Genomic DNA, 56,413 nt, shown 5'->3' with positions numbered 1-56,413 from the left:
CCCGCCGCTATCTGCCTGAGGGCAGCATGGACCAGCTCTACCCTGGCGAGCAGGCTCGCGACCAACTACCACCCACCGCATGACCGTTGGCAAACGACCACTACACCACTTCACGGGACATGACCCCGAAACTGGGGTCCAGCAGACGCGGCGCCTCGGCGCCGCCGCGTTTCTCCCAGGCCTGGAAGACGAATCCCAGAAAGTCGCCGTTGCCCGAGAAGTGAGTGCCGAGCGTGGGGCTGATGCGCGGGACCGCACTCCGGTTCCGCAGCAGCAGATAGGGGGTGCCGAGCGCTCCGGCGGCGAGAATCAGTCGGCGCGCCCTGACGACGCACCGTTCGGCGTGGTCCGGTCCGTCCTCATCCCCGTCCAACGGGCGCTTGAGGTACGAGATCGCGAATTCATCGGCGGTGCGCTCGAAGGAGCGCACCTCGCAGCCTGTGCGGAGCACGGCACCGTGCCGCTTGGCGGCGCTGAGGTAGGTGAGGTCCAGGGTATTCTTGCTACCGAAGTTACACCCGAGATCGCACTCGCCGACGAGTCGGCAGGTGTAACGCGGTACACCGTGCAGGTTCTGCTCACCGCCGAGAATGGGAACCCCGGGCACCGGCTGCTGACCCGGGTTGCCGAAGGTCACGGCCAGTGGGGGTAACTCCCAGTCCAAACCCAGGAGATGGGCCGCCTCCCGCATGGCGGCGGTCTTCGGCGTACTGCGATAGGGCTCCCCGTGGGAGGGGTAGGCCTGCACTCCCATCACGGTCTCGACCTGCTTGTAGTGCGGAACGAGCTGGTCGTAGGTGATCGGCCAGTACTCGCCGTCCGCGCCCGCGGAGTCGTCCTGAGGGAACCAGTTCTCGGGCTTGCGCAGCAGGACGTTGGCGTAGATCAGCGAACCCCCGCCGAGTCCGCTGCAGACGACGGCATCGAGGTCCGAGAAGCTCCACACATCGAACATGCCGTACAGCCCGTGATCCGGGGCCCAGAAGTTCGCGGCGGTGGCGTGCGGACCGCGCGGGAAGCTGCCCGGCGGGAACGCCTTTCCGCGTTCGAGCAGGCACACACTCTTTCCGGCCTCCGCCAGCCGGAACGCCATGACCGAGCCGCCGAAGCCGGACCCGACCACCACCGCATCGAAGAAGTCCATGTCGGCCGCCTCCACGAGGCACGGGCAACTGCACAGGACAGACGAACGACCGTGTACTCCCATCGTGGCGCAGCCGGTCGCCCCGCGCATGCCGTGGCAGCGTCGCCCACGGCCGGCCTACCGGCCGGCCCGACCAGTAACCGAATGGGCCAGGCAGGCGTCAGCCGATCTTCCGGACCACCTCGGGGGAGTCGCCGGTTTCGTTGCTCACGTCGTCGCGAGCGCCCTGGAAGCCGACGAACGTCGGGACGACGAGCACATCCCGCGCGAGGCCGGTCTCGCGCTGTTCGACGCCTTCGCCTCGACGGAGAAGACGTTGCACGCCAACGCGGGCAAGCACCAGGAACTGCCCAGGTTCGAGGCCGACAGCGCAGTCCGGTTCTTCGCCCGCCACCTCGGCCGGGCCGCCGCAACTCCGGCCTGACATAACCGGCCTCGGCGCCCGGCCACCGGCCCGGCGCCGAGGCCGACTTCGCCTCGCTGTTCGAGGTCGCCGCACGTGCGGCGGGCCTGCGCCGACAGGCGGGAGGCACAGGCGCAGGCGGGCGGCAGGGGGATCCGGAATTCGTTATCACCCCGTAACCCATCGGCCCGGAGCACGGGCGTTACCGTTGTCGACGCTTGGTCAACTCCACACCCTCACACGGGAGTAGCCATGTCCGACGCCCGTCGAGGCACCACTCGACGCACCGCTCGACGCACCCTCGTCGCCTCCACCGCCCTGCTGACCGTGCTCGGCAGCGGAGTTCCGGCCGTCGCCGCCACCGCCCCCGCCCTCGTCCAGGCTCCGCTCGTCCACCACGGCGGTGGTGTACTGCGCAGCACCAGCGGCAACTGGGCCGGCTACGCCGCCACCGGCGGCATGTTCACCAGCGTCAGCGCCAGCTGGGTCCAGCCGTCCGTCTCCTGTGCCGGCACCAACACCTGGTCGAGTTTCTGGGTCGGCCTCGACGGGGACGGCAGCAACACGGTCGAGCAGATCGGCACCGAGGCCGACTGCTCCGGCGGCTCGCCGGTGTACTCCTCCTGGTACGAGATGTACCCGCAGTACCCGTCCAACTTCGGCAACACCGTGCGGCCCGGTGACCATTTCACCGCGAGCGTCACCACCAACGGCTCCGGGTCGTTCACGCTCACCCTGTCCGACACCACGCAGGGCTGGAGCCGCACCGTCAACAAGTCGCTGCGGAGCGCCGCCCTGGCCTCCGCCGAGGTGATCGCCGAGGCCCCGTCCAGTTCCTCCGGCGTCCTCCCGCTCTCCGACTTCGGCTCCGTCTCCTTCACCAGCGCCACGGTCAACGGACGGAGCCTCGGCTCGTCGAACGCGTCGAGCATCACCATGGCCTCGGGCGGCGTCACCAAGGCCACCACCTCAGGGCTCAGCGGCGGCACCGCCTTCTCGGTGACCTGGAAGCACAGCTGACGACCGTTCCTGAACAGTGATCAGGAGTGATCGTGAAGATCGACTCTGTCACTGCGCGCATCCCGAACGGTTTTGGGTGCGCTGGTCGCCCGCGTTCTCTGGTTCCCTGTCCGGGCGTGCGGCTCTTGGCTGCGGTCCGTGACGGGGCGGCGGGTTTCCTCACGCCCCCGGTCACCTGGTCCGGCCTGGGCGGTCCGATGCCCGTGCACATCGCTCTGGTGTGCGCGGGGCGGTGTCGTCCGTCGCCGGATCGGGTGTCCGAGGGCGCGTCGTCCGATGGCCACCGCTGCCGCCTGGTGGCGGGTGGTGGCGCGGGTCTTCGTGGTGAGGGGCTTCTTCCAGTGCCGGTCTCCCCACAGACTGGTGTAAGCGGGATCGACGGCGATCACCGACAGGCCGTGCTCCGCGCACATCGCCAGCAGGCGGGAGCGGAGGCGGCCGGTGGGGATGCCGGAGATCAGCTGCCGCAAACGCTTCTTCCGGCCGTGCTTCTCGCGGGACTTGGAGTCGGTGAAGTCGAGGTCTTCGACCGCGATCGCGCGCACGCCGGTGCCGGTGGCCCAGTGCAGGAGTTGGGTGAGAGCGTGGCGCAGCTGCGCGTCCCGGTGGTTCGCGTTGCCGGTCAGGTCGTAGTCGAAACGGCGGGGTTCGCCGACCGGGTTGCCGTGCACGTCGAGGTGCCAGGCCGCCAGGTGGTCGGCGTTCGTGTCGACGCCGACGACGCCACCGGTCCGCAGGCTGTCCAGGAGAACGACGGGCAGGTCTTTGCGGGTCCACGACGCGTCGAGGTACCAGCGGTCGCGTTCCACGTCCAGGTGGATGCGGTAGGCGACGGCCCGGTTCGCTTCGATGCGGTCGGCCCATTCGTCCCCACGATGGGGGAAGCTCACGCGGGCGGCCGGCGTGTACCGGCCGTGCGGGGAGTTCGCCAGCCCGGCGAGTGGCGCGGGGAGCTTGATGCTGATCTCGCCGGCGGGGGTGACGCGGATCGTCTCGTTGCCGAACCGTTTGCCGGACTCCCCGTCAGCGGACAGGAACCAGCGCGCGGCCTCCCAGCGGTCCCGCCACTGCGCCTCGGTCATTCCCGCAGCGGTGAGGTTGTGCCGGGTGTTGGCCAACTTCCTTCCGCCCCGCAGCACGCGCACCCGTCCGGCTTCCCGGTCGGCCCGCACCTGAGCGGCCCGGTCCTCCAGTACCGCCAGTCGACGCGACTTGGCGAACCACTCGTGCGCCGAGCGGTAGCCGCCCGGGGCCTTCCTGGTGCCCTTCTCGCCGATCGGCAGGGACAGCCGGTGCCGGATGGTCCTGGTCCCGGATTCCAGGCCCTGAATGTGGGCGAACTGCGCCCGGCGGGACAGCCCCCACTGCGCATGCGTCGCCCCCGTGACCGACCCCGCCCAGCGGGACGACGACTCGGCCGTCAGCTCCCGCTTCCGCGCCGCCCACGTGTCCGTGGAGTGATCCAGACCGTCGGCGCAGCGCGCCTTGAGATCGCGGGAGGCCAGCGAGCCCATGTGCTCGCCGACCAGCCGCAGAACCTTCTCGTCCTCCGGCGTGAGGCCCTTCAGCCGGTCCCGTATACACACACCGCTGGCAGGATCGGCCACGAACGACCGGGCGATCTGCCGCAACGTCTTCTTCTCGGACACGACAAACCACCTCCCCGACGACCGATCCGGATCAAGACACCAGCACCCTACACACACCATCAGAACGCCACAAAATCAAGCAAATAGCCGCATATTCAGCACATCCGACAACACCACTAAACAGACCTTATGAACACTCAGTGACACTCAACCGCCAGCAGTTCGCCACCCCTGGCGCCGGCGTCGATCACCGAGGAGGTGATCGACACCGGCGCCCGGACCCCGAGCCTTACGGCAGGGTCACCCCCACGGTCGCGGCCCAGATGCTGTCATTCGAGGCCGTGGGCGCGACCGCGCTGCCCCAGGCCAGCACCAGCCGGGTCGGCGACAGTGCGGAGAACCCGAACGTGTCGCCGGGCCACACCGTGCTCGTCCCGAAGTTCTGCGAGACCTGGACGGGAGCCGACAGCCACCCTTGCGTCGTCGAGAACGTCCGGAGGTACTGCGCGTAGCCGCGCGGGTCGCTGCTCGACAGCCAGCCCACGTACGCGATCCCCGGGGGCCCGGCGACGACCTGCATGATGTGCGGCACGTTCAGCGTGTCCGTGGGCACCTGGACCGGCCTCGACCAGGTCGCGCCGTGGTCCCGCGAGTAGGAGAGCCACCCGGTGTCGGTGTTGGGGCCCTGGGTGTCCCAGGTCGCGTACAGCGTCCCGTCCGGACCGAGCGCCTCGCTGCCGTCGATCCACCACTCGCTGTTGTTCATCGTCCCGGCGTCGGCGCCGATCCGCACCGGCTGCGACCAGGTCGCGCCGCCGTCGGTGGAGCGGGTCGCGTAGGTGTACGCGACGGTCAGGTTGTCGGTGGGGACGTTGGTGACGACGTAGCCCTGGTAGATCACGTCGAGCGAGCCGTCCGGCTCGACCACGATCGGCGCGCTGTCCGCCCCGCTGTTCGGGTAGCCGGGGCTGATGTGCGACATCGGGCTCCAGGTCCGGCCGCCGTCGGTGGACTTCTGCAGCACCGCGTTGACGTCTCCGGTGGCGAACGCGCAGCTGCCGGTCGGCGAGCAGACGAACGTCACCGCCGCCGCGCTCGGCCCGTAGTCCCACGTCAGGTACAGCGTGCCGTCCGGGCCGACGGTGATGAAGTCGCGGTCGCCCCAGTTGTTCGCATCCGGCGGGACGATCGAGCCGGCGGTCTTGAACGTGGCGCCGTGGTCGGTGCTGACGTCGACGACGGGGTAGCTCTGGCCGGAGCGGGAGACCATGAAGGCCACGTAGACCGTGCCGTTCGGCGCCACGGTGATCGCCGGGTCCCAGGACCGGCCGCCGTTCTGTCCGACGCTGCCCGGCAGGGTGACCGGCGCGCCGAACGTGGCGCCGCCGTCCAGGGAGCCGGAGAATCCGATGCCCTTGCAGCCGATCCACGCGTCGTAGACGGCGTTCACCGCCGGGTCGACGGCCTGGATGGTCTCGGCGTTCTGGCCTGCGCACGAGGCCGAGATGTTCGTCGGCGTGCTGATGGTGTAGGAGGCGGCCGGCGCGCCGGTCGGCGGGGCGGCTTCTACGGAATGGTTCGTCAGATTGGAGGAGTTGGCGGCGCTTTGGGTGGCGCCGGCCGGTGCGGCCTGCGCCGGGCCCCCCGTGAGGGCGAGCACGGTGAACCCGGCACAGAGGCCGGCTATCAGGGATCTGAGCGTGGCGCGAGGTGCGTGCACGAGCTGATCTCCTTAGGGCGGACGGGACTTGGGGAAGTAGCAGGCCTGCGAGAGCAAAGCTCCGTCCTGCCCCCGGACGGATTCCCACAACCGTCACTTCCGAAGCGTGCGACAACGCCGTGAACCGTACGGCAGGTTCAGCGGCGCCCGTTCGCGACGATGCGCAGCCCGTCGACGGCGAGGCGGGCGACGGTGCCGATCGCGGCGTCGGCGGCGGGGAGGGTGATGCTGGTGGCGGCGGCGCGACCGCGACGCGACCGCCGGATCGATCCGCTTTCCCCACGCACGACCATCGAGTACGACCATCGAGGAGATCACTGATGACGCCTGCGCTCCGGCACTCCCGTACCGCGCTGCCGGCCGCGGTCCTGCTCGCGGCCGCCCTGCTGACCGGATGCGCCACGAGCGGCACCAGCGCGCCGCCGACGGCAGCAGGCACGGTCGCGCCCACGTCAAATACCGACGCATTCAAGGAACTTGAGCAGCACTTCGGCGCCCGCCTCGGCCTGTACGCGCTGGACACCGGCAGCGGCCGGGAGGTCACCTACCGCGCGGACGAGCGGTTCGCGTTCGCCTCCACGATCAAGTCGCTCGCCGCCGGGACCCTCCTGCACCACGCCTCCGACGAGGAACTGGACAAGGTGGTCACCTACCACGCGGAGGACCTGCTGAAGTGGGCGCCGATCACCTCGCAGCACGTGGCCACCGGCATGCGGGTGCGCGATCTGGCCGCGGCCGCCATCGAGTACAGCGACAACACCGCGGCCAACCTCGTCACGGCCGAGCTCGGCGGCCCGGCGGCCGTCCAACAGGCCCTGCGCGACCTCGGCGATCCGACCACCAACGTCAACCGCACCGAGCCGACCCTCAACGAGGCCACCCCGGGCGACCCCCGCGACACCAGCACGCCCCGCGTCCTCGCCGCCGACCTGCGCCGCTTCGTGCTCGGTGACGTCCTGGCGGACGCCCGGCGCCGGCTGCTGACCGACTGGCTGGTCGGCAACACCACCGGCGGCCCGTACATCCGCGCCGGCGTCCCCGCCGGCTGGAAGGTCGGCGACAAGACCGGCAACGCGGGCTACGGCACCCGCAACGACGTCGCCGTCGCCTGGCCGTCCGGTGGCCGCAGTCCGGTGGTCATCGTCGTACTGTCCGACCGCGGCAAGCCGGACGCCACCTCCGACGACGCCCTGATCGCCCAGGCGACGCGGGCCGCTGTCGGCGCCCTCGGCTGATCCGCACCAGGCCCGCCCACCGGGGTGGGTGTACCCCTGAGCGGGGGCACAGGGGCACTACAGCTTGATCACCTCCCGGACGGTGTGGAGGTGGACGAGGACGTCGTAGGCCCGGCCGATGGCGATCTCGGGGATCCTGTCGTTCGAGGTCTGCCGCGGGGCAGGCGGGTGATCGTCCGTCAAGCTCCGTTGTCAGTGCCTCCCCATAGTGTGGAGACATCACTCGGGGAGCGTCGGAAAAGGAGCAGAAATATGTCCACAAACAAGATCCAGCACAAGGTGAATCACGTCGCGCTGGTAGTGGACTGTTCAGGTTCCATGCGCCAGCACCAGAGTCAACTCATCCGCGTCGTGGACGAGTTCGTGGCGGGCTTGAAGGCCGAGTCGGACAGCCTCGGTCATGAGACCCGGATCAGCCTCTACTCCTTCGACCACAAGGTGGAGAACCTGGTCTGGGACATGGACGTGAAGCATCTGCCGTCCATGCGGGGTCTGTACAAGGTCAACAATGGCGCTACGGCCCTCATCGAGGCCTCTCTGAAGTCCCTGGACGACCTGGGCCATATCTGGGAGGCGTACGGCGAGCACAGTTTCCTCCAGATCGTGGTGACGGACGGCGAGGAGAACGCCTCCGGCGGTGACATACGGCACGATGGCGACATGGCCATTCTCGGCCCCTGGCTCGACAGGATCGCGGCGAAGATGGGTGCGCTTCCGGGCCACTGGACTTCCGCGATCCTCGTTCCGAACTCCCTGGCGAAGCGAACCGCCCAGAACTACGGCTTCCCCGCCGGAAACATCGCCATCTGGGATGCGGATTCCCAGGAGGGTGTCGAGGAGGCGATCGGTACCGTGCGCGCTGCCGCCACCAGCTTCCTCCGTGGCCGCGAGAAAGGCGTGCGCGGCACGAAGAACCTGTTCGCGGTCGGCCAGGACATCTCGGTCGACGACGTGCGGGCGAACCTCGAACCGATCCCGGCCGACAAGTACCGACTCCTGAAGGTCGACACGGAGGTCGAGATTCGATCCTTCGTCGATTCGCATCCGGGCGTGACGTACGAACGCGGGTCGTGTTACTACCAGCTGGGCACCCGGGTTCAGGTTCAGCCCGACAAGGAAGTCATCGTGGTCGAGAAGGACACCGACCGCGCATACACGGGCGACGCGGCACGCAGTCTCCTGTTCGGCACGGGTGTCCAGGGGACCGTCTCCGTGAAGGCGGGGCGTAATCCCAAGTTGGAGGTATACGTGCAGAGTCGTTCGGTGAACAGGAAGCTCAAGCCGAATACGCGTCTGCTCATCATGCTCTGAAATGCACGAGAAGGGCGTAGAGCAGGTGGTCCAGGACCAGTTGCGAAGCGTCGTCCAGTCGTGGACCTCACCCGATGTCGGTTCCGCGAGCACGGTCGTGCACGGCCCGGCCGCCGTCCTGGCGGAGATCAAGGCAATCGCCGCGATCACCACGAGCGGCACCAACCGAACCGGCTGCCCATTGTGGCCATGCCGCAGGGTCTGCCGCGCCCTGTTCCAACTCTTCTGTGCGGTAGTCGAGTTCGGCGTGCTGCGAGCGGAGCTGACGGGTCAGCGCCCGACGTTACCCGAGCGTCCCCGTGGTGGGCAGCAAGCGGCCGACTTCCCCCGACGCCGGCGGGCCCGCTCAGCCGGCCCAGCGCAGGACCGCGCCGAGGCCGCCGGGCGGCCCGGGGACGGTGTCCGGGACAAGCAGGGCCTCCGCTCCGGCGGCCGCGGCGGCGCGCAGCAGGGCGTCGGCGGCGGGGGCCTGTTCCGGGTGGCCGACGCCCATGCTGCGGATGTCGGCCCGGTGGACGCCGATGTGCTCGGGCCGCGGGCCCGTCCAGACCGGGCGCTCCGGGTCGTGGCCGCCGCTCGGCTGGACGAGCAGCGCGGCGAGCTGGTGCTGCCGTGCCGCGCTGACGACGGCGGGCACGCCCCGGGCGGCGGCGCCGGGCGCGGTCTCGGTGCCGGCGCCGTCGGTGGCGTGTTCGCCGGGCCGTCCCAGGCCGGCGCGGAAGGCGTTCAGCACGGTGTCCAGGTGCCGCGTCCGGTGGTCGTCCCAGGCCTCGCCGATCCGCCGGTCGAACACGTCGCGGGCGATGCCGTCGGCCCGGCCGCCGCCGTCGACCTCGACGGTGACCGGCCGGAGCTGCTGCGGCAGTCGCTCGTGGACCGCCCGGCGCTCGCGGACGCCGCCGGTGAGGACAAGCAGGCGGGCGCCGCTGTCGGGCCAGATCCGGGCGAGGTGGTCGGCGATGATCCCGGCGGTGCGCTCCCAGGTGTCCTCGACCCGGTGCCGGTAGTGCCATTCGTGGCGGTCGGTGGGCGGGGCGTGGTGGCCACGCCCCTGCCACTGCGGTCCTTCGACGGTGCCGATGGGCGCGGTGCCGTCGAGGTCGCGCCGCTCCAGTTCGGCGCCCGTCCGGTCGATGGCGGCGACCAGGCACCGGGGCGCCGCGTCGTCCAGCATGCCGAGCAGCGGGGCGGTGTGCGGCAGCGGCGCCCACGTGGCGGCGACGTCCGGCGGCGAGACGGCGAGCGGGACGTCGAGTGCGACCTCACCGTCCGTGGCGAACAGCGCGCGCCCGGGCGGGGAGCCGGCGGCCGGTTCGCGGGCCAGCTGGTCACGGACGGCCGCGCAGGTGCGCTCGTCGGTGCCGAGATCGGCGAGCCGGTGTACGGCGGCGCGGTCGATCAGCGCCCGACGCTGGGCGGCGTCCTCCGTGGCGCGGGAGGTGTCGAGGTAGACGGTGGCCCAGGGGCCGGGCCGGTCGAGCAGCGGGGTGAGAAACGCGAGGTCCATGGCGGCCTCCCGAGATCGGTGGCTCACTCGCGCACCTACCCGCCTGGGGCCGGGGAACACCCGGCGGCCGAGGCTCCGCCGTCGGCTCCCCGGCCCCCGCGGCTCGCACCGGCCCGTCCTGCCCGGCCCCAGCGGACGCCGGCCCCGGCCCTGCAGGAGCCGGTTCAGCAGGACCTGGCCAGCAGCTCCCGGTTGCGCAGGCCGTGCGTCACGCCTCCGCGACGGCTTCCAGCGGGCTCAGGGCGGCTGCCCGGCGGGCCGGGACGGCGGCGGCGACCGCACCGATCGCGAGGGACACCAGGCACACAAGGAGCAGCGTCCCCCAGGGCAGTGCCAGGGAGTACTGCTCCATCGCGCCGTTGGCCAGTGCGCCGACCGCCCAGGCGCTGACGAGTCCGCCCGCCAGGCCCAGCAGGGTGCCGAACGCGGCGACGATCACGGCTTCCAGCCGGATCATCCGGCGGATGCCGGCGCGGTCCATCCCGATGGCGCGCAGCGCGCCGATCTCGCGGGTGCGTTCGGCGACCGACATGGCCAGGGTGTTCACGATGCCGAGCGAGGCGATCACGACGCCGATGGCGAGCATCCCGTACATCAGGGTCAGCAGGTTGCCCATGGTGCCGGCGGCCTCGTGGACGAGTTGCCGTCGGTCCTGCACCTTCAGCAGCGGGTTGTTGCCGACGGCGGTCCGCAGCCGGTCCTCGGTGCTCGTGGAGCTCGCGCCGCCATCGGTGCGGACGAGTATCCGCTGGACGGAACCGGGCTTGAAGCTGTTCCGCTGTACGTCGTTGCGGGCGCCGAGCGCATCGTGGGCGGTCGGGTTGTCCTTGTAGACGCCCACGACGGTGTACGCGGTGTACGTGGTGACGTCCTGGTTCCGGCCGATGCGGGCGTTGACCTGGCTTCCCGTCCTCAGGCCGTTCTCCCGGGCGGTGGTGCTGGAGACGGCGATCCGGCCCGGCCCGAGATCCTTCACGGAGCCGCTGACGAAGTCGAGCCTCATGACGTCGTTCACGGTGTCGGGGTCGACGCCGGAGACGGTCCGGACGCCGCCGCCGATGAACAGGGTGGAGTCCGTGACGGCGCTCGCGGTCCGCACCCCGGGCGTGCCGGCCACCCGCTGTACGGCGGCCTGGTCGACGCCGGTCGTGGTGTTGCCGGTGCTGATCACGTAGTCGGCGCCGAGGCCGGCCGCGGCCTGGCGGTCGAGGGCCTGCCCGGTGGAGTTGCCGATGACGGCGAGCCCGGTGACCAGTGCGGTGCTGATCAGCAGGGTGGCGGCGGTGGCCGCGGTGCGCCTCGGGTCGCGCAGCGCGTTCTGCTGTGCGAGGTGTCCGGCGATCCCGAGGCGGCCGGGCCGTCGTCCGGCCAGCCGTCCCGCCAGCCGGATCACCGGGACGGCGAGCAGCGGCGCCAGCACGATCAGGGCGACGACGAGGACGCCGCAGCCGAGCATCGCGCTGCGCAGGTTCTCCTCCGAGGCGTCCTTCGCCCCCGTGAGCGAGATCAGCATGCCGGTGCCGAGGGCGAGGAGGGCCAGGCCGACGACGGCACGGATGCGGGATCGGCCGGTGGGCGGCTGCTGTGCCGTACGCAGCGCCTCGATCGGCGCGATCCCGGCCGCCTTGCGGGAGGGCAGCCAGGCGGCGAGGACGGTGACTCCCACGCCCACCGCGAGCGACGCCATGACGGGGCGCGGGCCGATCACCAGGGGGCCGTGGGGCAGCGCGTTCCCGTCGGTGCTCAGGGCGTCGGGCAGCACCGAGGCGATGCCGAGGCCGAGGAGGAAACCGGCTGCCGATGCGGCGAGGCCGACCAGGGAGGCCTCGGCGAGGACGGAGCGGACCACCTGACGGCGTGAGGCGCCGATCGCCCGCAGCAGCGCGATCTCGCGGGTGCGCCGGGTGACGAGCATGGTGAAGGTGTTGACGATGAGGAACGAGCCGATGAACAGCGCGACTCCGGCGAAGACCATCGGCATCTTCGCGTAGCCACGGGTCAGGGTGCCGACGTAGACGGCCTGCTGGGCGGCCTGGGCAGCGCCGGTGGTCGCCTCGGCCCGGTCGGCGGGGAGCACGGCGGTGACTCGGCGGGCGAGCTCGAACTGGTCGGTGCCGGGCGCGGCGGACACATCGATTCCGGTGTACTGGCCCGGGGATGCGAACAGCTTCTGGGCGGTCGCCCTGTCGAACAGGACGAGGGTGCCGCCGGCCGTCACCCGGGTGTCCTTGGTGGTGACGATGCCGGTCAGCCGCTTGGTCATGGCCGGACCGTCGGTGGCCAGTGTGATCGTGTCGCCGATGCCGACGTGACCGGCGGCGGCGGTGCCGCTGTCCACGGCGATCTCGTCGCTGGTGGTCGGGGCGTGGCCCTCGATCAGGGGATAGCGGCTGTCGTTGCCGTCCTTGCTGTCCTTGCCGTCCTTGCCCGGTACGTAGGCGCCGGCCAGGTTCGCCCCCGACCTGACGCGCAGCGGAGTGCCGTCTGCCGCGTTCAGGACGGCCGAACCGTCGACGGAGGGCCGCACGGCGGCGACGCCCGGCACGGTCGCGAGCGTCCGCGCGAGCGCGTCGTCGAGCACGCCGTCCTGCTGGTCGGTCTGCTGGTCGTTCTGTCGGCTCGCGGCGGCCCTCGGCGGGGACTCCTTCGCGGTCACGGTGACCGCGATGCCGGCGAAGTTCTTCGACGCGGCGGCGCGGTAGGCCTCGGCGGTCGAGTCCGCGAAGACAAGGGTCCCGGAGACGAACGCGACACCCAGGCAGACCGCGAGGACGGTCATGGCCAGACGGGCCTTGTGCGCCAGGACGTTGCGCAGGGCTGTGCTCAGCATGGGCAGCTTTCGGGAACGTGGGAGGAACGGGGATGTGCGGACGTACAGCACAGGCGCGGGTCAGCTGGTGCGTGAGCGGGCGTCGAAGGTCTTCATGACGTCGAGGACCCGGTCCGGGGTGGGGTGTGCCATCTCGTCGACCAGGCGGCCGTCGGAGAGGAAGACGACGCGGTCGGCGTATCCGGCGGCGACGGGGTCGTGGGTGACCATGACCACGGTCTGGCCCAGCTCGCGTACCGAGTCCCGCAGGAAGCCGAGGACCTCGGTCCCGGCGCGGGAGTCGAGGTTGCCGGTGGGCTCGTCGGCGAAGATGATCGCGGGGCGGGAGGCCAGCGCGCGGGCGACCGCGACGCGCTGCTGCTGCCCGCCGGACAGCTGTGCGGGCCGGTGGGCGAGGCGCTGGGAGAGGCCGACCATGGAGACCACGCGGTCCAGCCACTGCCGGTCGGGGCGGCGTCCGGCGATGGTCAGCGGCAGCGTGATGTTCTCCAGCGCGGTCAGCGTCGGCAGCAGGTTGAACGCCTGGAAGATGAAGCCGATCCGGTCGCGGCGCAGCTGGGTGAGCTGCCGGTCACTCAGCGTGCTCAGTTCGGTGGTGCCGATGCGGACGGAGCCGGAGCTGGGTGTGTCGAGCCCGGCGGCGCAGTGCATGAGGGTGGACTTGCCGCAGCCGGAGGGGCCCATGATCGCGGTGAATTCGCCTTCGCGGAAGCCGATGCTGACCCGGTCCAGGGCTGTGACCTCGGTTTCGCCGCTGCCGTAGGTCTTCGTCAGGTCGGTGGTGGCGGCCGCGATCCCGGGCGTCGTCTGCAACGCGTGCGGGAAGCTGGGGGCGGTGATCACGGGGACTCCTCTTCGGGTGCGGAAGCGTGCACTTCGAAGGGTGTCCGGGGGACGTATCGGGGCCTGGGCAGCCGTGTATCGGCGTGCGCGCTGGTTCGTAGCAGTTGTGTAGGGGTGTGCAGGGGTGTGCGCCGGGCGGTCAGGCCGGCAGGCGCAGGGTGGCGACGGCGCCGCCGTCCGGGGCGTTGTCCAGGCGCAGCTCGGCGCCGAGGAGCCGGGTCTGTCCCAGGGCGATGGTCAGGCCCAGGCCGTGGCCCGAGCCGCGCTCCGTGGCGCCGGTGTGGAAGCGGCGCGGGCCGTGGAGCAGCAGGTCCGCCGGGAAGCCGGGGCCGTGGTCGCGCACGACGACCGTACGGCCTTCGACGGTGACCTCCACCGGGGCCGCTCCGTGCCGGTGGGCGTTGACGACGAGGTTGCTGACGATCCGCTCCAGGCGGCGAGGGTCGGTCTCCACGGTCGTGGCATCCCCTGCGCCCGGCGCCTCGCCAACGGTGACCTCGGTGTCGATGACCTCGCCGACGCTGACCTCGGTGTCGAAGCCGGTGCGCGCCACGGCCTCGGAGACGACGGCGCCGAGCGGCACCCGGGCGCGAACGGGCTGTTCGACACCGGCGTCCAGGCGGGAGATCTCCAGGAGGTCCTCGACCAGGCCGCGCAGATCGCGCACCCGGGCACGGAGCAGATCCTCCGTCTCACCGGGCGGCAGCAGGTCGGCAGCGGCCAGCAGACCGCCGACGGGGGTGCGCAGCTCGTGGGCGACATCCGCGGTGAACCGGCGCTCGGTCCGCAGCCGTTGGCCGAGACTGTCGGCCATGAGGTCGACCGTGGCGGCGATGTCGGCCACCTCGTCGCGGCCCTTGGTGGGCCCGGTTCGCGCGTCGAGGTCCCCGGCGGAGATCCGGCTCGCGGTCTCGGAGACCCTCCGCAGCCTGCGGGCGAGCAGCCCGGCGCCGTAGACCGCCAGGGGCGCGGCCGCCGCGAGCGCGACCAGCGAGGCCAACGTCATGGTCACGTCGAGCCGGTGCAGCCCGTAGAGCTCGTTGCTCATGTTGACCTGGACGGCGAGGACCGGGCTGCCGGGGCCGCCGGTCCGCTGGGCGGCCCAGACGCTCGGCCCCAGGTTTCCCTCGACGCGCCCGTCGTAGGCCGTGTGCCGGTCGCCGTCGGCCGGGTGTCGCAGTGCGGCGGGCAGCGCGGCCGGATCGAGCTCGGCACCATCCGCCAGCGTTCCGGTACGCCGGTAGACGTCCATCGCCGAGTACACGGCGTTGAAGGCCTGCGCGTCGGCCCGGCCGCGGATGTCCCGCGCGGTCCACACGTGCACCAGCACACCCACCGCCGCCACGACCAGGCACGCGGTGACCGCAGCCAGCGCGGCGATCTTCCAACGCAGGGAGGCGCGGGCCGGCCGCAGCCGGTGGAGCGGACGCACCGCTCTCAGCGCCTGAGCTTGTAGCCGAAGCCGCGGACCGTCTCGATCCGGTCCCGGCCCAGCTTCCTGCGCAGCCGCTGCACACACAGGTCCACGACCCGGCTGTCGCCGTCCCAGCCGTACTCCCAGACGTCGCGCAGCAGGGTGTGCCGCTCCAGCACGACGCCCGGGTGGGCGGCGAACTCCAGCAGCAGCTTCAGTTCGGTCGGGGTCAGCGCCACCGGGCTTCCGGCGACGAACACCTCCATGCCGGCGGTGTCGATGCTCAGGTCCCCGAACACCAGCATGTCCCCCTCGGACGACGGCCCCTCGCCCGCTCCGCGCCCGGGTCCCGGGGCGGGCGGATAGGTCGCCCGCCGCAGCAGCGAGCGGATGCGTGCCACGAGCACGTAGGTGTCCACGGGCTTGACCACGTAATCGTCCGCTCCGGCCTCCAGACCGGCGACGACATCGAGCCCGTCACCGCGCGCGGACATCATCAGAACGGGCACCAGGCTGGTCTCCCGGACTCTGCGGCACAGGCCGATCCCGTCCAGACCGGGCAGCATCACATCCAGAATCAGCAGGTCGAAGTCCTCGTCCCGGAAGAGCTCGAGCCCCGCAAGACCGTCGGCCGCCGCCTTCATCGCATAGCCGTAACGCTCCAGCGCGACGGTGAAGGACCGGCGCATCAGCTCGTCGTCCTCCACCAGCAGCACGCGAACCGGGCGCGAAGAGGCCCCGGCCGGGGCAGGCGAGGACACGGGCGGATGACTCCTGTTCGGACGGTCTTGGGCGAGAGATCGATCCCGGCCGAAAACACAGCCGACGACCCGAAAGGAACGATACGGCAGACACCGGACGCAGCGACCGCGTCGCCCCAAGGGACGGGCAGCGCCCTCCCCGCGGTCTCTCCCGTCCGCAAACCCACAGGTCAGATGGAGTGACACCCCGGACCGACACGTGACGAAGCCACGGCACTCCCGCTCCCTGCGGGCCCCTTCACCACGGGCCGGCGCGCCGATTCGACGGACAACCAAGCGCCTTCTGATACCCACCGGATACAAAACCCGCCCAGACAGCATCTGGCCGCCGTTGCGCTCGATCCCCCTGACGGATGCGCTACGCCGGAGCGGTTTCCAGGGCCCGGCTTCCGGGTGCGCCGGGCTCACCCGGATGGTCGAATGGTGGGGTCAGTCAGTTCTCGTGTGCGGCCCGGCTGTCCGAGGTCTCGTCGCACCGTTCCTCCCGCCGGGCCCGCCGCTCTGGCGGGGCCGGCCGAATCCGGGTCGTCATGGCCGATCAGCTGGTCCAGGACCTCGACAACGCGCTGGCCGCGGCCGGCGTCCACCTCGGCCTGGTGAACCTGGTGGACCAGGTCGCCGGCGGCTCGGCGTCGGCCCTGGGCGTGCTGGATGCGAACCGGGCGCTCATCCGGCAGAAGGCATTCGAGCTGCTGCTCCAGGCCGTACCGAACGTGCCCGGTCTGCGCGAGGCCTTGCAGTCCGTCGACGGCACCGATCCCTCGCCGGCCGGGGCGACCCGCACGGCAGCGCTCGGTCCGGCCCTGGTCGGCGTGACCGTCCCCACCGCCGTCGTCAAGGTCCCCGGGCGCGCGGACCCGTACGTGATCGCGCCGGTGCCCTCCCTGACCGGGAGCCTGGGCCTGGACGCGCCGGAGCTGTCCGGCGGCGGGGCCCTGGCGGTGTCCCCGGAGCGCCTGGCGGGTGCGTTCGGGGTGGGTGTGGGGCCGCTGAAGGTCCTCGGGACGGCTCTCCTGCGGGTGCCGCCGGGCCGGGCGGCCTCGCTGCTGGTGCTGTTGTCGGCCCGGTTCGCCCCGGCCGTCCAGCTGGGGTTCGGCTTCGGCCTGAGCGAGGTCGGCGGCATCGTCGGCGCCAACCGCCGAGTGGCCACCGACCGGTTACGTCAGCGGCTGGCCGACGGCGGCGCGGCGGCTGCGCTGTTCCCCGCGGACCCGGTACGCGACGCCGGAACGCTCTGGGAGGCGCTGGAGGAGTTCTTCCCGGTCAGCCCGGGCACCCAGGTGCTCGGGCCGACGTTCGCGCTCAGCTGGCTCGACCTCGGCGACGCCGGCTCGCTGGTCCAGGCCGACGCGGCCCTGCTGCTCCAGCTCCCGGACGCGAAGTTCGTCCTGGCCGGCCGGGCCACGATCGACCTGCCCCCGGTGCTGGCCGTCAAGCTGGACGTGCTCGGCGAACTGGACGTCTCCCGGCAGCTGGTCGCGGTCGACGCGGTGCTCGTCGACTCCCGTGCGCTGAGCGTCTTCCGGGTCACCGGCTCGGGCGCGATCCGGGTCTGCTGGGGCAGCCCGCCGTACGTCGTGGTGGCGGTGGGCGGGTTCTATCCGGGCTTCGACCCGGCACCGGCCGTCGTGCCGCCGCAGCAACGGCTGGGCCTGGCCCTGGATCTGCCGTCGCTTCCGTTCCTGTCGCTGCGGGCCGACGGCTATCTCGCGATCACCGCGAACAGCTTCCAGGTGGGCGGGAGCATCGAGGTCGGCGTCGACCTCGCGGTGATCGCCGCGCACGGCTCGATCGCGCTGGACGCGATCGTCACCTTCGACCCGTTCCATCTGCACGTCGACTTCCAGGCCGGCTGGCAGGTGCGGGTCGCGATCTTCTCCGGCGGTATCTCCGCCTCCGGCACCGTGGACGGGCCCGGGCCGTGGACGATCCACGTCTCGGTGTCCAAGGAACTGCTCCTCGACGACATCAGCTGGTCGGACACCTTCCGGATCGGCCCGGCCGGCCCGGCGCCCGCTCCCCCGATCCAGGACGTGGCCGCCCTGCTCGCGGCGGAGTTCCGGCGGGCGTCGAACCTGCACGCCGACGGCGCCCAGGACCGCAGCGCCGCCCTCGCCCCAGCGGCCGGCCGGCTGCCCGACGGCACGGTGGTGGTCTCCCCGCTCGGCCGGCTGCGGTGGACCCAGGGCCTCGTGCCGCTGGGCCTGCCGATCGCCCGGGTCGGCGGCCGGCGCCTGGACGGGCAGCGCAGTGTGGACGTCGCCGCGCAGTCCACCGGGGTCACCCAGGGCGGCCGGGCCGACGACTGGTTCGCCCCCGGCACCTACCTCGACCTCACCCGCGCCGAGGCCTGCCAACTGCCGCCCTTCCAGCGGCTGCGGGCCGGATTCGACCTCGAACTCCATGACGACCCGGGTGCCGCGCAGGCCTGCACGATCAAATTCCAGGCGTACTGGCGCCGCCCGGCGGACCCAAAACTGATCCTGGCTCTGGGCCTCTCCGAAGTGCTGTCCCATCGCACCGGCTTCGACCGGCTGGTCGCCGCGCCCGCCGCGGCCCCGACGGTCACCAACCGCTCCCCGCTCGTCTCGGTCGGCCAGGAGGCGTGGAGCACCGTCGCCGGCGGCACCCGCGCACCGGCCGACAGCGCCGCGCACGCCTTCCTCGCCGCCCGCGAGGGCGGGATCGCGCTGGCCGCGGAGGACCGACCGGTGGATGCGAAAGGCCTGTGACATGACCACTCCGGGCAGCTACACGTTCCACGCCTGGCAGCGCCGCGGCGGCGCGACCCTCGCCGCCACCGGCGTCGACGGCCGGGCCAGGGGGAAGGTCGCGCTCACCGCCACCGCCTCGACCGGCGAACAGGCCAACGACACCGTCGACTTCGCGCTGTACGGCCCGGCGGACGTCCAGGGTCTGCTGCCCGGCGCGGTGACCGCCTGTTACCCGCGGCCGGGCGAGCCGCAGGCCGAGATCACCTTCTGCCCGTACGTCGAGTTCGCCGAACCCGACCTGCCGTGGCGCTACAGCCCCGACGGGGCCGGGGCGGACGGGCAGATGCGGCCCTGGCCGGCCCTGCTGGCGGTGACCGCGGACGAGTTCGTCCCGCTCGGCGACGGCACCGTCGAACTCGGTGTCGCCCTCCAACAGTCCCACCCGCTGGGCAAGTCGGCCTGGAGCGCCCACGTCCAGCTGTATCCGGGGTCGGACCGGCAGGTCGGCCGGGTGCTCTGCCTGCGCCGCCTCGAACAGCACCCGACCGGCTCGGCAGAGCACCCGACCGGCTCGGTCCTGGCCTGCCTGAGCCCGGACACCACGTACCACGCCCTGCTGGTACCGGCGTTCGCCGCCGACGGCACGGCGCGCTGGGACGGCACCAAGAGCGTGCGGGTCCCCGTTCTGTACCACTGGGTGTTCCGGACGGTCGCCGGCGAGACGGACTTCCGTGCCCTGGCCGAGCAGCTGCACGCCGCCCCCGGCCACCAGCAGTTCGGCCGCGTCCCCGTCCGGATCGGCCCCGAGCTCACCGGTGGCACCGCCGTCACCGTCCAGGTCCGCGGCGCGCTCACCGGCATCGCCGACCCCGACGGTCCCCGCCCCGACCAGGCAGCGGCGCGGCTGGCCGCCCTGCTGCGGTTCGACCCCGACCACACCTGCGGCGGCAGCACCGACCCGAACTGCCGGGGCAAAGACGCCGCCGGCCGGCCCTACCTGCGCCCACCCGTCTACGGCGGGGCCTGGCGGGCCCGGCCGCTGGACGGCGCACCGGCCGGCGGCTGGGTGCGGGAGATCGACGAGGACCCGCGCCACCGCGCGGTGGCCGGGCTCGGCCTGAGCGCCGCCACCGCCCTCCAGGACGAGATCACCTCCGCCGCCGCGGAGCGGGCCGGCGCCACCGCCGCCGCCAACCAGCGCATCTCCGCCCTGGTGGCCGGCCTCGCCGCCGCCCGTTCGCTCTGGCAGGTCCGCGGCCCGGCGAGCCCGTCCGACCAGCTCCGCACGTTCGGCCTGGCACTCGGCCGGATCGCCGCCACCGGGGACGACCCGGCACGTGAGGAGCCGCTGCTGGACCTGGTCGCCGGCGGCCACCGGACCCTGCCCCGCGCACTGTTCACCAGCGCCGCCCGGCGCGTCCTGCGGCCGGGCGCCGCCCGGTACCGCCACACCGCGCCCGGCGCGCTCGACGACGCCGGCCTCTTCGCCGCCGCCAACACCGAACGCCCGGCCGTCCACCGCCCCGCCGAAGCCCACGGCGACCCGCGCCTCACCAGGGGCGTGGCCCACGCCGACCTGCTGGCCAGGGCGCTGAGGAACGTCGGCGGCAGGCCGGTCCGAAACAGCGACGAGCTGATGGCCGCGCTCGGCGGCAACGACCGCAGCCCGGCGGTGACCGCCGCGAGCAAACGCTTCGGCACACCCCATCGCCGTCCGCCGCGCCCCGTCGACCTGGTCAAGCTCGCCGCCGTACTCACCCGGGCCTTCGACCCCACCACCGACCCGGTCGCCGTACCCCGCGTCCTGGCGACGATCGACCCGCCCGACCCGCAGCCGCTGGCCCCGCGCGAACCCTGCCTGCCGCTGGACGTCGCGGTCTGGAGCTGGCTGCGCGACACCGGCCGCGAGTGGCTGCTGCCCGGCGCCCACACCCTCGCCGACGGCGACGTGGTCGGGCTGGCCGCCAACCCGGTCTTCGTCGACGCCTTCCTGACCGGCGCCAACACCCAGGCCCTCGGCGAACTGCGCTGGCACAATCTGCGCCTGCCGACCGGCTGCACCCCGCTGCGCCGGTTCTGGGACCGCTACGCCCCCTCCGCCACCGACCCGAACGCGCTGCGCCAGGACACCGACATCATCGGCATCGACTCCTGGACCGGCCCGCCCGACAGCACCGACCCGGCCACCGATCCCCGCCGCCTCCCGCTCGGCGACGACAGCCACGGCCCCGGCGGCACCGCACGCCGCCGCCTGGTCGTCGCCTTCCGCACCGACCTGTTCCGCCGCTACCCCGGCACCCTGGTCTACCTGGCCCCGCAACAGAACGACTGGCAGCAGGCGGACATCTCCCAGGGCGCGCGGAAGGAACCGGCGTTCGCCGCGCGGATCACGCCGAGCCTGCTCCTGTTCGCCTTCGACATCGACCCGCCGTCCCTCGCCACCACGTACTTCGTGGTCGTCGAACAGGCCCCGCCCGGCTTCCGCTTCCGCTCCTCGGCCATGCCCCACCCCAACGACGGAACCGTCGCCGGGCCGTCCCAGTCGGTCGCCGCCGCCAGCCTGGACCCGCCCGTCCGGGTCCTGCTCAACGGCCGCGACCTGGCAGGCGGTGCGTGATGCAGGCCCCGAGCGCGATCCTGCTGCCCGCCCGGCTGGAGACCCGCTTCTACGGCCCCGGTGAGCAGATCCCCAACCGTCCGAACGACCCGACGACCGGCCGGCGGCTCCAGGTGCTGGTCATCCCCGACGTGTGCTGGTACGACCGGCACGACCCCGCCCCCACCCCGGACGAGCTGGACCTGCTCCGGCTCGCCGTCCGGGCCGCGGGCGGCCCGCTGCTGGGCACCCCCGACGCACCGGCCTCCCCCGCCGCGGCAGCCGCCTTCGATCGGCTCGCCGGCCAGCTCGGCCCCGGCCGGGCCGCCTGGCTGGCCCGGACCTTCCCGCCCGTCCAAGGCCCGAACGGCCCGGAGCCCCCCGCCCACATCACCACCGCCCCCGGGCCCCGCCGCACCCGGCTGTTCGGCCTGCCGGAGCACATCACGCTGTACGCCGACGACGGGACGGCCGGCCCGGTCCGGCTCGCCACCAGCACCGTCGGCGCCCTCGACCTGAACCCGCAGGCCGACGGTACCTGGATCACCTGGGACACCCTCGCCGCCGCCGGACTGACCTTCACCGTCGACCTCACCGCCCAGGGCATCGCCCCCGAGGCGATCCGCTGCCTGTACGTCACCGGGCTCGGCACCACCCAGGCCGCCGAACTCTTCGAACGGCACCTCACCGCCGGGCAGTTGGGCCTGGCCGGCACCGGCACCCCGGTCCACACCGTGGCCGGTGCCCCCGCGGCCGACCTCGCCGCCGACCCGCAGGTCTGGCGCGCCCTCGCCGAACACCCCCGCAGCGGCGAGGACGTCGGCCTCTCGCTGGCCCTCACCGGCGACCCCAACCGCCTCGCCCGGGTGCCGGGCTCCGACACCCCGGGCACCTGGCCGCGCGACGACCTGCTGACCCTGCTGTTCCCGGGCCTCTTCGGCCACACCCTGCACCACCTCTGGGAGATCACCGGCCCGGACGGCCGCGCGGCGGTCCACCTCGGCCAATGGGCCGAGGAGTGGCTCCGGCCGCAGGGGCCCTGGCCACCGGTGCGGATCGGCGCCCAGCCGTACGGCCTGTGGCCGGTCACCACCCTGACGGACTGGCAGAGCGCGCCGGAGCCCGTCCCCGTCGAGGCCGCCCTCGCCGCCCACCTGCCGCCCGTCCGCGCGGCCGTCGCCGACGCCGCTGCCTCCCCCGCCGGCGCGCCTGGAGCACCTGCCCCGCCGCCGACAGTGGTCGGGGCCGACAGCGAGCAGCTGTGGGACCTACTGGCCCGCACCCCCGTCTCCACCAGGTACGACGTGCGCCTCGTCTTCCTGCTCGCGACCCTGCAACCCGCGCTGTCCCCGGCCGAGTTCGGCCAGGCCGTCAGCTGGTGGAAGCAGTGCGCCGACCAGGGCGTCCTCCCCCTGCTCGGCGCCGCGCCCGGGGCCATGCCGGCCGAGACCGGCGACAGCGTTCCGCTGGACCTCGGGCTAATCCTGCCGGGACCGCACGGCTCGCCCCGGGCCGAGCCCCGCATGACCCTCACCAAGGCCCAGGAGATGCTCGCCGAGGCACCGGCCCGGTGGCTGGCCGAAATGCACCGCTTCCTGGCCGCGGTCTTCACCCTCGGCGAACCGGCCCCCGTTGAACTGCGCCTCCTCCTCGACCCCGAGCCGCCGATGGACTGGTGGCCGTCGTCGCTGCTGTTCCGGCTGCTGGTCGTCACCGGGCTGGAGGCCACCGCGGGCCGGACGGACCCCGAACCGGTGACCCAGCCCGGGGACAAGGCCCTCGGCGTGCGCGCCCTCGACGCCGTCGGCCCCACCCCGGCCAGCCCCGGTGAAGAGGCCTACAAGCGGTTCTCCGAGGCCCTCGAACGGCTGCGCCAGTGGACGGAGGACCTCGCCAACCGGGACCCCGCCGTCCAGCGCACCGAAATCGCCGCCCTGGAACGTGCCCTCGGCGCGCTGCTCGACACCGCCGGGCACCGGATCGACCCGTGGATCACCGGCCTCGCCCAACACCGCCTCGCCGACGTGCCGGCCGGTTCGCCCCGCCCGCTCGGCCTGTACGCCTGGGCCGACCGGCCGTTCACCGGCAAGCCCGGGCCCCGCGCCGACGTCGGCTTCCTCCTCGCGCCCTCCGACCTCCAGGCCCACACCGCCGTCCTGCTGCGCGACCAGGCGCTGCGCCACCCCGGCCCCGCCTGGCGGTTCGACGTCGACTCGGCCAAGGTCCGCGCCGCCGCCCGGCTCGCCGAGGAGATCCGGATCGGCGCCCACCCCGGCGAGGCCGTCGGACGGCTGGTCGAACAGGCCCTGGCTGAACGGGACGTGATCGACCGGGTCCGCGCCGCCTTCCCGCTGCGCACCGAACACGCCGGGCGGCGGACCTGCGACGGCCTGGCCGTCCTGCGGGCGGCCCTCGGCCGGGACGGCTCCGTAGCGCCGGGCTCCGGCCCGGCCGACACGCCCGCCGCCGCCCTGACCGACCCTCCGGTCAGCCTGACCCCGGCTCAGCTCGCCGCCGTCCGGGACCTCGGCCCCGTCGTCGACACCTACGCGGACCTGCTGCTCGCCGAGGCCGTCCACGACGTGGTCTGCGGGCGCCCGGAGGCCGCCGGCCGCACCATGGACGCCGCCGCCGGGCTGGCCACCCCGCCCGACCTGGACGTGCTGCGCACCCGCCGCCCCGGACGCACCGTCCACACCACCGTGCTGGCCGTCCTGCCGGACCGCTCGCCGCCCGGCGGCGCGCCGGTGGCGGTGGCCAGCCCGGCCCTGGCCGACTGGCTCGACCGCGCCGGCGGCTCCGCGGCCGGCCCGGACTGGACCTGGAGCGTCGCGACGGACCACGGCGACGTCAAGATCACCCTGCAGGATCTGGAACTCACCCCGCCGGACACCCTCGCGTTCGGCCCCGCCGACCTCGACCGGCTGGCCGCCGAGGCGGCGAGCGGCCCCACCCCGGCGAGCCTGCCCAGCCTGGTGAAGCGACCCGCCGCAGCGGACCTGGTCCGCCGACTGGCCGCCACCCTCACCGCACGCCCGCCCACCGCGGCCGACCTCGGCCTGGACGATCCCGCCCTGGACACCCAGGTGGCCGCCGCGCTGGCCACCCGCCTCGACGTCCTCGGCACCCTCGCCCGGCGGCTCTCCCAGGACCTGCAGACCCGGACGCCGGACAGCCTGACCCGCGCCCGCGCCTTCGGCATCGCGCCCGCCGCCGACCCCCTGCTCACCGATCCCGCCCAGAGCCTCCAGGACCGGCAGGCCCGGGCGAAGAAAACGCTCGACGGCCGCCTCGCCGCGCTCGGCCCGGCAGCAGCCGACCGGCCCGCGCACCACCTGGCTGCCGACCTGAGCCGCCTGGCGGTCGGCCACGACCGGCTGCCCGTCCTCGCCGCCCTCGACGTCGGCCGGCTCGGCCCGCTCGTCCCGGACCACGGGAAGCTCGAATCGCAGTGGCTGGAACTGATCGCCGCCGTCCGCCCGGCCCTGGCCGGGATCGAGGCCCACCAGGCCCGCTGCGACCTCGACCGGGTCCCCCGGCTCGCGGTGGCGAGCACCCACCCCGGCGACCCCTGGCTCCAGCAGCCGCTGGCCACCCGGCCGGCCGGCGGCCCCGCGGGCGGCGACCCGCGCCTGCTGGTGGCCTTCGGCCCCGACCAGCTGCCCGCCGCCGGCCCGGTGGCGGTCGGCGTGCTCGACACCTGGGCCGAGACCGTGCCGGTCGGCTGGGTGCCGCCCGGCCCCGACCAGCCCGAGCCGGTCCAACCGGCCGGCGCGGCCTTCGCGTTCACCGCCCCGGCCGCCCGGCCGCCGCAGGCCGTCCTGCTCGCCGTACCCGCCACCCCCGGCGGCACGATCGACGCCGACCAGCTGCCCGCGATCGTGGCCGAGGCCCGGCTGACGGCACACGCCCGGATGGCTCGCAGCGAGGACCTGCAAGTGCTGGACCTGCTGCTGCCCTCCGCCCTGCTGCCCGCCTTCGAGCATGGCGGCTTCCAGTTCCGCCCGGACGCCGACCCCGAGGACTGGTGATGAACACAGTGGTGATGCACGAAACGACGGACGGCCTCCACCTGCGCCTGGAACCGGCCCGGCCGGCCGGCGACCCGGAGCGCGGATTCGCCGCCGAACTGGCCGACCCGGCCTGGCTGGTGGGCCGGCAGTGGCAGCTGGGCGAGCACCAGGGCGAGAACGCCACCAGCCCCGTCCTGGTCACCGCCGCACTCCGGCACGTGCCGATCGGACCAATCGCCGGCCGACCCGGCCTCGACCCGTTGACGGTACCGGCCGAGGCCGCCATCGAGACCGGCCCGGAGGACTGGTGGACCACCGGCCGACGAATCCGGCTGGGCCGGGCGGCTTCGGAGGCCGCCGCCTCGGCGCTGCCCGCCGCGCACCTGTTCAGCGACCTCACCGAGCCGTACACCGCGCTCAACGGCCGTGGTTTCGACGGGCGTTCGATCGCCCACGACACCACCCTGCTGGCCGACCCGGCGATCGCCGCCGTCTTCGCGGAGGTCCCCGGCCCGCTGCCCGACACCTGGCGAGCCGACACCCTCGACCACGCCACCGCCTTCCCCAGCGCCGAGGGCACCCTGGCCGTCCCCGCCCACGACGGCGGGGAGACCGACTGGTGGACCGTCGACGCCCGGCCCGCCACGCCCGGAACCAGCGGCGAGGGCCAGACCGCGTCCGTCTGGCCGGAACGCTTCCGGCTGCCCGGCTCCCCCGCACTCCGCTGGTGGCAGATCGAGGACCACCGCGTCGACCTCGGCGGACTGCCGCCCGACCGGGCCCACTTCGCCTCCGCCCTCGTCCTGGACATCGTCCTCGGCCACGGCGACGACTGGTTCCTCGCCCCGCTGCCGGGCCGGGCCGGCCACCTCCTGGTGGTGGAGGACCTGACCGTCCTCGACAGCTTCGGCAAGACCTGGGCGGTGCCGCACCCGGGGCCCGACTGGTCGCTGTTCCGGGTCCACGGATTCGACGGCCGCCGGCTGCCGATCTGGCCGGTCGCCGAGAACCCGCTGACCGGGAACCCACTGGACGTCGTCACCATCGGCACCGACGAGGACGCCGAACTGCTCTGGGCCGTCGAGGAGACCGTCGCCGGCCGGGCCGTCGACCACGGCCGGCGCACCACCGGCGACGGCCCCGTCCCCGAGGAGCAGCCGCTCGGCCCCCCGCCCACCCTCCGCTACGTCCCCGCCACCGACGTGCCGAAGGCCTGGTACCCGTACACGCTCGAAGACCGGCCCGACGGCGACGGCCACACCCGGATCCGCTACCAGCAGGGCCGCCTGGTCGAAATGGCCTACGCCGGGACGCCGACCCGCCGCGATCCGCCCGTCTCCGCCTTCCTGCTGGACCCGGCGGATCCCACCGGCCGGGCCCACGAGCTCGCGCCCGACCGCATCCCGCCCACCGGCATCCGGCTGGAACGGCGCACCCTGCTCGCCCGCGCCACCACCGGCGCGCCCGTCCTGTGGACCCGGCGCACCCGGGCCCCGCTGCTCTCCGGCCCCTCCTCCGGCCTGCGCTTCGACGCCGTCGAACCCGCGCCGCCGACGTGAGCGCGAGAGCCGGACCTGTGCCCGCGGTCCGATGAGCGTGCCGTAGGCGGCCCCGAAGCGCAGCGGCCGGTATCAGCACGAGGTGACGACGTCCAGGCCCGGTCATCCGGGCATGATAGGGCCCGGCTGTCGGCACCCCCGACACCACCTGCCAGAACCATGGACCGAGGTCCGCAGGTGAGGACCATCGGCGTGTGATCGATTCACTTGAGGACGCCGGGCGCGTGCTGCGCGCCGTGCCGGGCATCGGCTTCTCCGCCCGCGCCCTGTCGATGCTCCCGCTGCTGCGTACGGGCTGCCTGTCCGTGCTTCTCACCTGCGAGACCGCCGACACCGGTTGGGCCCACCGGTTCGGCGCCGAGCTGGTGTCCACGGAGGAACTCTGCCGGACCCGGGACGATGGAGACTCCCGGAGGGACATGGGCCACCTGATGGACCGGCTGCCCGACCTCGTCGGTGCGCGGTGGCAGGGGCGCGAGCTGTCCCTTGCCTCGTACCTGCCGCTGCGAACAGAATGGCAGCCCGAACTCGACCGGCTCGGCGTGAGGGTCGTTGCCCCGCCGCCCCTGCCGGTCTGTGAGGCCCAGCTCGACAAGACCGCGATGCGTGACTGGTTCCGGCATCTGGGACTTCCCACCCCGGACAGTACGGTGGTCCGAGACCTTGATCCGGACAGGCTTCGGCGCCGTTTCGGCGCCAGGTTCGTGGTCCAGCAGCCATACGGTTCCTCGGGCAAGGGGACCTATCTGGTCGACCTGGACCGTGACGATGTGCTGGACCGCATCGAGCCGGGTGAGCGTTGGCTGGTCAGTGAGTACGCAGGCGACATCACGCTCAACTATCACGGTTTGCTGGGCAGTGACGGCACACCCACGGTGCTCCGCCCGTCCATGCAGCTCACCGACGTTCAGGGGATCGGTTCGGCGTTCGGCTGGTACTCCGGCTGCGACTACCGGGCCCCCTCGCATCTCGCTCCAGGGGTGCTGACCCGCTGTCACGACCTGGTGGAGCGTATCGGCCGCGGCCTCGCCGGCCTCGGCTACCTGGGCGTGTTCGGCGTCGACCTCGCTGTGGAGGGCGAGTCGGTCGTTGTGCTGGAGATGAACTGCCGGGTGCAGGGGTCCACCTGGCTGCTGGGGGAAGTCGAGCTGGAGCGCGCGGGGCTGCCGGCGATGTTGCGGCACGTCCTGGAACGGCGCGGCCTCGGCACCTTCTCCAAGCCGGACTTCGACCCCGTGGACGCCGCCCAGCTGGTCGTCCGTCACACTGCGGCGCCCGCCCGGTTGAGCGCCGCACCGCGCAGCGGCCGCTACCACTGGGAGGCCGGTGCGGTGCGGCGGTGTGGCGACGGGTACGGCCTCCTGGAGTGCGGGCCCGATGACAGTGTCCTGGTCGGGTTGGCACGACCGGGCACGGTGCTGCAACCGGGTGCGCCGCTGGGCCGGGTGGTCAGCCGACGGGCGCTGGCCACGCCGGACGGCAGACAGCTGACCGACCACGGCCGGCTGATGGTCGACACGCTGAACGCGATGTACACCTTCGAGGAGGCGCCATGTTGACACCTCGGCCCGTGGCCCGTGCGGTTCCCTCCGAGGTGGGCAACGGGCGGACGGCCGGTCCGCCCACGACGCTGGTGCTGCGCGACCGCTGGGAGCAGATGTCCCCCACCGAGCAGACGCAGTACTTGGAACGTCGCGCGGCCGAGGGCCGCTGGGAGCACGGGCGGCTGGAGGGCTGGCCGGCGAACGAGGAGTGGCAGCCGATGCGCCCGCTCGTCCTGGACGCCGACGGCTACCGGGAACTCGGCCGCATCGCCCATCGGATCCTCACCCTGACCGTCGAGACATGCCTGCGCCGGGCCCGCACCGCGGGCGAACTCGGCGAACTGCTGGGCGACTTGCGCCCACACCTGTGGCTGGACCGCGCCGCGGCGCTGAACGACACGCCATTGCTGCGCATCGCCCGTCCCGACGTGCTGCTCTGCGACGGGGTGCCGCAGTTCGTGGAGCTGAACACCGCCATCGCCCTCTATGGCTTCCCCGCGCTGGACCACATGGCCTCGGCCTACGCCGGCCTCGTGCCCGACCGGTGGAGTGCGCCGCCCTCGACCCACCGGGCGCGGACCGAGCTGCTCGCCGGTATCGCCGCCGGGCGGCCCGGCGGTCGGCTGCGGGTGCTGGTGCCGACCTGGGCCAGCCGCGTCGGTCCGGCGGGGAGGTTGGGCACCCGCGAGGCACTGCGCGGCTATCTGCGTCCCACCGTCGAGGCCGTTTCGGCGCTGGGACTCGACGTCGTCGAGGAGGACCTGAGCCGACTGCGCACAGACAGCGACGGTCACCTTCTCGCGGACGGCGGGCCGGTCGACGTGGTGTTCAACTGCTTCGCCGGTGCCCGGGCCACCGGGGCCGACGACGGCGTGGAGGCTGTCCGGACCGCGCTGGCGGCCGGCACCGTCCAGCTGCTCCTCCCCGAGGCCATGCGCATGCTGAACAACAAGCAGGCACTGGCCTGGCTCCACGAGGATCTCGACCTGCTCGCACCACAGGATCGGGCCTTGGTCGAGAAGTACGTGCCATGGACCGCCTGGACCGGCCCCCGGCAGCCACCCGCACAGCGCACGGAACTCCTGGAACGCGCCCTGGCCGACCGCACCGACCTGGTCCTCAAGCCCGCGATCGGCGCGAACGGCACAGGCGTCGTCTTCGGCGCGGACGTGGACGACCGCACTTGGCACGCCCTGATCGGTGAACGCGCGGCGAAGGCGGCCGTAGTTCTCCAGCGCCGGGTTGATTCCGACCTGGTGGACATGCCGTTCCTGGCGCCCGCCACTGGCCGCCAATGCGACGTGCGGGTGCCGGTGGTTGTCGGGCCCTTCATCGTGGACGGTCGGATCAGCGGAACACTGGTGAGACATTTCGGCCCCGAGAATCCCGGTGCCGGCCGGATCATCAACACCCGCACGGGTGCGACGGTCAACACACTCGTCCTGACCACACCGTAGGTGGCGCGGCCCTCCTCCGGGGGAAGCCGTCTCCGCGGGATCCATGCGTCCAACGGAAGTTGTGCACGGGTGGTATGAATCACCGTCATGGACTTCACCGATGTGTCGCTGACCGCCCTGCGGGTCTTCCGCGCCGTGGCCGAACAGGGCACCTTCACCGCGGCCGCGGCTTCGCTCGGCTACACCCAGTCGGCGGTGTCCCGGCAGATCGCCTCCATCGAGCGTGCGGCAGGAGCCGAGCTCCTGGAGCGGCGGCGCGACGGGGTACGGCTCACCGCCGCCGGGCGGGTGGTCATGCGTCGTACGACGGTCGTGCTCGACGAGATCGACGCCGCCGCACGCGAGTTGTCGGTCCTGCCGGGGCAGGCCGGGACGGTCCGGCTGGGATGGCTCCCCAGCGCCGGCGCCGTCCTGGTGCCCCGAGCCCTCGCCGCGCTGCGCCGCACCGACCCGGGCCTGCACGTCGTCGGCCGTGAGGGCGGCACTCCGGCGCTGGTGCGCGCCCTTCGGGCCGGCAGCCTGGACCTGGCGCTGCTCTCCTCCGCGCCGCCGTTCCGCCCGCCGGACGCCGAGTCGCCCCCGCTCGCCGTGCAGACGCTCACCGAACGCTCGCTGCTTCTCGCGGTCCCCACGACCCACCCGCTCGCTCGCGGCGACTACGTCGACGTGGCCGACCTGCGCAGACAGCGCTGGATCGTCGGCTCCTCCTCGGGAGAGGACCACCTCTTGGGCGTATGGCCGGGCCTGGACGAGCGGCCCGAGATCGCCTTCACCGCCCGCGACTGGCTGGCCAAGCTCCACCTCGTCGCCGCCGGCTGCGGGCTGACCACCGTGCCTGCCGCCCTGGCCTCCGCCGTGCCGCCGGGTGTCCGCGTCCTCCCCGTACGCGGCGGGCCCCAGGAGCAACGGCGCCTGCTCCTCGCCAGGTTGCCCCACCCACCGACCGAGGCGGTCACCCGTCTGGCCGCCGCCCTCCGCACCGCAGTCCTGGACACCGACATGCCCACTCCCTCGTCGTCGCCTTGAGGGAGAGGAGGCGTTCGGCTGTCAACCGGCTTGCCGTTCTCCAGGGATTCGAGCACGGCCAACTCCTCGGCGTGCGCCTCCAGTACGGCGGCGCAGGCCAGGAGGGTGCGGGCGCGCTCCTGCGGGGTCCGGTGGCGCCAGTCGAAGGCGAATGCGTGCTGGGCGGCGTGCACGGCCGCGTCCACCTCCTTCGCGCCGCCGCCCTGGACCAGCGTGATGAGTTCGCCGGTCGCCGGGTCCTCCACCGGGAACCGGTCCTCGGTATCCGTGGAGGACCATCGGAACGTGGTGACCGGCGCGAATGCCGGTGCGACGTCGGACATGGGATGTCCGTCATCCGTAGGCCGTTCGGGTGAGGTCGTTGCGTTGCGGTGGCGGGGGTGGGTGCGGCGTTCCAGGAGGCCGCCGGCCTCACCGCACTGCACGCCGCCGACGCGGTCATCCTCGACACCGAACAGCGGATCACCGACGCCCTCGGCCCCGAGCGCAGCGCGCAACTGCGCGACCTGCTCGACGAACTGATCGCAACCCTGGCCCCGGAATAGGCACCGCCCCACGCCAACAAGACCGTCAGCCGGCTCCCCGGGTGGTTCGGCTGAGACCCGTCACGTCAGGAGGGCGCGCCAGCGGTCGGCCGACTCCATCATGTCCTGGATGACCCGCTCCAGGAACGTCCCGCCCCTGGCCAGCCGCTGTCCCACGGGCCCGTCGAGCCCGAACGCCTCCGCCGCCGCCGTCGCGGCCTGCGCCGCCTCCAGCGTCTGCCGCGAGCCGATCACGATCGAGTGGTACCAGGCCTCGTCGTCGACCACGTAGACGTCGCGACGCCGCTGCGGATCGCGCTCGCGCCGGACATACCCGTGCTGGACCAGGTAGTTCACGGCCACGGAGACGGAGGCCGGGCTGACCTTCAGCCTGCGGGTCAACTCGGCTGCGGTGCGCCTGCCGTCCTCGGACAGCAACAGGTCGACGTGCACGCGCGCTGTCATCCTCGGCAGCCCGGTCCTGACCGCCATCTCGATGATCCCCTCTCCCGTCGTGCCGCCCGGCGGTTCGCCCGCGTGTGGCGGTGCCGGTGTGCCACGCCGCGCACGCTGGACCGTCGCCTGGTGCGCCTGCTGGGGCCGGTAGCCGCCGGGGCCGCCGTTGCGTCCGACCTCCCGGCTGATCGTCGAGGTCGGCCGGTCGAGCCGCCTGGCGATCTCGGCATAGGAGAGCCCGTCGCCGAGTCCGGCCGCGATGCGCTGGCGTTCCTGCTGGGTCAGTCGTCCTCCTGGCATGCCGTCAGTATTGCCTTCGCCGCCAGTCATTGCAACGCATCGTTGCATTCGAGTCCAGCGTCATTGCATCAATTTGCCCCCATAGACCTGGGATAATGCTTTCGACCGATTGACGGCCATTCTGAATGCAACGTAGCTTTCGACTTGTGCCAAACACGTACTGTCGCGAGACCTGGGTCAGCAGCTGGCCCGCGTCGAGATGGGTGTCGCGATCCCCGCGCTGGTCAACCGCTTCCCCACGCTGCGCCTGGCCGTACCGGCCGAAGAGGTCGGCCTGCGCCCGGAGACCGCGGACATCTACGGGGTGAAGAGCCTCCCGGTCACCTGGGACGTGTGACCGCGAGCCAGTGACGGGCGAGGTCGCGGACGGTCGCCCACCACCATTGTGGTTGGCGGACACCACACCCGGCACGGGCGGTCACCTCAATCGCAAGGCGGTCACTCTCCACTCACCACACGGACTCCACTCACCACACGGAACGGCTCGCCGCAGGGAAGCGGAGTAGCATCAGGTCCAGGTGACGGCCGTGACCACGACAACGACGGAGCGCACGACCACCGCCTGGGTGGTGGACCACCCGGCACCGGCGGCCGAGGGACCGCTGCGCCACGTCGAACACCCGCTGCCCGCCCTCGGGCCCACCCGGTTGCTGGTCGACGTGGAGGCCTGCGGCGTGTGCCGCACCGATCTGCACCTCGCCGAGGGCGATCTGCACCCGCACCTGCCCCGCTGCACCCCCGGCCACGAGATCGTCGGACGGGTCCGGATCGCCGGGCCCGCGGCGGACGGCTTCGCCGTCGGCGACCGCGTCGGCGCCGCCTGGCTCGCCGGCACCTGCGGCGTCTGCCGCTACTGCCGGGCCGGGCGGGAGAACCTCTGCCCACACTCCCGCTACACCGGCTGGGACCTGCACGGCGGCTACGCCGACCGCACCGTCGTCGACGCCCGCTACGCCTACCACCTGCCCGAGGACCGGCCCGCCGAGGAACTCGCCCCGCTCCTGTGCGCCGGCATCATCGGCTACCGCGCCCTCGAACGCGCCGAACTGCCGCCCGGCGGCCGCCTCGGTGTGTACGGCTTCGGCGCCTCCGCCCACCTCACCACCCAGCTGGCACTGGCCCGCGGCGCCACCGTGCACGTCATGACCCGCTCCGCCGAGGCCCGGCGCCTGGCCCTCGAACTCGGCGCGGCCTCCGCCGCCGGCGCCCACGACCCGCCGCCCGAACCGCTGGACGCCGCCATCCTGTTCGCCCCGGCCGGCGACCTGGTGCCGGTGGCGCTCGCCGCGCTCGACCGCGGCGGCACCCTCGCGGTCGCCGGGATCCACCTCAGCGACATCCCCCGCCTCGACTACCAGCAGCACCTGTTCCAGGAGCGAACGCTGCGCAGCGTCACCGCCAACACCCGCGCCGACGGCCGGGCCTACCTCGCCGAGGCCGCCCGGCACCGCCCCACCGTCCGCGTCCGGCGCTACCCGATGAGCCGGGCGGACGCCGCGCTCGCCGACCTCGCAGCCGACCGGATCACCGGCGTCGGCGTCCTCGTCCCGTCCTGACGAGGAACATGACGTCGCTCCTGGACCAGTGGATCCACGAGCCTGAACCCCATCGCCGAGGCCCAGCAGATCGACCCGGCCAAGCCGGTGTACCCCGCCGGAGTTGTTGGCGGCGAGGCTGTCGCCGTCGGTGTCACTGGTGACCCAGTACCAGCCGTTGCCGGCATCATGAAATGCCCACCGCTGATTGGCATTCCCGCTCTGGTTCTGGATCAGGTGGGCCCGGTTGGTGGTGGGGGTCGTGGTCCGTGACCATGCCCTGGCCGGGCTGCGTCTTGCCGTCCGTCAGCAGGGTCTCCAGGATGAACTTCCCGTTGCCCGCGTCCCAGAACGCCCGGCGCTGAGCGTAGGCCAAGTAAGCCGGCGTAGCCATCAGCGCAGCTGCCGCAGCGCGTCCTCCACGGCGCGGTGGAAGGTCGGGTAGGCGTAGATCATGTGCCGCAGCAGCTCGACCGGCACCTCGGCCTGGACGGCCACCGCGAGCCCGTACAGCACCTCGCCGCCCATCGGGCCGACGAAGGTGGCGCCGACCAGGACGTCCCGGTCGGTGTCCTCGACCAGCTTGATCAGGCCCTCGTTGCCGGCCTTGTGGATCCAGCCCCGGGTGGAGGACGGGATCCGGGCCGTGCCGGTCCGCACGGTCAGGCCCTGCTCGCGGGCGGCCCGCTCGGACAGGCCCACCGAGCCGACCTCGGGGTCGGTGAAGGTCACCCGGGGCAGCGCCCGGTAGTCCGCGTCCGGACCGGGTGTGCCGAGGAGGTCACGGACGGCGATCTCCGCCTGGTACATCGCGACGTGGGTGAACAGACCCCGGCCGGTCAGGTCGCCGACGGCCCAGAGCCGGTCACCGGCTCTCTGCTGTCCGTCGACGGCCAGCGCGCGGGCGGCCGGGTCGAGGCCGACCGTCTCCAGGCCGAGACCGGCGAGGACGGGACGGCGCCCGGTCGCGACGAGCAGCCGGTGCCCGGTCACCTCGTCGCCGACGTCGAGGGAGAGCCGGAATCCGTCCCCGTCGTGGCGCACGCCGGTCGCCCGCGCGCCGGTGCGGACGGCGATCCCCTCCGCGCCGAGCACCTCGGCGAGCAGGGCGCCGGTCTCGGGCTCCTCGGCGGGCAGCAGCCGGTCCAGGGCCTCCACGACCGTCACCGGGGTGCCGAAGCGGGCGAAGGCCTGGGCGAGTTCGAGCCCGATGGCCCCGCCGCCGAGCACCAGCAGCGAGGCGGGCGGCTCCTTCGCGGAGACCGCGTCCCGGTTCGTCCAGTACGGCACCCGGTCCAGACCGGGCACCGGCGGGATCGCCGGACGGCTGCCGGTGGCCAGCACCACGCCGCGCCGCGCGGTGAACTCCTGCCCGTCCACCTCGACCCGCCCGGGACCCACCAGCCGGGCGCGTCCCCGGGCGAACGTGCCGCCCTTACCGGTGAAGCGGTCGACGGCGACCTGGTCGTTCCAGTCGTCGGTGGCCTCGTCCCGGATCCGTTCCGCAACCGGTCCCCAGGTGCTGCCCGGAGCAGCCACGCTCATACCCGCCGGGGCACGGGTGTGGCCGGCGACGTTTCCCGAAGCCGACGCGGGCCTGCCCGGCTCCCCAATCGGCGCCGGCCGGGGCTACGCGCCGGACCTGCGCTGGAGATCGGCCACGCGATGGAGAGCCGTCTTGAAGGCGGCGTACTCCTGCTTGCCCAGTGCCTTCGCATGGCGTTCCTCGATCGTGCGCATGATGGAGGCGGCGGCCTCCATCTGGAGCAGCCCGCGTTCGGTGGGGTGGATCAGTTTGGCGCGGCGGTCTGCGGGGTCGGGTTTGCGTTCGACGTAGCCCAGGCGTTCAAGGTCGTCGATGAGGGTGCCGATGACCTGCTTGTGCTGTCCGGAGGCGCGGGCGAGTTCGCTGGCACGGATGCCGTCGGCTCGCAGGTGGGCGAGGACGGCGCCGGCGCGGGGCCGGATGTCGTCGAAGCCCTGCTCGGCAAGCGCGGTGAACAGCTCACGCTGAACGGAGAAGAGGACCTGGGCGGCGAGCACGCCGAGGTCCGGTTCCGCAGCCTGATGCCCGGTCAACGTCTCTCCCGTCTCGGCGGCCGTCCGCCGCTGTGCTGTGTGACCGGCGATCTTAGTCGCCCGCCGATAGGCCCGGACATCGCCACCCCGGCCCCGGGCGACCCGCCCCGCCCGGTGCTTGCGCTCCCGGGGGCCGAGGTATAGCGTCGAAGTAGTCACGAAACGTGACTATCAAGTCTAGTGACCAATGGAGCTGTGGCTCAACCCCGAAGGAGCGGAAGATGAGCGAGCGCAGCAAGTTCCTGGAGCCGATCACCCGGGAGAACGCCGCCGTGGTGCTGGTCGACCACCAGGTAGGCCTTCTGTCCGGCGTTCGGGACATCCCCGTCGGCGAGCTGAAGCACAACGTGGTCGCGCTGGCGCGGGCGGCGACCGTCCTGGGAATCCCGCTGATCGTGACCACCACCGCGGCCGACAGCATGTGGGGGCCGACCGCCCCCGAGCTGGTCCGGGCACTGCCGACCGGACTGAAGATCACCGACCGCAGCACGGTCAACGCCTGGCACGACGACCGGGTCCGCGAGGCCATCGAGGCCACCGGCCGGCAGAAGCTGATCTTCGCCGGCGTGTCGCTCGAGGTGTGCGCGGCACTGCCCGCGATCTCCGCGACGGCCGCCGGGTACGACGCGTACGTCGCCGTGGACGCCTCCGGCACCTTCAGCCGGACCAAGCGGGAGGCCGGACTGCTGCGCATGCAGCAGGCGGGCGTCATCGTCAGCGACTACGCCACCCTCATGGTCGAGGCCCTGGCCGACAACGCCGCCCCCGAGGCCGGTGACCTCTACGCCGCCCTCGACATGCCGTTCGCCGTCCTGGTCGGCCAGATCTCCGCGGCCTACCAGGCCTAGAGGCCGACCGGCCGGCGGCGGCCGTTCCCCCGACGCCCTTCCCGCGTCGGGGGCACGGCAGCTGCGACTTCCTTCCCGGAGACCAGCAAGTCCGGCCGCACACGTTGAACCTGGACGTCCGGCCGCCCCGTGCCGTGGGCACCGGGACGGCCGTTTTGTCCCATCCGTCTCAGATGGTGGCAGCCGGACGGCTACGGAAGCCCGGCGGCGCCGCCGGCACTCGACCGTGCTGCGGGAGGGGTCGGCGACCACTCCGCCGTTGGGCTGTTCCTCGTCGGGCTGTCGATCGCGCAGTTCGCCTGAACTGCCCGATCGCGGGGGGCGGATGGGACGACGAAGGTGCGCGCCTACGGGCCGGGCGCGCACCTTCGTCACGTTCGGTCGGGCCGGTCAGCTCGCCGCGGCGGTCGATGCCGTGACGGCCGAGGCGAAGTCCGGCCGTACTCCCAGCTGGGCGAGCATGACGCTGAGGCCGACGTAGCAGTTGAACTCCTTGATCTTGCCGTCCTCGATGTACCAGAAGTCGGCGGTCGGGATGTCGAGCTTGGCGCCGGTCGGCTGGATGACGCCGGCGGGCGTCTCGAACGGCCCGATGAACGTCCCCCGGATCGACAGCTCGACGGAGACGATGTTGCCCAGAACGTGGAACCGGTGGAGCTCGCGGTGAACGTCGGGCGCCAGCTTGCCCATGAAGGCGACCTGGTCGCCCAGGTGCTCGCCGCGGTAGGTCTCGCCGGCGACGACGTTGTTGAACACGCCGTCCTCGGCGAACAGGTCGATGAATCCCTGCACGTCCATGGTGCTGCCCTCGGCCGCGTGGTAAGCGGCGCGGACCACAGCTTCTGCGTCGGTCGTCATTGCGCTCTCTCCCCTTCAGCGAAGCAAATCAAATGCTTGCTTGAAAGCATCACCGGACGGGAGCCCCTTGTCAAGCAGTCGTTTGAATTGTTCGGACGTTGTGGCGTTCGGCCTGGTCAGCCGCGGCTCGGGGCTCCCCGGAACGCCCCGGCCAGCACGGGGACCAGCAGCCGCTCGATCCGCTCGGCGGACTCGGCGGCCAACTCGACACCGATGGGCGCCAGCACCAGCCAGTTCAGCATTCCGGCCGCGCACCGCGTGCGGAAGACCAACTCCTGCTCGTCGACCTCGGGAAGGGCCACCGTCAACACCCGCAGGGCGTCCTGACGAGCCCGCTCGAACTTGCCGGCCAAACGATCCCACCCCTGCGGCGGATCGATGCCGACGCGGGCCACGGTCCGCATGACCGCCAGGTCCTGCCCGCCTGCGGCGAGCGCGCCCACCATCGGCCGGGCGAACGCCGCGGCCAACTCCTCCAAGGTCACCCCACTGCTCAGGAAACCCAGCGCCTCGATCTGCGCGTCCAGGTATCGCTCCAGCGCGTGCTCGATCGCCGTGTCACACAGCGCCTTCAACGATCCGAAGTGGTAGCTGACGGCAGCCACGTTGGCCCCGGCACTCTCCGTGATCTCGCGGAGCGTCAGGCCCTCCTGACCCCGCTGCGCCAGCAGCTCCAGAGTGGCCGCGAGCAAGCCGTCCCGCGTGCGTTGACCGGCTTCTCGACGCAGGTCCGCCTTTCCCGTTGCCATGCCGTGAACTCAAGCAGCCGTTTGACTTCATTGTCAATCAACCGCCTGGGTTCAGCACCGACGAGCACCGTCCGGAAGCTGTCAAGGTGATCAAGGCCGGCGGTTCGGTCCTGATCAGCAAGGTCACTGCAAAAGAGCCGCACCCAACCGAGAAAGCCGACTTCCTGGTGTCTCAATTGATCGCTCAGTCACACTGAGACCCATGACGATCCAGGTGGAACCGCCCGAGCAGGAGAAGGAGCGCGTGGTCCGCACCGAAAGCGACAGCGCCCCCGCGCTGCAGGCCCTCCTGAAGACGGCGCCATGACCATGAACGAGGTCCTCAGGTGAGCGAGCACCACCCGGCGAAGTTCTCCTCCGAGGCCGGCCAGGCAATCCGTTCCATGCCCCAGCACGTCCGCGAGCAGCTGCGCAGCGCCCTGGAGAAGGCTGAGGCGGATCCTTGTTCCTGGCCTCAGGCCGATCGCTACGACGCGGACCCGACGGTCAGGGTCGTCGCCACCGCCGATGCGATCGTGCACTATGCCGTCCTGCCCGGCCGTCTCTGGGTGTTCGCCGCTCTCGAACTCTGAACGGCCGGAGACTACCGGCGGGCGCCCGCCGTGGTCAGTCGGCCCGCAAGATGCATTGGCACGGGACAAAGCCGCTGGACAGACCGCCCCGCGGTGGCCGTCCCGGCTGACGGCAAGACGGTTCAGGAGACCGTCCACACCTGGTTGTCCGCGGTCGAGCAGGCCTGCACTCTGGCCCACTGGGCAGGTCCGTCGGACGTCAGGCACTGCTTGGTGTAGGAGTTGACGATCTGGTAGCCGCCCGACACCGGCACGAAGGACCAGAGCTGGTTCTCGGCGCCCGGCGGATTCGTCCAGATCTGGATCTTCCCGGTGGCCAGGTCCAGATCCAGCACCTTGGTGAAGCTGCTGGAGGCGTTGCGCAGGTAGTACCTCCCCTCGGAGAACTTCTCCAGCCGCCACATCTGCGCCGGGGAGTGGTTGACGGTGTAGGTGCCGACCAGGTTGCCGTCCTTGTCGGTGGAGTAGGAGTTGTCCAACGCGACACCGCCGGTGGTGAACTGCGCCACGGCGGGCAGCTGCGGCTCCGGTTTCGGCGGCTGCGTGGGCTGCGGTGGCGTCGCAGGCGCCGTGGGCGTGGTCGGTTCGGGGGAAGCGGGCGGGCGCGGGGCCGCGGAGGTCGGCGCGGGCGCGGCCGACTGGGCGGGTGCGGCGGCGGTCTGGCCGACGGCGGGCGCGGCCGGCCGGCTGGACGCGGCGGGGGTCGGCTCGGACGCGTCCGGCCGGGTGGGCACGATGGAGGTCCGGCCGATGGCGGACGCGGGCCCGACGCCGGGCGTGGGGCTGTCGCCCGCGCTGGGGCTGGCGGACGGCACCGGAGTCGTCGCCTCGGTCGACTGCAGTCCGCCGAGCGGGCGGCCGACATCCACCGGCACGGGACCGACGGGCCGCGCGGGGTCGGCCGTCGGCTCGGCAACGACGGCGTCGCCGCTCGGCGGGTCGCCCTGGCCCGGCCGGATCACCGTCGCTCCGGTGGCCCCGCCCACGCACAGCAGGGCCATCACCGCCACCGCGATCAGCGTCCGCCGACGGAAACCGGCACGGGGCGTACGCCGGACGACCGACCGGGGTCCGTCCGGGGCCGGCGGCACGTCCTCCCCGACCACCGCAAGGGCGTCCCGTACCGCCTCGGCCATCGCCGCCGCGTCGGGCCAGCGCTCGCCGGGTTCCTTGGCCATCGCCCGCTCGACAAGCGCCCACACCGGCTCGGGCACCTCGTCGGGGAGCGGGGGCACGGGCTCCGTCAGGTGCTTGAGGATGACCTTGAGGGCGGTCTCCCCGTCGAAGGGCAGCCTCCCGGCCAGGCATTCGTAGAGGACCACGCCGAGTGCGTAGAGGTCCGCCGAGGCGGTGACCGTCCCGGTGGAGGCCTGCTCCGGCGCCTGGTACGCGGCGGTGCCGAGCACCACCCCCGGTACGGTCAGCCGGGCGTCGCACCCGGGCCGGGCGATGCCGAAGTCCGCGATCACCGTCTGACCACCACGGACCATCAGGTTGGCCGGCTTGATGTCGCGGTGGACCACCCCGGACTCGTGCGCGGCCTCCAGCGCTTCCAGCACCTGGAGCGCCATCCGGAGGGTCTCCGCCACCGGCAGGCTGCCGCGGCGCTCCAGCACGGCGCTCAGTGGTTCTCCGTCGATCAGCTCCATGACCAGGTACGCGACCGAGCGCTGCCCGTCCGTGGCACTGTGCCCGTAATCGTGGACGCCGACGATGCCCGGGTGCCGCAGCTTCGCCATGACACAGGCCTCGGCATGGAAGCGCTCGGCGAACCCGGGCTCGTCCAACAGGGCGGGCTTCACGACCTTGACCGCCACCCGGCGGCCCAGGACCTCGTCCTCGGCGAGCCACACGTCGCCCATCGACCCACCGCCCAGCCAGTCCACCAGCCGGTAGCGGTCGGCGAGCATGGTGCCACGCATGGTTCTCCCTGAATCAAGTCCGCGGGCCGTATCGAATCCGTGGGCGCGCCTTGGTCCGAGGCGCCCTCCGAAGATCATGACGCCGGCCGATAATCACTGACTTGTCGTCAGATCAACGACCGCCGGGCTCGATGTCGACGTCTGGTGATGCCGCGCCCGGAGTCGACCAAATCCCGTCGCCGTCGGCCGGGCCGGGCCGGCATGGTGGGCGGCATGGATACCGCAGCTCGCGAACGCCTGGTGCGGGTGCCGGCCGCCGCGCAAACCCTTCCGACGCAGAAATGACTGGAGATCAACACGTGCTCTCGCCGTCGTCGCTCACTTACGAGGCGTTCCTGGACCGGGCCATCGCCGAGCCCGACGTGATCGGACTCGTCCTCAAGGGCTCCCACACACACGACGGCATGGCCACAGAGCACTCCGACCACGACGTCTACCTCATCCTCGCGGACGCCGCCACGACCGACCTCGCCGCTCTCGACGGCTACCGTTCCGCCGCACTCGACGTCGTCGTCACCACTGTCGAAGCGCTTCGCCACTGCGCGGGCCTGGAGCGCTACGCCCTGGCCCGGGCCCGCGTTCTGCTCGATCGGACCGGCGGCGAGATCACGGAGATCATCGCGGCGAAGGGGCGACTTGGCCCCGAGGAGGCACACACGGCTGCCGCCAACTGGCTGGACGCCTACGCCAACTGGCTGTACCGCTCGGTGAAGAACGCCCGCGACGGCCGCAGCCTGGCCGCCCACCTCGATGCCGCCGAGAGCATCGGCTACCTGCTGGAGCTGCTGTTCGCCCTCGACCGCCGGCCTCCCCCGTACAACAAGTACCTCGCCTGGGAACTGGAGAGGTTCCCCCTGCCGGGATGGGACACCGGGGTCTTGCTCGAAACGATCGGGCAGATCCAGCGGACTGGTGATGTGTCACTGCAACAGCGGCTGTTCGCCCAGGTCGAAGTGGCAGCCAGGGCGGCAGGCCACGCTCCGACGCTGGATGCCTGGGGCGAGGACCTGCTGCTGATGCGCCCTACCAGCTAGTGGCTCGGCTCAGATGGTTGACCTGGTAATTGATATGTCGTGCGTCCGTCGTCAGGCTGTCTCCAGGATCTGATCTTGGAGGTGATCGTGGGGCGTCGTCCGGGAGTGTTCGTCCGGCCAGTCAGCATGGAGGAGGGTCGGCGACTGCAGCGGATCGGCCGGACCTCGAAGGACCCGGTCAGGCTGCGGCGCGCGATCGTGGTGCTGATGTCAGCGCAGGGCCAAGCGGTGCGGGATATCACCTCGTTGCTGCACGTCAGCGAGGACTATGTACGCGATGTCATCCACGCGTTCAACGAGCGGGGGTTCGACGCGCTGGACCCAAAATGGAGCGGGGGACGCCCCAGAACGATCAGTGACCAGGTGCGCGAAAGCATCTGCCTGATTGCCCGGACGTCCCCCGCTGACTGGAAGATCGCCGCGTTCTCCACCTGGAGCCTGACCAAGCTCGCCGAGCACCTGGTCAACCGCCACGTGGTGCCCGCGATCAGCCGCGAGACCCTGCGCCGGATCCTGCACGAGGGCAAGATCTCCTGGCAGACCACCACGACCTGGAAGTCCTCCAGCGATCCCGACTTCCTGACCAAGATGCACCGGGTCCTGGAGCTCTACGACACCCCGCCGATAGACGGCAGGGTTGTCTGCGTCGACGAGTTCGGCCCGCTCAACCTCATGCCGCGTAAGGGAAAGGCCTGGCGGCCGTTCCGGTCCCCGCGCCGGCTGCGGGCCACCTACAACCGCTATGACGGCGTGATGCACATGCTCGCCGCCCTCGACCTGGCCACCGGAAAGATCTACTACCGCATCCGGAAACGTAAGAGATGGCGTGAGTTCCTCGGCCTGCTCAAGGTCCTGCGTGCCCGTTGGCCAGGGGAGAAGCTCTACGTCGTCCTGGACAACTTCTCCCCACACAAGCACCCGAACGTCCGCGCTTGGGCCGCAGCCAACGAAGTCGAGCTGGTCTTCCTGCCGACCTACGGGTCGTGGTTGAACTGGATCGAGTCCGAGTTCGCGGCCCTGCGCTACTTCGCGCTCAACGGCACCGACCACCGCAGTCACGGCGAGCAGAACGCCGCCATCGGCGCCTACGTCCGCTGGCACAACGCCCGCGCCGAACCGAAGACCAACTTCGCCCCCGACTCACCCATCCGCGCCTGGACCGAGTACCCGGCCAGGGCCGCGTAGCAAGCCACGATTGATGTGCTCAGATGTGCAGTTCGGGCGGGAAGCCGGTCCAGCGCAGCTCGGCAGGGAGATGCCGCATGTCGTTGTAGAAGAGGACGGAGGACGGCCGGCCGGGCGCGTATCGGATAACCGTCAGGGCGGCGTTGCAGTGGTTGAGGCCGAGCCAACGCCACTTCGGCGCGTCCATGGCATGCCGGACGAGCCAGCCGACCAGGAAGTTATGGGTGACGACCAGTTCGTGCCGAGCCTCGTCGCCGTCCACCGGCCCGGTGAACCGCTCCAGTGCCTGGCGGGCCAGCACCGGGCCGCGCTCACGCTCCTCGGCCGTGAACTGGGCGACGAAGCGGAGCAGGAAGTCAGCCGAGTCCGCCGGTAGTTCTTCCCTTTCCGGCACGTCGGGGACGTAGTCCCCGGCGGCTTCCGAGACCTGCAGAGGGATGCCGTTTAGCTGTTCCCCGATCAGGCGTGCGGTCTGCGCTGCCCGGGGCAGTGGGCCGTGGTGAACAGCCGAGAAGGGGACATCACGGAGTCGTTGGCCAAGCAGTACCGCCTGACGGCGGCCGTTCTCCGTCAGCCCGCTCTCGTCCGGCAAGGCCTCGCCATGCCGGACGAGATAGAGGTAGCGGGTGGCTGTTCCGGTCATTCCAAACTCCCTCGCGCCCACTAACGATCTTGCGTGTCGTCCTGGGGTGGACGCCGTCCCCTCCAGCCACGGTTCCCAGCAGTGACGGCCAGCAGACCCTCTCAGTTCAAACCCCTAAGACAGCCGGCCGACGATGGCCCGGATGATTACCTGGTCAACCATCTGTGCGGAGCCACTAGGCAGGCTCAGCCTCCTGCGCCCCGACAACTGGAATACTGTGCCCCGCCGGGCCTCGGACGGCCCCGAGACGGACATCAGGCTCGGTGACGAGGGCCTGGCCGTGCGCATGGTCACCCTGGACGAGGTACCCGCCCTCAAGGTCCCGCCCTACATGCAGCACTACCTGCCGCTGCTCACCGGCGCGGCCAACCAGCCTCCGAGGAGGACCACTTGAACCGGATCGACGAACCTGGCCGGCCACCCGTTCCGGTGCCCGGGAAGCCGGCGGCGAATCCGCCCGCCCTGGTCATCGGCGTCCACCTCGTCCTCCTGGACGAGGGCAAGGTGCTGCTCGGCCTGCGCAAGAACACCTCCTACGCCGCCGGCATGTGGCACCTGCCCGCTGGACACATGGAGCCCGGCGAACCGGTCAGCCGCTCCATGGTCCGCGAGGCCGAGGAGGAACTCGGCATCACCATCGCCGAGGACGACCTCGTACTCGTCCACACGCTGCACCACCTCGACGCCGACGACGGCCGCAGCCGACTCCAGCTGTTCTTCCGCCCCGCCCGTCACCGAGGCCACATCAGCAACCGCGAGCCGCACAAGTGCGCGCAGCTCTCCTGGTGGCCACTCGACCAGCTCCCCGAGGCCATCGTCCCCTACACGGCCCACGCGCTCGGCGAGATCACCCGCGGCAGCGCCCTCTCGACCGTCGGCTGGTCCGCGTGACCGCGCCCGTTCTCCCGGACGACGCCGACCGGCTGCTGCGCACAGCAGCAGGCCGGTGCGAGGCGGTGGCCGTGCGCTCTGTCGACCGGGAGGGACGTCCCGCGGTTTGGGAGGTCCTCGGCACCGACGGCCGTCGGCTCTTCGCCAAGCGGCACAAGAACGCACTCATGCACCATCGCGAGACCGCCGCCCTCACACACCTCGCTCCCTCCCTCGGGCCCGGCCGCGCCCCGACGCTGCTGGCCAAGGACCAGCAGGCGCTGCTCGTTGTCACCACCGCCCTGCCGGGCACCCCCGTCATCACCACCCCGCTCACCGAGGCCGAGCAGCGGGAGGCGTACCGGCAGGCCGGGCAGCTCGCGGCCGGCATCCACGCCCAGCCGCCGACGGACGCCCCCGTCGGGGAGCAACTGCCATGGAAGCAGGAGCGCGAGCGGGCGCTGGCCCGGGCCCGCGACGCCCGTCTGCCCGAGGCCGACATCGAGGTACTGGCGCAGGCCACCCGCATCGAGCCGCCACGCTTCCCCCTGGCCTACTGCCACGGCGACTTCGGCCCGCGCAACTGGCTGGTCCACCGTGAAGGCGACGCCCTGGTGGTCGGCGTGATCGACTTCGAGCGCAGCCAGGCCGAGGCGCCGGTGCGGCGCGACCTGATGCGCGCGATGCTCCAACTCACCCCGCACCGCCCGGACCTGCGGGAGGCGTTCCTCGACGGGTACGGGCGCGCGCTGAGCAGTGCGGAGTGGGCGGCATGCCGGGCCTGGGCGGCGATCGACTGCCCTGCGGCGCTGCGCTGGGCGCTGGACCACCACCGCGACGAGGAGATCCTCGGCTACGCCCGCACCGTCCTGGAGCTGCTGCGCCGACCCGCGCCTACCCTGTGAAGTCCCCTTTCGTCGAGCGCTCTTGGAGGTACTGCAGTGGAGAGTCTGCGACAGGCCGTGGCCGTCATCGTCCACGACCGGAAGGCCGGGAGGATCGCGACGATCAACTACGCGGCGAACAGCTGGAGCACGACGCCGACGTGGACGATCCCCGGCGGCAAGGTCGAGGCCGGCGAGCGCCTGGACGAGGCCGCCGCCCGCGAGCTGTGGGAGGAAGCCGGGCTGGACGTCAGCCCGCGGGACCTTCAGCTGGTCCACACGATCCAGGTCCGCCAGGGCTGGGACGGCAAGGGCCCGTTCCTGCTGTCCGTGTTCCTCGCCACCACGTGGCAGGGCAAGTTGACGAACTCCGAGCCGGGCAAGCACCTTGCCGCGGTGTGGTCGCCGGAGACCGAGCTGCCGCTGCCGATGTTCCCGACCTCCCACGCGGCCCTCACCTGCTACCTGTCCGGCGGCCGGGGATTCTCCACCCACGGCTGGGGCGAGGAAGCCGATCCCCGGGACCTGGTCCGGGCCTGAGCACGGCCGACCGCCACCGACACCCGTCCGAATAGCCCGCCCCGGAGGCAACCCACGTGACCGGATCCCTCGTACGCCCCGCCGGCCTGCCGGACGCCGACGAACTGCTGCGCCTGCGCGTCGCCGTCCTCGACGGCGCCCAGCTCACCGACGACTGGCGCGCCACCGAAGCGGGCGCCCCGCTCTACCACGCCCTCGGGTTCGACCCCGTCTGCGGCTACATGACGCTGCGGCCCGGCCCGGCGGGGTGGCAGCGGTGAGCGGCTTCGACCTGGACGCCTACGTCGAACGCACCCGCGACGGACCGTGGCCGTGCGCGCGGGCTGCACATGGGCACTCCGCCCCCGGTGGTGGCTGATGGTCTACCTCGCCGCCCATGGACCAGTCCGGCCGGATGAACAGGCAGAGCTATGCCTCAGGGACGTGGGCCTCGACAGCCTCACGGTCCGGGTGCGTCAGGCCGCACCCGAGCTGACAATGGGACGGGGAACGGCCTCGCGGTGGCGGGCGGCGAACCGGGTGGCCCGCAGAATCGCGGGCATCTCAGGTAAAACCGGCTGAACAATGCAGTCCCTCAGGGCAGGAATGCCGAAGACTTCGAAGGCGCCCTGCTGGTGATCTACGGCTACATGAGTGGCGAGCCCTTCACTCCCGACCAGAACGTGCTGAAGGCGAAGAACATCACCACAACAGAGTTCTGGATGTACCAGGACGAGTACCTGCCCCGTCATCCGGCCCTGGGCGCGGAGTCCGCGCGGCTGGTCGCCGAGGGAAAGCTCGTGTTGCCCTCCGCCCCCGTCTACGAGGCCAAGGACTTCGCCAAGGCCCTCGCGTACCTGCGGAAGAACGGCAAGGTCCTCCTGGACTTCAACCCCCACCGCGCGCAGGCGTCCTCACGGCACAGCACCGAAGCGGCAGGCGGGTGACCGCAGCCTGGATGCCGAGCGGTCGGCTGCACGAGCCGATGCCGGGCAGCCCGCACGGTCTTTGCACACGATCAAGGACGAACACATGAGCACACACCGCACCATTGGCGTACTCGGCGCAGGAGAGGTGGGACAGGCGGTCGCCGACAAGGCCGTCCGCCACGGCCATGAGGTACTCATCGGCAACAGCCGGGGCCCCAGGACCCTCGAAGCCCTCGTGGACAGGCTGGGGCCGAAGGCCCGCGCAGTAACGGCCGAGGAGGCGGCGAAGCCGGAGCTCGTCTTCCTTTCGGTGCCGTTCTTCGCCGTGCCGGAACTGACACGCCTCACCACCTGGTCCGGGAAGATCGTCGTCGACACGACGAATCAGTTCGCAGCGGCCGGCCCTTACCGGGGCCGGTACGACGTCGGTGACCTCACGGGCAGCGAGTGGGTTGCCGGCCACCTTCCCGGCGCCCGGGTCGTGAAGGCTCTCAACACCCTGTACGCCCCGTTCATCGCCGCGGACCCCCGGCATGCCGAAGGACGGCTGGTGGCCTTCTGTGCGGGCGACGACGCCGACGCGAAGGCAGCCGTGGCCGGCTTGCTGGACGAATTCGGATTCGCCGCCCTGGACCTTGGCGGTCTGCGTGAGGGCGGGCGGCTGATGCAGCTGGACGGTGCGCTCAGCGGAAAGCACCTGCTGCTGCAGGACGTCGGCTGACGCCCCGGACAAGCCCCACACACACCAGCGCGCACGAGGAGAACCATGAACCGTCGTGTTGTCCACACCCGTGGCGGGTTGCCCTCCGAGGTCCTGACCGTCATCGAGGAGCCGGAGCCGGGAGAGCCCGGGGGTGGTCAGGTCCTCATCCGCACCACGGCCTTCACGGTGCACCCTGGTGATCTCCAGGCCATCGAGGCCTACCCCGGGGAGGCTGGACAGCCGGTTCCGGCCGGCGTGGAGGCCACCGGCGTGGTGGAGGCGATCGGCCCGGGAACGCGCGTGGCGCCGGGTGTCGAGGTCGGCGGCCGCGTAACGGTCTTCCCCCAGCCCGGGGCGTGGTCCCAGTGGATCGTGGCGGATGCCGAGGTGGTCGTCGCCGTACCGGACGAGCTGTCGGACGAGGTCGCCGCGCAGATGCTGGTGAACCCGCTCACCACGGTGATGCTGCGCCGTGAGGCCGAGGAGCACCTGGCCTTCGGATACGACGGTCTTCTGGTGCAGACCGCCGCGGGCTCGTCGGTCGGGCGGCTGGTGACGGGCGTGTCCCAGTTCCACAACGTGGCGCTCGTCAACGTCGTCCGCAGCGACCGCGGTGCCGCCGAACTGCACAAGCGGTTCCCGGACGTGCCGGTCGTGGCGACAGAGGATCCGGGCTGGGCCGACGAGGTCCGCAAGGCAGCCGGCGGCCGTCCGGTAAGTGTGGCCTTCGACCCGATCGGCGGGAAGCTGGCGGAGACCGTTCTGGACCTGTTGACGCCGGGCGGGAAGCTGGTCAGTTACGGGCAGATCGCCGAGGAGCCGATCTCGGTGCATGCGTCGACGCTGCTGCACAAGTCGCTGACGCTGCGGGGCAAGAACATCGGCCGGTGGTCGACCGAGGCCTCCGCCGAGAGGCGGGCATCCGACGTCGCGACCGCGAAGCAGATCGCGCTGGCGCTCAAGGACCAGTTCGACGTGGCCGCTACGTACGGCCTTGGCGAGCTGGCCAACGCCGTGGAACACGCGGTACGGCCCGGCAAGGTCGGCCTCGTCCTCGTCCGCCCCTGGTAGCCGCCCTGGTCTTCCCTGCCGCGCGCCACCGGACCGGCGAACTGTGCGCCCGCTGCGGCCGAACGAAGCCGATCACCACCCGATGGCCGATCGGACCGGTCTGCCACAGCTGCTACACGGCGATCCTGCGGTCGCCGGCCTCGTGTTCGCGGTGCGGCATCGATCAGCCCCTGATCGCAAGGGACGGGGACGGCAGCGGAGTCTGCGGTCCGTGCGTCGGCTTCGCGGCCGACTACACGTGCGCCCAGTGCGGACGGACCGACAATACGCACGCGCCGCCCCGACCGGCCGGTACCGCCGATGGCCGGCACCGCCGCGATCGGGGCGGTTGTGCGTCTGCCGGCCGCCGCCATCGAGGAGGGCCGGGACCTGTCCTCGATGAGCGGCATCCTGGCCGACACCGCCTAGCGTCTGCTGCCGGCCTGACGGCCCGGCCTCACTTCAGGTGCCGGGCGAAGAACCGGTCCCCGTCGTCCACCTCGAACCACGGGGTGCCGGCGTGCCCGCCCATATTGGCGTGCAGCGTCTTCTCCTTGGTGCCGAAGGCGTCGAACAGGTCCAGGGCCAGCTGCCGGTCGTTCCCTTCGTCGTCCCACTGCAGCAGGACCTGCAGCGGAATGGTGACCTGCCGGGCCTCCTCGCGCTGGGCGCGGGGCACGAAACCCCCGGCGAAGAAACCGGCGGCCGCGATGCGCGGTTCGACCACCGCCAGCCGAATGCCGATGGCGGTCATCCCCGAGTACCCGACCGGGCCACCGATCTCGGGCAGCGAAAGAAGGGCGTCCAGGGTGGTCCGCCATTCCGGGACCGCCTTTTCGACCAGCGGGCCGATGAAGGACTCGAAGATCTCGTCGACCGGCTCGCCGGCCGCCATCGCCCGGCGGAGGTCGGCGCGAGCCTGCTCGTCGACGGCCGAACGGGGCCGGTCGCCGTGCCCGGGGTGGTCGATGGCGGCCACCGCGTAGCCGTACTCCGCCGCAGAGTGCCGGGCCCGGGCCACCAGCCGCGATTCCCGCTTGTGCAAGCCGCCGTTGTGGCCAATCAGGATCAGCGGGGCCGGTGCGGATCCGGACGTCCACAGGATGCCGGGGATCTCGCCGAGGGTGAATTCGCGTTCGAGGACGCCGTCGTCGAGGCGCTGTTCGGAAGTGAATTGCATGGTCGTGCCTTTCGGGAGTGCTCTTGAACGGCGCTCCCGGACGACCTATCGCCCGACCGTGACCCCGGAGGGGAGCACCCATGTCGATACTGCATTCACGGGTACCACCTCCTCGTTCTCTCGCACGGCCTCCGGGAGGTTAACAGCGGTCGTCGTGGTCCGCCAAACGGGTTTTGCGGAGGCTCCGGGGCCCGCCGCGAAGGCGGTCACGCTCAGCCAGCAAGACCCAACGGATTCACAGCCGCTCGCTTGACAAGTGCAGAGAAGGCATTGAGTTCAACACGCTGAACTTGACAGAGAAGCTGCCGGCGACGCGATCGCAGAGCGTGTCGTGGGCGGCCGAGCAACCCCTGCCGTATCCTGCGCCGGCGGCTCGTCGGGCTCCGGTTGCGCCCTGGCTGTGCTCACCGCAGGCTGCCCCTATGGACCGCACCCCGGAAGCGAGCATGCTGCCCATTCTGGTGACGGGCGCGGCGGGCAGCGTCGGCGCCGTCGGACGATCCGTGGTCGAAGGCCTTCGGCAACGGGGCCTGCCTGTCCGGGCCATGGTGCGTCGTGATGACGAGCGGGCGGAAGCGCTGCGCGCGACCGGCGCCGAAGTCGTCGTCGGAGACCTGACGCGCGCGGGCGACGTCGCCGACGCCCTGGCCGGCTGTGGCCGTATGTACTTCGGCATGGGCGTGTCGGCGCAGTATCTGGAGGCTGCCGTGACGGTGGCGGCCGTCGCGCATGCATACGGACGCCTGGAAGCGTTCGTGAACATGTCGCAGCTGACTGTCTCCGAGATGGACCTCACGGGCACCTCCGAGTCTGTGCAGCAGCGGCAGCAGTGGCTGGTCGAGCAGGTCCTCGACTGGTCAGGCCTGCCCGTCGTCCAGATCAGGCCCACCGTGTTCATGGAGAACCCGCTGTTCCGTGTCGGCTTCTCCTCGATCGCGAAGTACGGAAGCATCAGACTGCCCTTCGGCCGGGCGAAAACCTCCCCTGTAGCGGCCGGCGACGTCGCCTCGGTCGTTGAGGAGATCCTGGCCGATCCGGCCCCGCACATCGGCCGGATCCATGAGCTGACCGGCCCCCGCTCGGAGGACATCGCCGCCATGGCAGAGGAGGTCTCCGCAGCCCTGGGCCGACCGGTCGGTTACACCGACGTCCCACTGCAGGAATGGATCGACGACGATCTCAGGCCGCTGGAGCTGCCGGACCACGTCTTCCAGCACATCTCCACCATGGCTCGCCTTCATGCGGAGAACCGATACGACCGCAAGGCGGACGGGGTGGAGCAGGTCACCGGGCGGCCTCCTTCAGGGGTGGCCGATTTCGTCCGTAAGAACCCTGGCGTGTTCACTGACTGAAGCCCCTCCGTCTCCGAGCGTCGGCCGTGCCGACGTGTCAGCCCCGGAACCTGCTCAACGAAGGTCCGTCGTACGCACGATGCGTCATCGCAGGCGAACCTTCGGACTCGCAGACGCAGCACCACCCGGCCGCCCCGCAGCGGGAAGGTCGATGGCTGCCTGCGAGGGGTGTGACCGAGATACGCGTCAAAGGGGCAACGACATGATCTTGAGCGTTTAGGTCGTCTGCTCGTCATGCTCGCGCAGCATCCTCATGACGGTGGCGGGCGAGGGGTGCTGCCCCTTCTTCGCGCCGGTGGTGATGACGAGGCGCTTGGCGATGTCGCGCAGGCTCATCTCCTGGTCGCGCAGGTGCAGCGCCATGGACAGCATGTCGTCGTCGGTGACCCCGGCGCCGCCGATGGTCTTGCCACGCTTCCGCGCGGACTCGTGGCCTTCGAGGGTGCGGTCGCGGATGTACTCGCGCTCCATGCCGGACATGGCCGCGAGCACGGTGAACACGATGCCCGACGGGTCGTGTGAGCCCTTCAGTTCTCCGGTGAGGAACTCCAGGCCGACGTCGCTCGCCTTCAGCTCCTCGGCGAGCATGGCGAGTTCGATGCCGCGGCCGAGCCGCTTGTGCTCGTGCACGACGAGGGTGACGGCGACACCGGAGGAGCGGATCTCCCCGGCGAGCTTCACGGCGGCCTCCAGCTCGGGGCGCTTGGTGGCGCGGGTGGAGATCTTCTCCGAGAAGACCCGGGTGACCCCGGCCTCGCCGAGCGAGTCAAGCTGTGCGTCCAGGGACTGCCGGGCGGTCGAGGCGCGGGCGTAGCCGAGGCGGACGTGTTCGACCGGTTCGGCGCCGGCGCGCACGGGCCGGGGTAGTTCGGTCCACGCCGAGCCCGGCTTGCGTACGGCGGGAGTCGGCACGCTCAGGGCCTTGGCGAGTTGGGGCACGAGGCGGAAGCGGGCGGTGTGGTACTGGATCGCCACCCTGCCCTTCCCGGTCCGGCACGGGGAGCCCGCCGGGGCGGCGCAGGTGGACATCGGGCAGTCGTGCGATTCCACACGCTTGAAGTCGTCGCTCACGACCCCGGACTGTTTCATGAGGGTGTTTCAGATGTCCAGTTGTTTGCAACAACTCATGAAACATGATCGCCGCAGGTGGACGACCGCCCGGCCGGGTGTTTCATGAGCGACCACCTATGAAACACCGATGTCTGACCTGTCGGCGGAACCGAGGATGCCTTCCGTCGTTGAACTGATCATGGCGGCGACTCATCTGCGGGCTTGCGACGTTCCCGAGCTCCGCCAAGTGGGTCGGCACCCCCCCGTCACCCCGAAGGTTGCGTGGAGGCCCCGATCTTGGGCAGAGAGCGCGTCGTCGGCGTCCTGCGGCATTGAAGGAAGGGACGGGACCGGAACACGCCAGAAATGTGCCGTAGTGACCGGTAAGCGCTGGTCAGCGGGTGGCCGAGCTTGGACTGACCAGATCCTCCGTCACAGGCAGGCACTCGGAGAGCAGGTCGACGACGTCGCGCCAGGCTCGCTGCGCGTGCCGTGGGTGGTAGCCGACGCCGGGGACCACGGGGTGGTCGACCGGCGGGTGGTGGAAGGCGTGCAAGGCGCCGCCGTAGACCACGAGGCGCCAGTCGACGCCCGCGGCCTGCATCTCGGCGGTGAACGCGCCCCGTTGCGCGGGCGGCATGATGGGGTCTTCCGACCCGACACCGGCCCACACCGGGCAGCGAATGCGCGCCGCCTCGCCCGGTCGGCCCGTGGTCAGTGCGTTGACTGTCCCGATCGCCCGCAGGTCGACGCCGTCGCGCCCGAGTTCCAGCCCGACGGCGCCCCCGGTGCCGTAGCCGATGGCGGCGATCCGGTCGGGGTCGGTCCGCGGTTCGGCGCGCAACACGTCGAGCGCCGCATGACCGATGCCCCGCATCCGGTCGGGGTTGGCGAGCAGCGGCATGCAACGGGCCAGCATCTCCTCGGGGTCACCCAAATAGCGCCCGCCGTGAAGGTCGAAGGCCAGCGCTACGTATCCCAGCTCGGCGAGAGCATCGGCCCGGCGGCGCTCGACGTCGCTGAGACCCATGCCCTCTGGCCCGAGCAGCACCGCGGGCCGGCGGTCGACGCCGGCCGGGAGTGCGAGGTGCCCGATCATCGTCAGACCGTCGGCCGGGTACTCGACCGTGCGCGTTGTAATCGTCGTCATGAGACTGGACTTTAGTGATCGTCGAGCCCGGTCGGGCCGGGGTTCACCACTGGCAGAACAGCGCGGATGTCCCTCTGAAATGCGGCGATGGCTCACAAGAACCGTCAAAAACCCCGTTCCCACGGCAGCGCTATCGGATCACCTGCCCAGGCCACGGTGTTGGAGGCTGACCCTGGCGTCAGGATTCTGGCGTATACCGGCCCGGCCCCCTGAAGGGGCGTCACCAGCTAAGTGGTCGGCTCTGGAAGTCCTTCGGGGGTTGATCTGGGGGCCGGTTGTATGTGTCGGATCGTCAGAGCTCTGGGGTGGCGAGGCGGAGGTGGCAGGCGCTGTCGAGGGCGTCCTCGGGGGTGCCGGCGAAGGCGCCGGTGGGTAGCAGGGAGTCCTCGTAGCGGTCGCCGCTGGGTTACCTCTGGCCACAATGAATATTTGCGCGCGCTATAAGACGACATGCCTGAATTGTGTGGGACTGTGACTGTCGAAAGGCTCGCTTGACGGTAGGCCTCGACGAATTGGAGTCTCAATGATGACCACTGGCCTCACGGGCGCCCTCCGGAGAATTGCCGCCCGATCCCGGTTGGCCCCGGCCCTGACCCTCATCTGTACGACGACTGCCCTGATCGGTCTAGCCGCGCCATTGAGCGCGAGCGCCGCCACGCCACCGAGAGCGAGCACAAGAGCGGCGACGACGCCGGTATCGCTGGGCACCGCCGGAAACTTCGCGGTCCTCGCTGCGACGACGGTCACCAACACCGGTCCCACCACGATCAACGGCGACCTCGGACTGAGCCCGGGTACATCGGTGACCGGCTTTCCCCCCGGGCAGGTGAACGGCACCCAGCACGTGGCCGACGCCGTCGCACTGCAGGCCAAGAACGACCTGACCGCCGCGTACAACGACGCGGCGGGGCGCCCGACCACGGCCACCGTCCCGGTGGAACTCGGCGGAACCACCAAGACCCCCGGCGTGTACGACTCGCCCGCCGGCACGTTCGGAATCACCGGACAGTTGACCCTCGACGCTCAGGGCGACCCGAACGCCGTCTTCATCTTCAAGGCGGCATCCACCCTCACCACAGCGTCCGCGAGCAGCGTGAACCTCGTCAACGGCGCGCGGGCCTGCAACGTCTTCTGGCAGGTCGGTAGCTCCGCGACGCTCGGAACCAACTCCACCCTCCGGGGAAACGTCCTGGCGCTCACCTCGATCACCGTGACAACTGGGGTGACCGTGGAGGGCCGGACGCTGGCCCGCAACGCTGCGGTCACGCTGGACAGTGACACGATCACCCGCGCGACCTGCGACCAAGCGCCCGTCACCACCACCACCGGCCTGACCACCTCAGCCAACCCCACGCCGCTGTTCCAGCCGGTCACCTTCACCGCCGCAGTGGCGGCCGGTTCCGGTACGGCCATCCCCAACGGCCTCGTGGTGTTCATGGACAGGTCACAGCTCATCGCCGTCGTCCCGCTCGACAGCACCGGGCACGCGGTGTTCACGACCTCCACCCTGGACGTCGGTCTTCACCTGATCCAGGCCGCCTACCTGGGTGCAGGCGGGTTCGCAGCCAGCGCCTCACCGACGATCTACGAGCTCGTCCAATAGAGCTGAACCACCGTCGGCCTCCGCGCACCCTTGCTGTACGCGGAGGCCACAACGTGGCACGATGCCTCCGATGTTGAACCCGCAGTGAGTGTGTTTAGCGTTTGACTCGGCCACGAGCGGCGACGGCGGCGAAGCCGAGCAGAATCGGTTCGCTGATCCGGCTGAGCGTGTCGATCCAGATGCCGGGGATGGTCAGATTCTCGCCACTGGTGCGGAAGACCACGGCGTTGAGCGTGACCTCTCCGGCTGGCTCGGCTCCGTTGTAGGTGAAGCGTGCCCAAAAGGCAGGGTCAGGGCCGGGATTGGGGTTCTCAAAGTGAGGGCTGTCGAGTTGCCCGGGGCGGAGATGGTTCCCTTGATCTAATCGTCAGTGATCCACTTCGCGAGATCGGCCGTTCCTCCTGCCATGCGCATACCCTGCGCCCGCCCCGTGCTGCTGACTGCCGCCGAGCGCGAGCGGTTGAAGAAGATGGCCTACGGGCACAAGACCGAGTACCGGCTGCGGGTACGCGCGCAGGTCGTCCTGCACGCGGCGCGGGGGCGCTCCAACGCGCGGATCGCCCGCGAGACGGGTCTGCACCTGGACACGGTTCGTACCTGGCGGGGCCGGTTCGCCCACGGCGGGCTGCCGGTCCTGACCGACCGCAAGCGCTCCGGGCGCCCCGCCCGTTTCACCCCCGTGCAGGTCGCCGAGGCCAAGGCGCTGGCCTGCCAGTTACCCGCCGAGAGCGGCATACCGCTGTCGCGCTGGTCGTGCCCGGAGCTGGCCGCCGAGCTGACCGCGCGCGGGATCACCGACAGTGTCTCCGCGTCCACGGTGCGCCGCTGGTTGCGCGAGGACGCGCTCAAGCCCTGGCAGTACCGGTCCTGGATCTTCATCCGCGACCCGGACTTCCGCGCCAAGGCCCAGCGTGTCCTGGACCTCTACGCCCGCACGTTCGAGGGCGTCCCGCTGGGCGAGGGCGAGTACGTCGTCTCCAGCGACGAGAAGACCTCCGTTCAGGCCCGCTGCCGCTGCCATCCGACCCTGGCCCCGGGCCAGGCCCGAGTGATGCGCGTCAACCACGAGTACGGCCGCGGCGGCGCGCTGGCCTACCTCGCCGCCTACGACATCCGACGCGCGAAGGTGTTCGGCCGCTGCGAGCCGAAGACCGGCATCGTCCCCTTCATGAACCTGGTCGAGCAGGTCATGACCCAGGAGCCCTACGCCGGCGCGAAACGCGTCTTCTGGGTCGTCGACAACGGCTCCTCCCACCGCGGCCGGCGGGCCATCGACCGCCTGGCCAGCAGGTTTCCGAACGCCGTCATGGTCCACACCCCCGTCCACGCCTCCTGGACGAACCAGATCGAGATCTTCTTCTCCATCGTCCAGCGCAAGGTCGTCCGACCCAACGACTTCACGGACCTGACTCAGGTCCAGGACCGGCTCCGAGCGTTCGAAGACCGCTACAACGCCACGGCACAGCCGTTCCAGTGGAGGTTCACCACCTCCGACCTGGACGATCTGCTGGCCCGGCTCGACCGACACACACCCACCGACCGACAAGAAGAATCCTCCGTCGCCCTGGCAGCCTGATCAACCCCCGAAGGACTTCCAGAGCCGACCACTAGGGAGCGTATTTGGTCGTGATCAATCTGTGGGATTCGCCCTCATGGCGAGGCCTGATCGGGTAGACCATGTCGCGTGACGCGAGCGCAACTGACTGATGCGGAGTGGGAGTTCATCGAGCCG

48 protein-coding genes and 3 pseudogenes are annotated in these 56,413 nt (G+C 71.6%); 29 read left to right on the top strand and 22 right to left on the bottom strand.

All coding sequences use genetic code 11. The annotated features are described in order from the left end of the window. Positions 1 to 100: 100 nt before the first annotated feature. On the bottom strand, positions 101 to 1,144 hold the full coding sequence (locus KV557_RS31535) for a GMC family oxidoreductase N-terminal domain-containing protein (protein WP_218204967.1): 1,044 nt from the start codon (positions 1,142 to 1,144) through the stop codon (positions 101 to 103). Positions 1,145 to 1,379: 235 nt separating this feature from the next. On the opposite strand from KV557_RS31535, the pseudogene KV557_RS31530 reads away from it, so the two are divergent. Both KV557_RS31530 and KV557_RS31525 read left to right on the top strand, forming a co-directional pair. Then, positions 1,380 to 1,568 (top strand): annotated as a pseudogene (locus tag KV557_RS31530) (alpha/beta hydrolase); the annotation flags it as partial. Between the two features lie 231 nt (positions 1,569 to 1,799). Next, a complete protein-coding gene (locus KV557_RS31525) occupies positions 1,800 to 2,567 on the top strand; it encodes a G1 family glutamic endopeptidase (RefSeq protein WP_218204966.1) in 768 nt (255 codons plus the stop codon). A 20-nt stretch (positions 2,568 to 2,587) separates the two neighbouring features. On the opposite strand, the gene KV557_RS31520 is transcribed toward KV557_RS31525, so the two are convergent. From KV557_RS31520 to KV557_RS31510, 3 genes are all read right to left on the bottom strand, one after another. Continuing rightward, positions 2,588 to 4,216, bottom strand: a complete 1,629-nt coding sequence (locus KV557_RS31520) for a transposase (protein WP_218204965.1) — start codon at positions 4,214 to 4,216, stop codon at positions 2,588 to 2,590. Positions 4,217 to 4,445: 229 nt separating this feature from the next. Beyond that, positions 4,446 to 5,876: a sialidase family protein gene (locus KV557_RS31515; protein WP_218204964.1), complete on the bottom strand. Its 1,431-nt coding sequence runs from the start codon at positions 5,874 to 5,876 to the stop codon at positions 4,446 to 4,448. A 137-nt stretch (positions 5,877 to 6,013) separates the two neighbouring features. Continuing rightward, positions 6,014 to 6,169: a hypothetical protein gene (locus KV557_RS31510; RefSeq protein ID WP_256178240.1), complete on the bottom strand. Its 156-nt coding sequence runs from the start codon at positions 6,167 to 6,169 to the stop codon at positions 6,014 to 6,016. A gap of 27 nt (positions 6,170 to 6,196) precedes the next feature. On the opposite strand from KV557_RS31510, the gene bla reads away from it, so the two are divergent. Beyond that, positions 6,197 to 7,111, top strand: a complete 915-nt coding sequence (gene bla, locus KV557_RS31505; protein ID WP_218204963.1) for a class A beta-lactamase — start codon at positions 6,197 to 6,199, stop codon at positions 7,109 to 7,111. 57 nt (positions 7,112 to 7,168) lie between these two features. On the opposite strand, the gene KV557_RS43260 is transcribed toward bla, so the two are convergent. Continuing rightward, complete coding sequence (locus KV557_RS43260) at positions 7,169 to 7,294, bottom strand: hypothetical protein (protein WP_256178239.1); 126 nt, start codon at positions 7,292 to 7,294, stop codon at positions 7,169 to 7,171. A 69-nt stretch (positions 7,295 to 7,363) separates the two neighbouring features. Here KV557_RS43260 and KV557_RS31500 point away from each other — a divergent pair, with 69 nt between their 5' ends. After that, complete coding sequence (locus tag KV557_RS31500) at positions 7,364 to 8,422, top strand: vWA domain-containing protein (RefSeq protein ID WP_218204962.1); 1,059 nt, start codon at positions 7,364 to 7,366, stop codon at positions 8,420 to 8,422. A 346-nt stretch (positions 8,423 to 8,768) separates the two neighbouring features. Here the strand turns inward: KV557_RS31500 and KV557_RS31495 are convergent, their stop codons facing one another. From KV557_RS31495 to cseB, 5 genes are all read right to left on the bottom strand, one after another. Then, on the bottom strand, positions 8,769 to 9,929 hold the full coding sequence (locus tag KV557_RS31495) for a baeRF2 domain-containing protein (protein WP_218204961.1): 1,161 nt from the start codon (positions 9,927 to 9,929) through the stop codon (positions 8,769 to 8,771). A gap of 208 nt (positions 9,930 to 10,137) precedes the next feature. Further along, a complete protein-coding gene (locus tag KV557_RS31490) occupies positions 10,138 to 12,759 on the bottom strand; it encodes an ABC transporter permease (RefSeq protein WP_218204960.1) in 2,622 nt (873 codons plus the stop codon). Between the two features lie 60 nt (positions 12,760 to 12,819). Next, positions 12,820 to 13,572, bottom strand: coding sequence for an ABC transporter ATP-binding protein (locus KV557_RS31485; RefSeq protein ID WP_218204975.1), 753 nt, complete (start codon positions 13,570 to 13,572; stop codon positions 12,820 to 12,822). Between the two features lie 169 nt (positions 13,573 to 13,741). Next, positions 13,742 to 15,043, bottom strand: a complete 1,302-nt coding sequence (locus KV557_RS31480) for a HAMP domain-containing sensor histidine kinase (RefSeq protein WP_256178247.1) — start codon at positions 15,041 to 15,043, stop codon at positions 13,742 to 13,744. After that, positions 15,040 to 15,777: a two-component system response regulator CseB gene (gene cseB / locus KV557_RS31475; RefSeq protein ID WP_308130166.1), complete on the bottom strand. Its 738-nt coding sequence runs from the start codon at positions 15,775 to 15,777 to the stop codon at positions 15,040 to 15,042. Before cseB ends, KV557_RS31480 begins: the two co-directional genes overlap by 4 nt. A 530-nt stretch (positions 15,778 to 16,307) precedes the next feature. Between cseB and KV557_RS31470 the strand changes: the two genes are divergently transcribed. The 7 genes from KV557_RS31470 (at position 16,308) to KV557_RS31440 (ending at position 30,686) form a co-directional block, all read left to right on the top strand. After that, complete coding sequence (locus tag KV557_RS31470) at positions 16,308 to 18,509, top strand: DUF6603 domain-containing protein (protein ID WP_218204958.1); 2,202 nt, start codon at positions 16,308 to 16,310, stop codon at positions 18,507 to 18,509. Position 18,510: 1 nt separating this feature from the next. Further along, positions 18,511 to 21,108 (top strand): hypothetical protein, encoded by a 2,598-nt coding sequence (locus KV557_RS31465; RefSeq protein ID WP_218204957.1) that lies wholly within the window; start codon positions 18,511 to 18,513, stop codon positions 21,106 to 21,108. Further along, positions 21,108 to 25,118, top strand: a complete 4,011-nt coding sequence (locus KV557_RS31460) for a hypothetical protein (RefSeq protein ID WP_218204956.1) — start codon at positions 21,108 to 21,110, stop codon at positions 25,116 to 25,118. Before KV557_RS31465 ends, KV557_RS31460 begins: the two co-directional genes overlap by 1 nt. After that, positions 25,118 to 26,659, top strand: a complete 1,542-nt coding sequence (locus KV557_RS31455; protein WP_218204955.1) for a hypothetical protein — start codon at positions 25,118 to 25,120, stop codon at positions 26,657 to 26,659. Before KV557_RS31460 ends, KV557_RS31455 begins: the two co-directional genes overlap by 1 nt. A gap of 194 nt (positions 26,660 to 26,853) precedes the next feature. After that, on the top strand, positions 26,854 to 28,218 hold the full coding sequence (locus tag KV557_RS31450; protein ID WP_218204954.1) for an ATP-grasp domain-containing protein: 1,365 nt from the start codon (positions 26,854 to 26,856) through the stop codon (positions 28,216 to 28,218). A gap of 11 nt (positions 28,219 to 28,229) precedes the next feature. Beyond that, positions 28,230 to 29,660, top strand: a complete 1,431-nt coding sequence (locus tag KV557_RS31445; protein WP_218204953.1) for a hypothetical protein — start codon at positions 28,230 to 28,232, stop codon at positions 29,658 to 29,660. A gap of 87 nt (positions 29,661 to 29,747) precedes the next feature. Next, positions 29,748 to 30,686, top strand: a complete 939-nt coding sequence (locus tag KV557_RS31440; RefSeq protein ID WP_218204952.1) for a LysR family transcriptional regulator — start codon at positions 29,748 to 29,750, stop codon at positions 30,684 to 30,686. A gap of 32 nt (positions 30,687 to 30,718) precedes the next feature. Here the strand turns inward: KV557_RS31440 and KV557_RS44975 are convergent. Continuing rightward, positions 30,719 to 31,009, bottom strand: a pseudogene (locus tag KV557_RS44975) (aldehyde dehydrogenase family protein); the annotation flags it as partial. A 57-nt stretch (positions 31,010 to 31,066) separates the two neighbouring features. Here KV557_RS44975 and KV557_RS31430 point away from each other — a divergent pair. Beyond that, on the top strand, positions 31,067 to 31,231 hold the full coding sequence (locus KV557_RS31430) for a hypothetical protein (RefSeq protein ID WP_218204951.1): 165 nt from the start codon (positions 31,067 to 31,069) through the stop codon (positions 31,229 to 31,231). Positions 31,232 to 31,291: 60 nt separating this feature from the next. On the opposite strand, the gene KV557_RS31425 is transcribed toward KV557_RS31430, so the two are convergent. Continuing rightward, positions 31,292 to 31,966, bottom strand: coding sequence for a GbsR/MarR family transcriptional regulator (locus KV557_RS31425; protein ID WP_218204950.1), 675 nt, complete (start codon positions 31,964 to 31,966; stop codon positions 31,292 to 31,294). A 169-nt stretch (positions 31,967 to 32,135) separates the two neighbouring features. On the opposite strand from KV557_RS31425, the pseudogene KV557_RS31420 reads away from it, so the two are divergent. Both KV557_RS31420 and KV557_RS31415 read left to right on the top strand, forming a co-directional pair. Further along, positions 32,136 to 32,303, top strand: a pseudogene (locus tag KV557_RS31420) (cytochrome P450); the annotation flags it as partial. A gap of 190 nt (positions 32,304 to 32,493) precedes the next feature. After that, a complete protein-coding gene (locus tag KV557_RS31415) occupies positions 32,494 to 33,522 on the top strand; it encodes a zinc-binding alcohol dehydrogenase family protein (protein WP_218204949.1) in 1,029 nt (342 codons plus the stop codon). A gap of 372 nt (positions 33,523 to 33,894) precedes the next feature. On the opposite strand, the gene KV557_RS31410 is transcribed toward KV557_RS31415, so the two are convergent. Both KV557_RS31410 and KV557_RS31405 read right to left on the bottom strand, forming a co-directional pair. After that, positions 33,895 to 35,046: a dihydrolipoyl dehydrogenase family protein gene (locus KV557_RS31410; RefSeq protein WP_218204948.1), complete on the bottom strand. Its 1,152-nt coding sequence runs from the start codon at positions 35,044 to 35,046 to the stop codon at positions 33,895 to 33,897. Between the two features lie 84 nt (positions 35,047 to 35,130). Continuing rightward, entirely contained in the window at positions 35,131 to 35,580 is a 450-nt protein-coding gene (locus KV557_RS31405) for a MarR family winged helix-turn-helix transcriptional regulator (RefSeq protein WP_218204947.1), read from the bottom strand. Positions 35,581 to 35,801: 221 nt separating this feature from the next. On the opposite strand from KV557_RS31405, the gene KV557_RS31400 reads away from it, so the two are divergent. Beyond that, positions 35,802 to 36,428 (top strand): isochorismatase family protein, encoded by a 627-nt coding sequence (locus tag KV557_RS31400; RefSeq protein WP_218204946.1) that lies wholly within the window; start codon positions 35,802 to 35,804, stop codon positions 36,426 to 36,428. 390 nt (positions 36,429 to 36,818) lie between these two features. On the opposite strand, the gene KV557_RS31395 is transcribed toward KV557_RS31400, so the two are convergent. Further along, positions 36,819 to 37,286: an ester cyclase gene (locus tag KV557_RS31395; protein ID WP_256178238.1), complete on the bottom strand. Its 468-nt coding sequence runs from the start codon at positions 37,284 to 37,286 to the stop codon at positions 36,819 to 36,821. A gap of 116 nt (positions 37,287 to 37,402) precedes the next feature. Beyond that, positions 37,403 to 37,978 (bottom strand): TetR/AcrR family transcriptional regulator, encoded by a 576-nt coding sequence (locus tag KV557_RS31390; protein WP_256178237.1) that lies wholly within the window; start codon positions 37,976 to 37,978, stop codon positions 37,403 to 37,405. A gap of 383 nt (positions 37,979 to 38,361) precedes the next feature. Here KV557_RS31390 and KV557_RS31385 point away from each other — a divergent pair, with 383 nt between their 5' ends. Then, a complete protein-coding gene (locus tag KV557_RS31385; protein ID WP_218204944.1) occupies positions 38,362 to 38,607 on the top strand; it encodes a hypothetical protein in 246 nt (81 codons plus the stop codon). Positions 38,608 to 38,729: 122 nt separating this feature from the next. Here KV557_RS31385 and KV557_RS31380 read toward each other — a convergent pair whose 3' ends face one another. Then, positions 38,730 to 40,529 (bottom strand): serine/threonine protein kinase, encoded by a 1,800-nt coding sequence (locus tag KV557_RS31380; protein WP_218204943.1) that lies wholly within the window; start codon positions 40,527 to 40,529, stop codon positions 38,730 to 38,732. A 281-nt stretch (positions 40,530 to 40,810) separates the two neighbouring features. Between KV557_RS31380 and KV557_RS31375 the strand changes: the two genes are divergently transcribed. Together KV557_RS31375 and KV557_RS31370 are read left to right on the top strand one after the other, a co-directional pair. Then, positions 40,811 to 41,563: a hypothetical protein gene (locus KV557_RS31375; protein WP_218204942.1), complete on the top strand. Its 753-nt coding sequence runs from the start codon at positions 40,811 to 40,813 to the stop codon at positions 41,561 to 41,563. 81 nt (positions 41,564 to 41,644) lie between these two features. After that, a complete protein-coding gene (locus KV557_RS31370; protein WP_308130167.1) occupies positions 41,645 to 42,748 on the top strand; it encodes an IS630 family transposase in 1,104 nt (367 codons plus the stop codon). Positions 42,749 to 42,767: 19 nt separating this feature from the next. Here the strand turns inward: KV557_RS31370 and KV557_RS31365 are convergent, their stop codons facing one another. Further along, positions 42,768 to 43,391 carry a histidine phosphatase family protein gene (locus KV557_RS31365; RefSeq protein WP_218204941.1) on the bottom strand — a complete coding sequence of 208 codons (624 nt, stop codon included), beginning with the start codon at positions 43,389 to 43,391 and terminating at the stop codon, positions 42,768 to 42,770. Positions 43,392 to 43,533: 142 nt separating this feature from the next. Between KV557_RS31365 and KV557_RS31360 the strand changes: the two genes are divergently transcribed. The 8 genes from KV557_RS31360 (at position 43,534) to KV557_RS31325 (ending at position 48,367) form a co-directional block, all read left to right on the top strand. Then, positions 43,534 to 43,785: a hypothetical protein gene (locus tag KV557_RS31360; protein ID WP_218204940.1), complete on the top strand. Its 252-nt coding sequence runs from the start codon at positions 43,534 to 43,536 to the stop codon at positions 43,783 to 43,785. Beyond that, on the top strand, positions 43,782 to 44,282 hold the full coding sequence (locus KV557_RS31355) for an NUDIX hydrolase (protein ID WP_256178235.1): 501 nt from the start codon (positions 43,782 to 43,784) through the stop codon (positions 44,280 to 44,282). The genes KV557_RS31360 and KV557_RS31355 overlap by 4 nt, the downstream gene beginning before the upstream one ends. Then, positions 44,279 to 45,166, top strand: coding sequence for an aminoglycoside phosphotransferase family protein (locus KV557_RS31350; protein WP_218204939.1), 888 nt, complete (start codon positions 44,279 to 44,281; stop codon positions 45,164 to 45,166). The genes KV557_RS31355 and KV557_RS31350 overlap by 4 nt, the downstream gene beginning before the upstream one ends. A gap of 36 nt (positions 45,167 to 45,202) precedes the next feature. Further along, positions 45,203 to 45,685, top strand: a complete 483-nt coding sequence (locus KV557_RS31345; protein WP_308130165.1) for an NUDIX hydrolase — start codon at positions 45,203 to 45,205, stop codon at positions 45,683 to 45,685. Between the two features lie 56 nt (positions 45,686 to 45,741). Beyond that, positions 45,742 to 45,945, top strand: a complete 204-nt coding sequence (locus KV557_RS31340; RefSeq protein ID WP_218204938.1) for a hypothetical protein — start codon at positions 45,742 to 45,744, stop codon at positions 45,943 to 45,945. Positions 45,946 to 46,299: 354 nt separating this feature from the next. Further along, positions 46,300 to 46,611, top strand: coding sequence for a hypothetical protein (locus KV557_RS31335; RefSeq protein ID WP_218204937.1), 312 nt, complete (start codon positions 46,300 to 46,302; stop codon positions 46,609 to 46,611). Positions 46,612 to 46,672: 61 nt separating this feature from the next. Then, positions 46,673 to 47,314: an NADPH-dependent F420 reductase gene (locus KV557_RS31330; protein ID WP_256178234.1), complete on the top strand. Its 642-nt coding sequence runs from the start codon at positions 46,673 to 46,675 to the stop codon at positions 47,312 to 47,314. A gap of 45 nt (positions 47,315 to 47,359) precedes the next feature. Further along, on the top strand, positions 47,360 to 48,367 hold the full coding sequence (locus KV557_RS31325; protein ID WP_218204936.1) for a zinc-binding dehydrogenase: 1,008 nt from the start codon (positions 47,360 to 47,362) through the stop codon (positions 48,365 to 48,367). 436 nt (positions 48,368 to 48,803) lie between these two features. Here KV557_RS31325 and KV557_RS31320 read toward each other — a convergent pair whose 3' ends face one another. Next, the gene (locus KV557_RS31320) at positions 48,804 to 49,526 is read right to left on the bottom strand and encodes an alpha/beta hydrolase (RefSeq protein ID WP_218204935.1); all 723 of its coding nucleotides are present in this window, start codon (positions 49,524 to 49,526) and stop codon (positions 48,804 to 48,806) included. A gap of 422 nt (positions 49,527 to 49,948) precedes the next feature. On the opposite strand from KV557_RS31320, the gene KV557_RS31315 reads away from it, so the two are divergent. After that, positions 49,949 to 50,878: an NmrA family NAD(P)-binding protein gene (locus KV557_RS31315; protein ID WP_218204934.1), complete on the top strand. Its 930-nt coding sequence runs from the start codon at positions 49,949 to 49,951 to the stop codon at positions 50,876 to 50,878. Between the two features lie 216 nt (positions 50,879 to 51,094). On the opposite strand, the gene KV557_RS31310 is transcribed toward KV557_RS31315, so the two are convergent. Both KV557_RS31310 and KV557_RS31305 read right to left on the bottom strand, forming a co-directional pair. Continuing rightward, positions 51,095 to 51,949, bottom strand: a complete 855-nt coding sequence (locus KV557_RS31310; protein WP_218204933.1) for a recombinase family protein — start codon at positions 51,947 to 51,949, stop codon at positions 51,095 to 51,097. A gap of 373 nt (positions 51,950 to 52,322) precedes the next feature. Next, positions 52,323 to 53,078, bottom strand: a complete 756-nt coding sequence (locus KV557_RS31305) for a dienelactone hydrolase family protein (RefSeq protein ID WP_218204932.1) — start codon at positions 53,076 to 53,078, stop codon at positions 52,323 to 52,325. A 523-nt stretch (positions 53,079 to 53,601) separates the two neighbouring features. On the opposite strand from KV557_RS31305, the gene KV557_RS31300 reads away from it, so the two are divergent. Next, positions 53,602 to 54,681: an ice-binding family protein gene (locus KV557_RS31300; protein WP_218204931.1), complete on the top strand. Its 1,080-nt coding sequence runs from the start codon at positions 53,602 to 53,604 to the stop codon at positions 54,679 to 54,681. Between the two features lie 94 nt (positions 54,682 to 54,775). Here KV557_RS31300 and KV557_RS43250 read toward each other — a convergent pair whose 3' ends face one another. After that, positions 54,776 to 54,904, bottom strand: a complete 129-nt coding sequence (locus tag KV557_RS43250; RefSeq protein WP_256178232.1) for a hypothetical protein — start codon at positions 54,902 to 54,904, stop codon at positions 54,776 to 54,778. A 183-nt stretch (positions 54,905 to 55,087) separates the two neighbouring features. On the opposite strand from KV557_RS43250, the gene KV557_RS31295 reads away from it, so the two are divergent. Further along, positions 55,088 to 56,257: an IS630 family transposase gene (locus KV557_RS31295; protein WP_256178231.1), complete on the top strand. Its 1,170-nt coding sequence runs from the start codon at positions 55,088 to 55,090 to the stop codon at positions 56,255 to 56,257. Positions 56,258 to 56,413: the final 156 nt, after the last annotated feature.

This window comes from Kitasatospora aureofaciens (assembly GCF_019192735.1).
GTDB classification, from domain to species: Bacteria; Actinomycetota; Actinomycetes; order Streptomycetales; family Streptomycetaceae; genus Kitasatospora; species Kitasatospora aureofaciens_A.
This window is presented reverse-complemented; position numbering and strand designations above follow the sequence as displayed.

Coding starts and splice junctions, on each gene's coding strand:
- KV557_RS31400 (WP_218204946.1), top strand. CDS start 35,802: ATGAGCGAGCGCAGCAAGTTCCTGGAGCCGATCACCCGGGAGAACGCC.
- KV557_RS31300 (WP_218204931.1), top strand. CDS start 53,602: ATGATGACCACTGGCCTCACGGGCGCCCTCCGGAGAATTGCCGCCCGA.
- KV557_RS31395 (WP_256178238.1), bottom strand. CDS start 37,286: ATGACGACCGACGCAGAAGCTGTGGTCCGCGCCGCTTACCACGCGGCC.
- KV557_RS31495 (WP_218204961.1), bottom strand. CDS start 9,929: ATGGACCTCGCGTTTCTCACCCCGCTGCTCGACCGGCCCGGCCCCTGG.
- KV557_RS31375 (WP_218204942.1), top strand. CDS start 40,811: ATGACTGGAGATCAACACGTGCTCTCGCCGTCGTCGCTCACTTACGAG.
- KV557_RS31360 (WP_218204940.1), top strand. CDS start 43,534: ATGATTACCTGGTCAACCATCTGTGCGGAGCCACTAGGCAGGCTCAGC.
- KV557_RS31305 (WP_218204932.1), bottom strand. CDS start 53,078: ATGACGACGATTACAACGCGCACGGTCGAGTACCCGGCCGACGGTCTG.
- KV557_RS31525 (WP_218204966.1), top strand. CDS start 1,800: ATGTCCGACGCCCGTCGAGGCACCACTCGACGCACCGCTCGACGCACC.
- KV557_RS31410 (WP_218204948.1), bottom strand. CDS start 35,046: ATGAGCGTGGCTGCTCCGGGCAGCACCTGGGGACCGGTTGCGGAACGG.
- bla (WP_218204963.1), top strand. CDS start 6,197: ATGACGCCTGCGCTCCGGCACTCCCGTACCGCGCTGCCGGCCGCGGTC.
- KV557_RS31510 (WP_256178240.1), bottom strand. CDS start 6,169: ATGGTCGTGCGTGGGGAAAGCGGATCGATCCGGCGGTCGCGTCGCGGT.
- KV557_RS31500 (WP_218204962.1), top strand. CDS start 7,364: ATGTCCACAAACAAGATCCAGCACAAGGTGAATCACGTCGCGCTGGTA.
- KV557_RS31315 (WP_218204934.1), top strand. CDS start 49,949: ATGGACCGCACCCCGGAAGCGAGCATGCTGCCCATTCTGGTGACGGGC.
- KV557_RS31320 (WP_218204935.1), bottom strand. CDS start 49,526: ATGCAATTCACTTCCGAACAGCGCCTCGACGACGGCGTCCTCGAACGC.
- KV557_RS31465 (WP_218204957.1), top strand. CDS start 18,511: ATGACCACTCCGGGCAGCTACACGTTCCACGCCTGGCAGCGCCGCGGC.
- KV557_RS31470 (WP_218204958.1), top strand. CDS start 16,308: ATGGCCGATCAGCTGGTCCAGGACCTCGACAACGCGCTGGCCGCGGCC.
- KV557_RS31460 (WP_218204956.1), top strand. CDS start 21,108: ATGCAGGCCCCGAGCGCGATCCTGCTGCCCGCCCGGCTGGAGACCCGC.
- KV557_RS31380 (WP_218204943.1), bottom strand. CDS start 40,529: ATGCGTGGCACCATGCTCGCCGACCGCTACCGGCTGGTGGACTGGCTG.
- KV557_RS31295 (WP_256178231.1), top strand. CDS start 55,088: ATGCGCATACCCTGCGCCCGCCCCGTGCTGCTGACTGCCGCCGAGCGC.
- KV557_RS31425 (WP_218204950.1), bottom strand. CDS start 31,966: ATGCCAGGAGGACGACTGACCCAGCAGGAACGCCAGCGCATCGCGGCC.
- KV557_RS31455 (WP_218204955.1), top strand. CDS start 25,118: ATGAACACAGTGGTGATGCACGAAACGACGGACGGCCTCCACCTGCGC.
- KV557_RS31490 (WP_218204960.1), bottom strand. CDS start 12,759: ATGCTGAGCACAGCCCTGCGCAACGTCCTGGCGCACAAGGCCCGTCTG.
- KV557_RS31365 (WP_218204941.1), bottom strand. CDS start 43,391: ATGACCGGAACAGCCACCCGCTACCTCTATCTCGTCCGGCATGGCGAG.
- KV557_RS31325 (WP_218204936.1), top strand. CDS start 47,360: ATGAACCGTCGTGTTGTCCACACCCGTGGCGGGTTGCCCTCCGAGGTC.
- KV557_RS31535 (WP_218204967.1), bottom strand. CDS start 1,144: ATGGACTTCTTCGATGCGGTGGTGGTCGGGTCCGGCTTCGGCGGCTCG.
- KV557_RS31440 (WP_218204952.1), top strand. CDS start 29,748: ATGGACTTCACCGATGTGTCGCTGACCGCCCTGCGGGTCTTCCGCGCC.